We start from the raw sequence: 57,446 nt of genomic DNA on the forward strand, positions 1-57,446 counted from the left end.
GGGTGGCTGCCGTGTCATTCTTGTGGGGCCAATTGCCGGAGTGACACGGAAGTGCCAAAATCATCCTTTGGGATAAGTCACATGCAACCTCAGGATTGCTAGTGTCGTCTTCATGAACACCTCGATTGCGCCCTCAGAGACCCGGCCACCTGCCCTGTCAATTCGCGGACTGGCGAAGCGTTTCGGCGAGAAGGTGGCCGTTGACAACATCAACTTGGATGTTCCTGCCGGATCCTTCTACGGTTTGGTGGGGCCCAACGGCGCCGGAAAAACAACCACGCTATCCATGGCCACGGGGCTGCTGCGCCCGGACTTTGGTCAGGTAAGCGTCCATGGTCTGGACGTTTGGGCACAACCGTTGGAAGCCAAGAAGCTCATGGGTCTGCTGCCTGACGGTGTGCGCCTCTTCGACCGGCTCAGCGGTGAGCAGTTGGTCACTTACGCCGGTCTCCTGCGGGGCATGGACAAAGACACCGTGGCGTTGCGTGTGAAAGACCTCCTTGCCGCCTTGGACCTGACCCGGGACGCCGGGACGCTGGTGGTGGACTACTCCGCCGGCATGACCAAGAAGATCGCCCTTGCCGCGGCACTTATTCACGCCCCGAGGCTGCTGGTCCTTGACGAACCCTTTGAATCGGTGGATCCTGTCTCCGCCGCCAATATCCGTGACATCCTTCATGACTACGTAAATTCCGGCGGCACCGTGATTGTCTCCAGTCACGTCATGGACCTGGTCCAACGCATGTGTGACCACGTGGCCGTGATTGCCGGCGGCAAAGTCCTGGCTGCTGGCACGGTGGATGAGGTCAGGGGCGAAATGAGCCTGGAAGAGAAGTTCGTGGAACTTGTTGGCGGCCGTAACCAGACTGCGGGGTTGTCATGGTTGCGCACCTCTTAAGACTAAAAGTTGCGCTGTTGCGCAACTCCATGAATCGCACGCCCTGGCAACTGGTAGGGCTCATCATTGGGGCCCTGTACGGGCTGGGCATCTTGGTCATGGTGCTGGTGGGCCTGGCCGTGCTGGGTGCCACTGATTCGGCGCTGGTAGGCACCGTCCTTGTCCTTGCCGGTGCGGCACTGTTCCTTGGCTGGCTTATTGTTCCGGTGGTTGCCGCCGGATTGGATATGACACTGGACCCTGCCCGCTTCACCACCTACGCCATCCCCATGAAGAGCATGCTGACCGGCCTGGCGCTCTCAGGTTTCATCGGTATTCCAGGTGCCATCACCTTGTTGGCCGCCGTGGGCACCGCCGCGGCCTGGTGGCGCCACCCGGTGGCAGCTGTTGCCGCCCTCATCTGCGGAGCCCTAGCCGCGCTGACCTGCATTGTTGCCTCACGGGCCATCACGGCCGCGAGCACCAGTCTGGCATCCTCCCGCCGTTTTAGGGACGTCAGCGGCATTGTGGTTCTGGTCCCGCTGATGCTTATGGGCCCCATCATTGCCGGCATCTCCAGTGGAATCACTGACTTTGCCGATTTCCTGCCCCAGCTGGCAAACACTGTGTCCTGGACTCCTTTGGGCGCCATCTGGGCGGTGCCGGCCGCCATTGCCAGCGGCGCCTATGGTGCTGCCGCCGTGAAATTCCTGATTGCGCTGGCAACCATTGCGGCACTGACCTGGGTGTGGAAGGTGTGCCTGGTCCGGGCTCTTGTGACCCCCGCGTTCTCCGGAAAAGCCAGGCGCAAACCGGGCAAGTTGGGCTTCTTTGCCATGTTCGCGCAAACCCCCACTGGCGCCATAGCTGCCCGCTGCCTCACCTATTGGTTCCGGGATCCGCGCTATAGTGCGGGGCTGCTCATCTCCCCACTTATCCCCGTTGTCCTGGTATTTGGCGGTTCTCAGACGGGGGGGATGGATGCAGTGGGACCCATCCTGAGCTATTCCGGCGCCATTGCAGCTTTCATGATTGCGTGGAGCATTTCCTCCGATATTTCCTATGACAGCACCGCGTTCGCTCTGCACTTGGCCTCCGGTGTTTGTGGAAAGGCAGATAGGACCGGACGTGTTCTGGCTGCTTCCGTCCTGGCACTGCCACTGGGATTGCTCTTTGCCATTGCCGGAAGCGTTGTCTCCGGAACCTGGGCGCAGTTCCCACCGGCCGTGGGCCTGATAATGGGTGCTGCCGGCGCAGGACTGGGCCTGGCCAGTGTGCTCTCATCCCGCTTCACCATGATGGCTCCCTTGCCGGGGGAGAGCCCCATGAAATCCAAGCCGGGCAATAGCTTCGCCACCGTGCTGGTTCAGTTGGGCGGCTTTGTCGGTGCGGGGGTACTAGCTGCCCCCGTAGCAGTGCTGGTCATCATTGGTGCCGTCACCGGCCAGCCACTGTTTGGCTGGTTGGCCTTGCTGGTTGGTCTGCTGCTCGGCGCCCTGTACGTGGTTTTGGGGATCCGCATTGGCGGGGCGCAATATGAGCGCCGTGGACCGGAATTGTTGCAGTCCGTTTCTGTAGATCGCTGAGACTGGATATGGTTAGAGCTACAAAGCAGACCCAAGGCAAAAGCGCCCTGTCAGCCACCGCTTGCGGAGTGCGCTGGCGGGGCGTCTGTGCACTTGCGCCCGTCTGCGACAAGCCGTTAGTCACCGCTTTCTGAGGGTGGCAGTGAAAGGAAGCGTGTTTCATGGAGGTCATCATCGTCCCCAGCAGCAAGGAAATTGGGGCGCTTGCCGCCGACTCGATCGAGGCCTTGGTGCGTAACAAGCCCAACGCCGTGATTGGCCTGGCCACGGGTTCCTCCCCGCTGCCCATCTACGATGAGCTGGCCCGCCGCCACGCTGACGAGGGGCTGAACTTTTCCGCGGTCAGCGGCTTTGCTCTGGATGAATACGTGGGCCTGCCCTCGGGCCACTTCGAGTCCTACCGCGAGGTCATTCGCCGCGAGTTCACGAACCGCGTTGATGTGGCAGCAGAGAACGTGCACGGCCCGGATGGCTCCACCGAGGATCTGTTGGGTGCCTGCCAAGCGTACGAGGATGCGATTTCTGCCGCGGGCGGCATTGACCTGCAGATCTTGGGCGTCGGCACCAACGGCCACATCGGCTTCAACGAGCCAGGCTCCTCGCTGGCCTCACGCACACGCATCAAGACCTTGGCCGAGCAGACACGCCAGGACAACGCGCGCTTCTTTGATCATCTTGACCAAGTTCCGCACCACGTGGTGACGCAGGGTCTGGGCACCATCATGGATGCCCGCCACTTGGTTCTGGTGGCCTTCGGAGCAGGCAAGGCCGACGCCGTACGCGACTTCGTTGAGGGCCCCGTGTCCGCAGCGTGCCCGGCCTCGATCCTGCAGTTCCACCCCCGGGCCACCGTCATCATTGACGAGGCTGCAGCATCGAAGTTGGCAGGTGCTCCAAGCTACCGCCACGCCTATGACAACAAGCCCGCCTGGCAGGGTCTGTAAAAAAGTAGGGCCACTGACGCCACGTCTGCGGTTGCGGGAGCTCACCTGAACGAAAAGGTGGGCTCCCGCAGCCGTCCCCTCCCAACGCTCCCGCAGTTTCGGCGCGTTTTCCAGGGACGCTCCCTCTCCTTCAGACGGAGTGTGATGTGGGAGCCACTACGGTGAGTCGCGGACGTGAAGACGGTAGACTGAATTTATGAGTTTGCCTCCAGACCCCTTTGAAAACGATCCGAACTACGGACCCGGCCAGACCGGTGGTTCCACTGCCGTGATTGAGCGCCAGGAACTGAAGCAGGAAGTCGAGCCCGGAGACAGCGAACGGTTCTCGCATTATGTCCGCAAGGAAAAGATCATGGAATCGGCCATGACCGGAGATCCCGTTGTGGCGCTCTGCGGCAAGGTCTGGACTCCGGGGAGGGACCCCCAGAAGTTCCCCGTCTGCCCCGAGTGCAAAGAGGTCTATGACGGACTGCGCCCCGAGGGTGGCGGCAAGGGCAAAGGCCCGAAGAAGCCCAAGAATTAGTTCGGGGCTGTAATTCTTTTTTGGGAACGGTTTAAAACCGTTCAATCGCCGTGCCCGGAAGTGGGAACGGAAGCGTGGAAGAAGTGACAAGGATGGCGGATAATTCGTGACGGAGACATTGTTTGGTGGCCCGTCGCTGCCTCCGGCCTATCCTGAGCGCGCCGCATGGGGTACAGCACAAAAGCTGCGTGCATGGCAGTCAGAAGCCATGGAAAAGTACTTCAACGAGAGCCCGCGGGACTTCCTGGCCGTTGCTACCCCGGGTGCCGGAAAGACCACGTTTGCCCTGCATATTGCCACACAGCTAATAAGCCGCGGGCAGATCAACAGGGTCACGATCGTCACACCCACCGACCACTTGAAAAAACAGTGGGCAGACGCCGCGGCGAAGGTGGGCATCGCGATTGACCCAAACTTTAAAAATGCTGATGGCCGCCACGGCAAGGGCTTCATTGGTGTAGCCGTCACGTACGCCCAAGTTGCCAGCAAGCCCATGTTGCACCGGGCCAAAACTGAGGCCGCGCGCACCCTGGTCATCATGGATGAGATCCACCACGGAGGCGACGCCTTGTCCTGGGGTGATGGCATCCGGGAAGCGTTTGACCCCGCCACACGCCGTTTGGCCTTGACGGGTACCCCGTTCCGCTCGGATACAGCGGCCATCCCGTTCGTGGAATACGCCGAGGACAGGGACGGCATTCGCCGGTCAAAGGCTGATTACACCTATGGCTACGGTGAAGCGCTCAAGGACCACGTGGTGCGCCCCGTCATGTTCATGGCGTATTCGGGGCAAATGCGCTGGCGCACCAGTGCTGGTGAGGAAATGGCTGCAACGCTGGGCGAGGCTGTGACCAAGGATGTCACCTCGCAGGCATGGCGCACGGCGCTGAACCCCGAGGGGCAGTGGATCCCTGCCGTCCTGGCCGCCGCGGACAAGCGCCTCACCGAGGTGCGCAGGGCAGTGCCTGACGCCGGTGCCATGGTGATTGCCACAGATCACGAGGACGCCCGCGCCTACGCCGCAGAGTTGAAGAAGATCACGGGAGAGTCACCTACCGTCATTTTGTCCGATGACGCCAAGGCTTCCGCCAAGATTGATTCTTTCTCGGCAGGGGACAAGCGCTGGATGGTGGCCGTGCGCATGGTCTCCGAAGGTGTTGACGTGCCGCGTCTTGCTGTTGGTGTGTACGCGACCTCGACGGCGACTCCGCTGTTCTTCGCTCAGGCCGTGGGCCGTTTTGTGCGGGCCCGCAAAAGGGGAGAAACGGCGTCGATCTTCCTGCCTTCAGTGCCCAACCTGATGGCACTGGCCAACCAGCTTGAGCTGGAGCGCGATCACGCGTTGGACCGTCCGGATAAGGATCCGGATGGCTTTATTGAAGAAGATTCCGAGATGGAGGAGGCCAACCGTGAGGAAAAGGCCTCCGACACCCTGGAGAAATTCAAATTTGAGGCGCTGGAATCACAGGCGTCCTTTGACCGGGTGTTGTTCGACGGCGGCGAGTTCGGTACCGGCGGCGCGATTGGCAGTGAAGACGAGCTCGACTTCCTGGGCATCCCAGGACTTCTCGACGCCGACCAAATGGGTTTGTTACTGCGTCAACGCCAGGCCGACCAACAGAGCCGCAAACGCAAGAAATCTCCGGCCGAACCCGAGGCGCCGCCGTTGGTGGACCACCGGCTGTTGATGGATCTACGAGGCGAGCTGGCCAAGAACGTCTCCGCGTGGAGTTCCCGATCAGGGATGCCCCACGGCATGGTGCACAGCGAATTGCGCCGCATCTGTGGCGGCCCGGCCGTGGCACAGGCTGATGAAACTCAGTTGCAGACCCGGTTGAAGAAGCTCCAAGACTGGTTTATTGGGCGGAAATAGCAGCCCGACAGCCCAACACTACGTTTCCGCGCCCGCCTCCCACATCCGCTACCGGTATACCGGGCGCATTTGTGGGGGACGGGCGCGGAAGTGAAGCGGACCGACGCGGCTACTTGACCTCTACTCCTGCGTCTTTGAGTTCCTCGAGAGCTTCCTCACTGGCGTCTTCGTCTACACCTGCCACATAGTCCCGCAACACAGTGGTGTTGTACCCGGCGTTGATGGCATCTAGGGCAGTGGCGCGCACGCAGTGGTCCGTGGCGATCCCCACAATCACAACATCTTCGACGTCGTTCTCGCGCAGCCAATCATCTAGGCTAATGGGGGCCTCGCCGTCCTCTGCCACAGATTCGTGGGCCTCACGTTCACCCACGGCAACCTCATCCTCAGGTGCCAGCAGGCCGTCGAAGCCAGAGTAGGCCGCATCAAACTTTCCCTTGCGAAAGTATGCGTCAATGTCCTCAGTATCCAGGTTCCGGTGCAGGGCTGCGCCCTTGCTGCCGGCCACACAGTGCACGGGCCAGCTGTTGAGAAAGTCCGGGGTCTCGGAGAAGTGGGCACCCGGGTCAATATGCCAATCCTGTGTGGCAACAACAAAGTCCAGGTCTTGGGCGTTTTCTAGGAATTCACTGATTTCGCTTGCAAGGTTGGCGCCGCCGGCGACGGCGAGTGAGCCGCCTTCGCAGAAATCATTCTGCACGTCAACAATGATCAGGGCCTTGGCCATGGGATGCTCCTTAGTTCTCTGCCGCAGGGACAGGTGCTGCTGTTTCGTATTCGGTAGGGATCACAGGCTCCCCGCGTTGGAGCCGGCGGGCGGCTCCGGGCAATTCGGCCATGGATGCGGCGTGCCGGGCGGTGGCTCGCACCACACCATCAGAACCGATCCACCCTGGTTCCAGCACGCCCTCGGTCATGAACCGTGCCAGCAGCGGGCGGTCATTGGTGTCAGCATCCGGGCGGTGACCAATCCCCACCACTTCGGCAGTAGCCACACCCGCGTTGTTCAGGCGGCGCGTGGCGTACTTGCGCCCACCCACACTGGTTTTGTTCTTGGAAGCCTTGGCAACAGCCACAAACTCACCGTTGTCACCTTCACGGGACACCAATTTATACACCATCGACGCCGTGGGCGCACCTGAGCCGGTCACGAGGGAGGTCCCCACGCCGTAAGCGTCCACGGGGGCTGCGGCCAGCGCTGCGATGGCGAACTCGTCCAGATCGCTGGTCACCGTGATGCGCGTGTTCGTGTTCCCCAGCGAATCCAGCAACGCCCGGACATCCCGCGCCTGGGCGAGCAAGTCACCGGAATCCAGCCGCACGCCGCCCAAGGCGGGTCCCGCAATGGCGACGGCCTTACGGACGGCGGCTTCGACGTCGTACGTGTCAACCAGCAGTGTGGTGCCGTTGCCCATGGAACCGAGCTGAGCACGGAAGGCATCCTCTTCGGAATCGTGCAGGAGCGTGAAGGAGTGGGCGGCGGTGCCCAGCGTCAGTACGCCGTAGCGCAGGCCGGCTTCTAAGTTGGACGTGCCGTAGAACCCGGCAATCACGGCGGCACGGGAGGCGGCCACGGCGGACTCCTCGTGCGTGCGTCGGGATCCCATCTCAATGCAGGGGCGGGCTCCGGCAGCACCGGTCATGCGGGAGGCGGCGGAGGCAATAGCGGAGTCGTGGTTCAGGATCGAGAGCACGTACGTTTCCAGAATGCAGGCCTCGGCAAACGTCGATTCGACGGTCAAAATGGGTGAATTGGGGAAATAAAGTTCGCCCTCTGCATAACCGTAAATGTCTCCGGAGAACTTGAAATCGGAGAGCCAGGCCAAGGTTTCGTCATTGACAACGTTGTTCTGGGCCAGAAAATTCAGCTCGTCAGGGCCAAAACGGAACTGCTCCAAACCTTCGAGCAGACGGCCCGTTCCGCCAACAACCCCATAGCGGCGGCCGTCCGGCAGGCGTCTGGCAAAGGCCTCAAAGACGCTGCGGCGATGTGCGGCACCCGAGTGCAGAGCAGCCTGGAGCATGGTCAGCTCATAGTGATCTGTAAACAGTGAAGTGCGGGGCTGTCCCCAGCTTATTGGCGTAGTCACGGAATTCACTTTAGTGGGGCAACACTAGAATGGACATATGAGTGTCAGCACAGCCCCGGAAACAGACCGGGAAGCATCAACGCGCGAACTCATCTCCCCGGACATCCCCTGGGAATTGATCGTGTGGAATGACCCGGTCAATTTGATGAGTTACGTTAGCTACGTTTTCCAAAGTTATTTTGGCTATTCAGAGGCAAAGGCGGCGAAATTAATGCTCCAAGTCCACACTGAGGGCAAATCCGCGGTGGCCCATGGTGCCAAGGAAAAGATGGAAGCCCACGCCGTAGCCATGCACGGGTTCGGCCTGTGGGCAACTGTTGTGAAGGGCGGCCCCCGTGGCTAAAGCTTTTTCCGCCGGCCGCCGTGGCATCACCGGATTCCTTGAACCCGCCGAGCGTGACCTCCTGCGCAAGCTCTTCTCCGACATCATCACCATGCTTGAACCGGCCACCCCCGCCCACGAGGATCCACTGGCGGCGCTGATCGGCCTGGACATGGATGTCCGTGTCCCCACGGACCCCGCTCTCTTGAGGCTCCTGCCGGACGCGCTCACGGGCGACGCCGACTCCGCCTTGGAGTTCCGCCAGCTCACCGAACGCTCCCTGCGCGAAAGTAAGATCGGTGCCTTGCGGGCAGCATCCTTGGGTCTGGACAGCGAGAAGCTGGTCTTAGATAGTGAGGGTGCCAAATTATGGGCCATGGCGTTGAATGATGTCCGTCTGGTGCTGGCCGAAAGGCTAGCTATCCGCACTGCCGAAGACGCCGAACGGATCCATGAGGTGCAGGACTGGGGCGATGCAGATGATGTAGAAAGTTACCTCTCGCTGGTCTATAACTTTGTCTCCTGGCTACAGGAAAGCCTGGTGCAGGCCATGCTCGTGGAACTGCAACGAACAAAATAGGTGGCCACCGGCGTCAAATATTATCTGTAGCCGGGCCGCAGGAACTATTGTTGAAACGATCATGAGCGCAAATCCAGCACGCATCACCGAAACACAGCCAGCCGGCCGCCCACCCTTGACGGACCGCCCCATCGGGATCTTTGATTCCGGCGTGGGCGGCCTGACCGTGGCCCGTGCCGTCATCGATCAGCTGCCTAATGAGTCGATCCTGTACGTGGGTGACACAGCCAACGGCCCCTACGGTCCGCTGCCCATAGCCGAAGTCCGGGCCAACGCCTTGGGCGTCATGGATGAGCTGGTTGATTCTGGCGTGAAACTGCTGGTGATCGCCTGCAACTCAGCATCGGCGGCGGTTCTGCGTGACGCCCGTGAACGTTACACGGCACGGTACGGCATCCCCGTCATTGAGGTCATCCAGCCAGCCGTGAGGCGGGCCGTGGCCGCCACCCGGACTGGAAACGTGGGCGTCATTGGCACGGTGGCAACTGTGGGATCCAGGGCATACGAGGATACGTTCGCGGCCGCCCCGGACCTGAGAATTACCTCCGTGGCGTGCCCTGATTTTGTCCGGTTCGTGGAATCGGGGATCACGGCCGGGCCAGAGTTACTAACCACGGCGGAACAGTATTTGGCGCCCTTGAAAAAAGCCGCCGTGGACACGCTGGTCCTGGGCTGCACGCACTATCCCTTGCTGACGGGCGTAATTTCCTACGTCATGGGGGACACCGTGACACTGGTATCCAGTGCCGAGGAAACAGCCAAAGATGTGTACCGGGCACTTGTCAGCCACGATCTGGAACGTGTCTCAGTGGCTGCTCCTACCCACCAATTCCTCTCAACCGGTGACGCCGCCAGCTTCGGCGTGCTGGCCAGGCGCTTTCTGGGTCCGGAGGTGCGCGGAGTGGAACAGGTGAGCCATGTTGCTGCGCATTACCCCACAGGATCTTTAGCCCGCATCACCCCGGACATGCTCGCTGCCGCCGCACAGAAACCAGGCGGTGGCGCAGTCACACAGCAATCCAATTTTGTTTTGCAGGCTTCCATAGGCAGACTTGCTGTTCCGGGAAGTATTGCGGGGGAGTAGCCATGAAGTTGACCATTGTTGGATGCAGCGGGTCCTTTCCCGGCCCGGCCTCGCCCGCGTCCTGCTACCTGCTGACAGCGCACGACGGCGTTCGGCCCTGGCGTGTGCTCCTTGACTTGGGCAGCGGAGCCTTGGGATCCGTGCAACGGTACATGGACCTAGAGGACATTGATGCCATCTTCCTGAGCCACCTGCACCCAGATCACTGCATGGACTTGTGCGGGCTGCACGTGGCCGTCCGGTGGAGTCCATACGGCTGGCACCGTGGACCGATTCCCGTATGGGGCCCGGCAGCCACAGCAGACAGGCTTGCCACCGCCTACGGACTGGACCTGGATCCAGGCATGCGCGAAGAATTTGACTTCATCAACTGGCAAGAACGTGAACCCGTGAGCGTAGGCCCATTCAAGGTCACCCCCTATTCAGTGAACCATCCCACTCCGGAGGCCTACGCGCTGCGCGTGGAAGTCACTGAATACGATGGCACCGGCATGGACCGAACCTCCGTTTTGACATACTCCGGTGACACCGATAGCTGTCAAGGGTTGGAAGACGCCGCACAAGACGCCGACTTCTTCCTCTGCGAGGCGGCCTTCGAAGAGGGCCGGGATGATCACATCAAAGACGTGCACCTCACAGGAAAACGTGCCGGAGCAGCTGCTGCCCGGGCTAACGTGAAGCGGCTGCTGCTCACTCACATCCCCGTGTGGACGGACACCAACAAGGTGGTGGCCGAAGCCCGTGAAGTGTATTCCGGTGACGTGGCCGGTGCCGTGGCGGGTGTGCACTACACGATCTAGGAGACCGGAGACCGTTGTTAAGATTGGAGGCCTGTGCACCTGCCTCAAATCTTAACAACGGACTCCGAAGACCGCGGCAGCCCGTGCACGCGAGGCTATAGGCTGGTATGCATGACAACAAATGAAACACTGCGCGCCGACGGCCGCAGCAATGACCAGCTCCGCGACATCACCATCACCCGCGGCTGGTCCAAGCAGGCCGAAGGTTCGGCCCTCATTGAATTCGGCAACACCCGGGTCCTGTGCACCGCGTCTCTGACCCCCGGTGTGCCGCGCTGGCTCAAGGGCGAAGGTACCGGCTGGGTCACGGCCGAATACGCCATGCTGCCGCGCGCCACCAACACCCGCAACTCCCGTGAATCAGTCAAGGGCAAAATTGGCGGGCGCACCCACGAGATCTCCCGCTTGATTGGACGCTCCTTGCGCTCCATCATCGATACCAAGGCCCTGGGTGAAAACACCATAGTCCTGGACTGTGACGTTCTGCAGGCCGACGGCGGCACCCGCACCGCCGCGATCACCGGCGCCTACGTGGCCCTCGCCGACGCGATTGCCTACGCCAAGGAAAACAAGCTGATTGCCAAGAACGCAAACCCGCTGATTGACACCGTCTCCGCCATCTCCGTAGGCATCATCGACGGCGTTCCCATGCTGGATCTGCCCTACGTTGAGGACGTCCGCGCAGAGACGGACATGAATGTTGTTGTCACCGGCTCGGGTAAGTTCGTTGAGGTTCAAGGCACCGCGGAAGGCGCCCCGTTTGACCGCGATGAGCTCAATCAGCTCCTGGATTTGGCCCTGCTGGGCACCACGGAACTGTCCCGTATCCAGCGCGAAACCCTCGCCAACTAATGGCGCCCAAGCTCATCCTCGCCACCCACAACCAGGGTAAGTTGCGTGAGCTCCGGGAGCTGCTGCGGGGCCAGATCCCGGGCCTGGACGTTGATACTGACGTGCTCGACGCCGGAGCCATCCACGCCCCGGATGTTGCCGAAACAGGGGTCACCTTCGCAGATAACGCACGTCTTAAGGCTCATGCCGTGGCGCAATTCAGTGGCGTCTTGGCCATTGCTGATGACTCCGGACTGGCCGTGGATGTCCTGGGCGGGGCCCCGGGGATCTTCTCGGCCCGCTGGGCAGGGACGCATGGAGATGACACGGCGAACCTGAATCTGCTGCTCGCTCAGCTTTCCGACATCAGTGCCGAACACCGCAGCGCACGTTTTGTTTGCGCCGCGGCACTAGCCAGTGCAGACGGGTCCTTGGATGTTGTGGAAGAGGGAACTCTTGAGGGAACTTTGCTCAGTGTTCCCCGCGGCGAGGGCGGTTTTGGATACGATCCCATCTTGGCGCCCTCAGGGCTGGAGGTCTCCTGCGCCGAGCTAAGCAGCGCGGAAAAGAACGCCATCAGCCACCGCGGCAATGCCTTCCGCGCACTGCTGCCGCACATAGTGAAGGCACTCTCCCACTGAATCTCGCCGCCACGGCGACTGCAGGCGCTGAGAATTCAGGCGCTGCGAATGCAAGTGGTGGGAAATAGAGGTGGAAAAACGAAGGCGACCCCGGGCTGATGCCCGGGGTCGCCTTCGTGGTGGTGGAAGAACTACGCCTGTGAAGCCCTCTTCTTATTGCGCTTGATCATGGCCTTAATGAATTCAATGCCGATGGGAATGACCGAGAGGGCCACGATGCCGATGAAAATTATGTCCAGGTTTTTTTGGACCCAGGGGAAATTGTCACCCAAGACGTAGCCGAGGTAGGTGACGCCGCCGGCCCAAGCAACGGCACCAATGGCGTTGAAGATCAGGAACTTGCGCATATCCATCTTGGCCACGCCCACAATGACGGGGACAAAGGTGCGGACAATGGGGACGAAGCGGGCCAGAATCAGGGCCTTGCCGCCGTGCTTTTCAAAGAAGGCGTGAGCACTCTCAACGTGCTGCCTCTTGAACAGTTTGGATTCTGGTTTGTTAAAGATGGCGGGGCCGGCCTTGTAACCGATGTAGTAGCCCAGCTGGTTTCCAAGGAAACCTGAAACAATCAGCATTCCCATGAGCACCCAAATGTTGACGGGCATACCGCCGGTGCTCACCAGCAGGCCTGCCGTAAAGAGCAGAGAATCGCCGGGTAGGAAGAAACCCACCAGCAGGCCAGTCTCGGCAAAGATGATGGCGCAGGCAATGATGACCACCCAAAAACCAAGTGCCGGGTGGTCCAACATGTTCATGGGGTCCAGCCAGTCGGGCAGGATGCCGAGGGACGGCACGGCCCCGTGTCCCACGAGCGCGGGCAGGGCGGAGGCACTCAATGCAGTAAGTATCACGATCCAAGATTACGTTACTTCCCTGTGCGATATCTCCACCCTTGGGACGATCTTTGGGGTTGACAGTCACCACTATGGTCGTATGGTTAGTTACATGAGTAATGAACCAACGAGGTTAGCGGTGGTCCTCGGGAACTGGGCGAAGGTGGTGGCTGCGTGATTGATGACAGCAAGCCGATCTTTGTACAGATCGCGGAATTGATTGAGAACAACATTGTTGAGGGCGTGCTCGCTGAAGAAGCCCAAGTGCCCTCCACCAATGAGTTCGCTGCCTTTCACCGGATCAACCCGGCCACCGCCGCGAAAGGTGTGAACCGGCTAGTTGATGACGGAATTCTTTATAAGAAGCGAGGCATTGGCATGTTTGTTGCTACCGGCGCGCGGGAGATCCTCATGAGCCGTCGCCGGGAAGTCTTTTACGAACAATTCCTCCAGCCGTTGGCCAGAGAGGCTCGCAAGCTGGGGATCGACGGCGTACAACTAGCGGCGATGCTTGCCAGGGAACAGATGCTGGCCAGGGAACCAGAGCTGGCCCCGCATGAACCGGCTCGGGGCAGCACAGCACAGTTAAAGGAAGGCGCATTGTGAGTACAACAGTTGTCAGCATGGAAAACGTGTCCAAGGCCTACAAGGACGTCATGGCCCTTGACGGAGTCAGTCTCAGACTCGAACAGGACAAAATTTACGGCCTGCTGGGACGCAACGGCGCAGGCAAGACCACGCTCATGTCTGTGTTGACGGCACAGGGATTCGCCAGCTCGGGGGAGTTTAGCGTCTTCGGGGAACAACCCCATGAAAACGAAAAGGTGCTGAGCCGGATCTGTTTCATCAGGGAATCGCAGAAGTATCCCGATGACTTCAAGCCCTTCCACGCGTTCAAGGCCGCAGCCATCTTCTACAAGGACTGGGATAACGCTCTGGCCCTGCAATTGGCCAAGGACTTCCAATTGCCCATGAAGCGGCGGATCAAGAAGCTCTCGCGCGGTCAGCTCTCAGCCGTGGGCGTCATTATCGGCTTGGCCTCGCGGGCCGAACTGACTTTTTTTGATGAGCCTTACCTGGGGTTGGACGCCGTGGCCCGCCAGCTCTTCTACGACAGCCTGCTGGCCGACTACTCCGAGTTTCCACGCACCATTGTTTTGTCCTCCCATCTCATTGATGAGGTGGCCAATCTGCTCGAACACGTGATCGTGATCGACAAGGGCAAAATCATCGTGGACGACGATGCCGAGAACCTCCGCGGCTCGGCCTTTAGTGTCGCCGGTCCGGCAGCCCGCGTTGAATCCTTCGCAGCAGCCCGGGCGGTGCTCCACCGCGAAGGGATCGGGGCGCTGCTTTCGCTGACGGTCGAGGGTGTGCTGAGCCAGGCCGAACGCCGGGAAGCGGCAGAACTTGGTTTGGAAGTTGGGCCCGTCTCGCTGCAGCAGCTCGTCATCAAAAAAACGCTCGATGCCGGCATTGCCGGCGTCCCCGATGGGGCAAGGGAAGAAACAGCCAAGGCAGCAAGGAAGAGCAGCCGGATGGGAGCATCACAATGAACCGTGCAGTGGGAGTTGCCAAAATGCAGCTCATAAGCAAGTGGACCTTCTTGGGCATTCCAGCGCTCATTATTGGGGTCTCCTTCGCCTTCAGCCTTCTCATCTGGGCCATGATCCCGGATTCGGTGGGGACCAAATACTCAGGTGCCGGCCAGGCAGTCATGTGGTATTTCTTTGGTCTGGGCATCCAGTCATTGACCTACACATTCCCGTTTTCCCAGGGCCTGAGCATCAGCCGGCGCAACTTCTTCTTTGGCACCGTGGGATTGTTCGCCGTTATTGCCGCCAGCATTTCGGTGCTCTACGTGCTTTTGGGGTTCGTGGAGGCAGCCACCAATGGTTGGGGATTGCAGGGGCAGATGTTCAGCCTCGGCTGGGTCTCCGAGCAGCCCTGGGGTGGGCAGCTGTTCTTCTACTTCGTGGTGATGATGTTCCTTTTCCTGGCAGGGTTCTGGGGTGCGACTGTGTATAAGAGGTGGCAGACAACCGGGCTGCTGGTGATGTTCATTTCTCTGGGAATCCTGCTGGTGGGTTCCGTGGCGTTGATCACCTGGCAGGGCTGGTGGGCCGCCGTCGGCAGCTGGATTGTGGCCCTGACCCCCGTCACGTTGGGTCTTCTGGCCCTGGGGCTCGCGGCACTGCTCGGTGTTGGCGCCTACCTGACGTTGCGCCGGGCAACACCCTGAACCGTCACGGCAAGTACGACGCCGGTGGGCCAGGTTCTGAGCGAATCTGGCCCACCGGCGCTGCACTTTGTGCGAACAAAGGGTGGGCCCGCTCATCTTCTGCTGGCGGTGTCAGTGGGGAAGGGTAGCCTTGAGAGGTGGCTCTGGACTTTACTGCAATTGATTTTGAAACCGCCAACGGATTTAGGGGATCGCCCTGCTCCGTTGGTCTAACAAAGGTCCGTGGCGGGGTGATAGTTGAGGAAGGCTACTGGCTCATGCGCCCACCGGAGGGCCACGACCACTTTGATTCCCGCAACATCACTATTCACGGCATCACCCCTGACGATGTGGCCACGGCCCCGCGTTTTGCCGAGGTGTTTCCGGCGATTGGCGCTTTCATTGGTGCGGATCCGCTGGTGGCGCACAATGCGGCCTTTGACCTGGGCGTGATCCGTTCCGCAGCAGAAGTCTCGAAAATCCCCGCACCTGCGTTCGACTATGCCTGTACCGTGATCCTTTCGCGCAAAAACTATTCACTGCCGTCGTATTCGTTGCCGTTTGTGGCCGAGGCTGCCGGTGTACCACTGCAAAACCACCACGACGCCACCGAGGACGCCCGCGCCTGCGCCGGGATCATGGTGGACATTGCCGGCAAACACGGCGTGGATTCCGTGCGCGGGGTATTTGAATCGATGACGTTGGCCATGCCGCACGTTGACGCCTATAACCCCTCCACAGATGAGCTCTCCAAAGCCACCCGCTCGGCGCTGGAGAGGATGGTGCAGATGCAGGCTGGGATCGCCGCTGGAACGGCTCGTGGCGGGCGCTCCAGCTGGTCCACTGAGGGTCCAAACCCGGAACCGAACACCCACGCTGACATCGCCCACCCGCTCTTTGGACAAACCGTGGTCTTCACGGGCGATCTGAGCCTGGGCCGTCCTGAAGCAAAAATCAGGGCAGCGGCTCACGGAGCCCAGTGCGCCAGCAATGTAACCCTAAAAACCACTGTGCTGGTGGTGGGCAGCGGCTTCACGGCAGTAGATTTACGCAGCGGACGGCTGACCTCCAAAGCCAAACGTGTCCTAGATCTGCAGCGCCGCGGACAAGGCATTGAGGTGCTCTCCGAGGGCGAATTCATGCAAATGGTTGGCTGAACCGCCCGCACTCCATTTTGGTCATGCTGGGCAACAATCTTTCGAAACCTCACAGGCACGGTTCTACTCTGAATTTATGAGCCAACGTGCCGATATCCCTGCAGTTACCGCCGCCGCCGACTTTGAGCGGTGGCCATTATTGCTGCCGGGTCCGCCCAAACGCTTTGCACAGCGCATTGGCGCGGTACTGTCCCTGGGCTGAACGGGTAGTTGAACTACTCTCCGGTGGTGAGCTTGATGAAGTTGGCTCCCAGACGCCGGATCAGGGAGGGTGCCTCGCACAGTTTCAACCACGACGGCGGCAGGGCAACTTCCCCGTAGAACGCACCTAGGATGTTCCCGGTGATGGCCGCAGTGGAGTCACTGTCTCCGCTGTGGTTGGTGGCAAGGCGGATGGCATCCAAGAAATGCCCCGCGGGCGAAAGTGCACCAGGCGCCGTAACCAGCACGGCGTAGACAGCAACAGCAAGTGCCTCCTCAGCTACCCAACCCAACCCCAGCGCGTCGGTGAGGGAATCGCCGCTGAGGGGTTCGCCGTCGTACGTGGACAAGGTCAGGGCCGCCTCAAGGCGTGCCAGCAGCTGGGCATCTGCACCAGGCTCGGCAACAGCCCGCTCCCTGGCGGATTCGGCACCGGCACGCAGCGAGAGCCCGCCCATGACCAACTGGTGGATGAGCCAGCTAAACGCCCCGGAGGACTGGCGCGCCGAGGGATGCCCGTGGGTCAAAGACGCCGCATCGGAGCTGATCTTGTACACCGTTTCCGCCTCGATATTAGGCAGCAATCCGTAGGGCGCCGAACGCATCACTGTCCCGCAACCCTTGGAATCGGGGTTGACGGGGCGGAAAATGGTGCCCATTTCCCCGCCCGCCAAACCACTCACGCACGCATTGCCGGGGTGGCGTTGGTGGTGGAGCACGCTCTGAGAATCAATCCAGCGGGGGGCCTGCTCCGGGGTGTGGCTGGGCACCTGCATATTCTGGGTCTTGAGCCAGCGCAGATACGCGAGCCATTGGCAGGCGTTGATATCGGCACCCACACCGCTATTGGCCCACTCCAGCACATCCAACAAGCCATCAAGGGTGTAAAGGCTCATCTGAGTATCGTCGGAAAAATGCGGTGTGCCGGACGCCTGGGACAAGTCCACCAGCAGCGCCGGACCATACTTCGCCTCAATGGCGGCGAGGGAATCGAACTCCACAAGGTAGCCGAAGGCATCACCTAAGGCGCCTCCCATGAGCGTGCCCTGGACGCGGCTGGCGAAGTCGGCGGGGGGAGCGGGCTGAACTGGAATGGTCATGAGACCAATTTACCGTTTCCGGCAGCGGATGCGGGCCAAGACAGCGGTGCGGCTGTGAGGAGGCGTACGGGGGCCGAAGTAGACTCAAAGGCGGTGCTTCTTGTGCGCCCACCACAAACTGCCCGAACTTTTGAGGAGATCCATGCGCGAGCCCGCCTGGCGACGGACCGGAAAAACACCTGACTACCGCTTTTCACTAGCCAATGAGCGTACCTTTCTGGCGTGGGTGCGGACCGCGCTGGCCCTCTTGGCAGGTGCAATAGCAATTGATCAGCTGGCCCCGGAAATTGCGCCGCCATTGATTCGTATCATCTTGTGCATGGTCCTTGCCGTGATTGGTGCCGTGCTGGCCATTGTCAGTTACCGGCGCTGGGCTCATCAGGAACAGGCCATGCGTAATGATGAGGAACTGCCGCACTCGTGGCTCATGCTGGGGATGACTGTCATTGTCTCGCTCGCCGCCATTGTTTTTGCCATCTTGATCCTGGTCCAGCCCTAACATGGCCTCCTCTGTGGCACCTGTCCGGGACCCCGGCCTGCAGCCTGAACGCACGGCCCTGTCCTGGCGCCGGACCATCATGAGCGCCGTGGTGGCCGATCTTCTCATTTGGCGCGGCTGGTTGCAGACGTTGACTGGCTTCGGTGGGGGCCCGGACACCGGACTTGGGCTTGGCGGAGCGTTGGGCGGATATTCAGCCCATGTGGTGGGAATGGGAGTCTGCGCGGCCGTGGCCGCCCTGACAACTATTGTTTTGGTGCTGTGCGCCGCTGCCCGGATCCGGCTTCTGCACTCCGGCGTTGCACCCTTGGAGTCAGAGGGGCATATTGCCGTTCCGGCTCTTATAGTACGTACAGCTTCGGCCGCTATAGTTACTCTGGCTGCCACCACGGTGTGTGCGCTGGCACTAGGCATGTGAGCTTGGCGAGTGTCCTGTTTGCTCTTCTGCCTAGCTTTCCTGTCAACTTTCTTGCCGGGCCCGCTGCTGCATCACCGTGTGAGCGCTAGCCCCCTGTTTTTGTTTCCCATTCGAAGGATTTTGCCCTCATGACTTCATCCGGAACAGCCAATGCCCCGGTGCATGCCTACCCGCTCAGTACCCGCGTAGCCCTTGAGGGGCTGGGCAGCTTTTTCATTGTCTTTGCCGGGCTTGGCACCGCCTTGTTCAGCTCCGGCGGGTCCGGTGCCACGGTGGGCTTCGCCTATGGTCTGGCCATGGTGGCCGCCATCATCTCCTTCGGTCACGTCACCAACGGTTACTTCAACCCCGCCTTCTCGTTGGGTATGGCAGTTGCCGGCCGGTTGAAGTTTTCTGCCGCTCTTTTGTACATTGTGGCCCAGACTATTGGCGGCATTTTGGCCGCGGCAGTTTGGCTTGCCATGATGCGGGTGATGCCCGCCGGTGCCACCCCTGCTATGCCCGAGCTCTTCGGTGCGTTGGCCAATGGCTTTGACGCCCACTCGCCTTCGCAAGTGCCCATGATCGGTGTCCTTATCATCGAAATGGTGGCGGTTGCCGTCTTGACGGCCATGCTCTTGGGCGCCACCTCGCCCCGGAACAAAACCACCATGGGCCCGGTTGCCATTGGTCTGGCTTTTGCGGTTGCCGTGGCCATCACCATGCCGCTGAGCAATGGTTCACTGAACCCGGCCCGCGCCACTTCAGTGGTTTTCCTGGCTGACTCGTGGGCGCTGGGTCAGCTGTGGCTGTTCTGGGTTGCACCTCTGGTTGGTGCGGCCCTGGCAGCCGTCATTTACCGCTACTTTGCCCCGGTCCGAACGGTTGACGTGCCGGTGAGGGACGCTTCCTCCTCCGCGCTGCTGACCTCTGGTGCTGTGCTCACCCAGGCGCACGCCGAGAGTACCGTTGAGGGCGCCACTGAGAGCGTCACGCTGGCAAAGGGGCGCACGATTGCAGGGATCGATGAGACTGACGAGGCCCAAGCGTTCTTCGACACACCCCAGAAGTAACCTCACAGCAGTGCCGAGCTGACCCCGGTATGGGGGCGAGAAACCGCCCCTACTACCGGGGTCAGCTGTGTTTGCGCCGGAGCCGGGTTAAGGTTAAAGCATGCTGATCTTCTCCCTTGTGTTCCTTGCCCTGTGTTCGGTGGGCCTGGCAGCACTGACCCAAGCGTGCGCCACCGGAAAGATCAAAGTGAACCCATTCGTGGGGATTCGCACCGCTAAGACCATGGTCAATGCCCAAACGTGGCGGGCTGGACACGGCGCGGCAGTCCAGCCTATGTGGGTCTCCGGGATTGCCGCAGCCGCTATTTCACTGGCCGGGCTGTTGTTTCTAGATGCCCCTGAAACCCAAATGATCATGGTCCTGCTGGCTTGTGCACTGCTGCTCTCTGCTGCGATCTATGGGGCAAAGTTGGCCAATACAGCCGCCGTTGAAGCCCTGACCGTGGAAAAAACCCGCCGCTGAGCCTGCCCGTGTCAGTGCGTGAACTGGTGCTGACCCCGCCGTTGGGTGGGTTGTGCTGGCTTACGCGGGTCATTGAATGTCTGTGCCCTCCGATACCTTTGAAGCATGAAGCTTCTGCACACCTCAGATTGGCATTTGGGCAGGTCGTTCCACGGCGTTGGAACCCTGAACGCACAGCGGCGCTTTGCCGACCAACTCCTTGACACCGTCCTGACGGAAAAAGTGGACGTGGTCCTGGTGGCCGGTGACGTATACGACCGCGCACTGCCCAGCGTTGACGTGGTGAACCTCTTTGATGACATCTTGGCCAGACTGAACAAGGCAGGGGTGCAGGTGGTTATCACCAGCGGCAACCACGACTCCGCCACCCGTCTGGGTTTTGGTGGCAGGCTCCTGGAATCCGCCGGTGTGCACTTGCGCACGCGGATTGCGGACCTTGCGGTGCCCATCCTGTTTCCTCTGGAACCCCAGGGTGAGGGGATGGTGGCAATTTACGGTATCCCGTTTCTGGAGCCCCGTCTCGTGGCCGAGGAACTGGGTGTAGAGACCGGCACCCACTTCAGTGTGACGGAGGCGGCCGTGCATCGAATTGCCGAAGACCTAGCTACCCGGCCCGCCGGCACCGCGTCCATTGTGCTGGCCCACACCTTTGCCAGCGGCGGCATCACCTCTGCAAGTGAACGTGATCTAGCCATTGGCGGTGTTGGGGCGGTGCCGCTGGACCTCTTTGAACCGTTCAGCTACACGGCTCTGGGTCACCTGCACGGACGCCAGAAACTGAGCGCAACAGTCCGCTACTCGGGCTCCCCCTTACCGTATTCCTTCTCCGAGGCGGCCCATGTCAAGGGCGGCTGGCTGGTGGAGATCACGGCGGACGGGCTGGGTGAGGTGCGCCAGGTTGACTGGGCTCCGGAAAAGTCGTTGAGCCTGGTCAAAGGCAAGCTCGAGGATTTGCTGAACAATCCCGACTGGGAATTTGCGCAGGATAACTACTGCCAAATCACGCTGACGGACAACGACCGCCCGGAACTGGCCATGGACCGGCTGCGCATCCGTTTCCCGCACACCCTGGTGCTCATGTTCGAGCCGGAGACCGCACGGGAGGGGGACGCCCAAAGCTATGGCGCCCGCATAGCCAAGGCCGCCGACGATCTGGAGCTGTGCTGCGGATTTCTGGACCATGTGCGTCATCGCGCCGCGAACAACGACGAACAGCAGCTTTTGCGTGCAGCCTTGACTGCCGTCCGTGAACAGGAGAGCGCCCAGTGAGAATTCACCGCCTTGAAATTCAGGCTTTCGGCCCCTTCGCGGGCCGAGAAATCATTGACTTTGACCAGTTGGGAGCGCAGGGCCTGTTCCTACTCAATGGCTCCACAGGTGCCGGGAAAACAAGCATTCTGGACTCCATTGCGTACGCCCTGTATGGGACGGTACCCGGGGCCCGGTCCAATTCCGCCAATCAGCTGCGTAGTCACCACGCAGCCGAAGGAGTGGGCCCGGAAGTACTGTGCGAGTTCACGGCCGGTGGGCGCCGCTTGGAGGTTAGGCGCAGCCCTGAATGGATGCGCCCCGTTAAACGCGGAAGCGGCACCACGCGTGAACAGGCAAGCACCCAGCTGCGTGAAAAGAACGCCGACGGCTGGGAAGTGAAATCAACCCGCAACGATGAAGCCGCCGGCGAGATTCAGCAGCTTCTGGGCATGAACATGGCCCAATTCACCAAGGTAGTGCTGCTGGCCCAGGGCGAATTTGCAGCCTTCTTGCGGGCCACCGCCGCGGACCGCCAAGCCTTGCTGCAACGGTTGTTCGGCACCGATGTGTATGAGGGCGTTGAAAACCGTCTGGCCGCAGAATCCCGCACAGCCCAGGGCGCCGTCGCCACCGGTATGGCGGAGCTGCTGGCTAAGGAGGAATTGGCACGCAGCCAAAGCAGGTCGGTGCTGGCCGCCTACGCCGCGCAACTAGCCCAGGCTAAGGAGGGAGGGCAAGCACCGGAGACTGCCGAACCGGTAGAACTTCACGGGATGGAGCTTTTTGCCAGCCTCGGGGAGCAGCTTGAACGCGCGTTGACCCTGGCCCAGGCGCATGCCCAAACGTCACAAGAGGAGTCAGAGGCACTCGTAACGTCCGTTGCGGAGGAGCAGAACCGGCGTACACGCCACCAGCAACTGGTTCAAGCCGTGGCCGAACAAGAGCGGCTGGCAGGCTTAGCCGATGAGGAAGCGCAGTGGCGCCACAGCTTGGAGTTGCACCATCAGGGACAGGTTTTGGCGGCCGTGGTGACTGCTGCGGCCAAGAGTGCTCGGGAAAGCACTCAGGCACAGGAGGCGGCAGCGAGAGCCGCCACAGTATTTGACAGCAACCCGGTGGCGGCGGCGCTCTTAGGCCAGCCGGGTGCAACAGCAAGTATTGAGGATTTACAGACGCTGGATAAAGAACTCATCAGGCAGTTGGCCGCCGTGGACCGGGCCCTACCTGATGAAACTCGGCACGCGGGGAAAAGTGCGGCCCTGGCCAAAAATGAGAAAGCCCTCGCTGATGCTCTGACGCAGCGCCAGCAACAAGATGCCGCGGCCACAGCGGCCAGAGCCCGTCTCACGGAGGTACAGGACCGGGCGGAGACGCTGCGCGCCGGGGCCGTCGATGTTGAGCACGCAGAACAAGCCGCCACGGCAGCTAAAACATTGGTGGGCACCATTGAGGAATACCAGGCACACTGCGTGGAGCTCGTGCAACTAGAAGACGCGGAACGTGAGGCGCGGGATAAGAGCCTGAATTGCCGGCAGAGCTGGCTAGAAGCCATTGAAAGCCGGCTCAGCCAGGCAGCCGGGGAACTGGCGGCCACGCTCGTGGAGGGGGAACCCTGCCAGGTCTGCGGCAGCACGGTGCATCCGGCGCCCTCACCACTTGCCGCTGCCGGGGCGGACCTCCTGAAGGCCGAGAGGGCAGCCAAGAAGCTCTCTGATACTGCCGAGGCGGCAGCTAAAGACGCCGGTACCCGGCTGGCCCAGGCCAGGAGCGCGCTCGCAGTCCTGGCCGAGCGTGGAGGCGAGGGTGAATTGGCCAAAGCACAGGACGCCGTGGTGCAAAGGCGCCAAGCACATCAGGAGGCCAAAGCGGGTGCCGCAGAACGCGATGCCCTCCACCAAGAAGCCGGGGAGTTGCAGGAGCGCCTGGAACAAGCCCGGGAAGGTGTTGTTGCGGCGGCCGGGCAGGCGGCGTCTTTGAGTGCAGCGCAAGCGGCCCTGGCAGAGGAAATTGCTGATCTGGGCCAGCAGCTGGAGCTGGCCCAGGACGGGTACACCTCGCTGGCGCAACGGCGGGTTGCGGTGCTTGCGGCCCAGCAGCCGGGGGAGGAGCTCCTCGTGGCACTGCGTAAAAAGGCCGCTGCCATGACAACGGCGCAGGATGCGGGCGCCGCGTTGGAGAAGGACCTCGAAGGTTCCGTTTTTGCCGATGCCAGCGGCGTGCAGGCAGCCTTGCTGGCACCGGGGACCGCGGCCGCGCTGGATGAAAAAATCAAGGACCACGCCAAGGCCGTGGCGGTAAACACTGACCGCCTCGCGACTGCTGAGATGCTTGCCGCCCGTGCGGAGACGGTGGTGGTGCTGGGGGACAATGAGCTTGCCGCGTTGGCGCAACAGAGCCGGGTGGCTGTACAGCTGGCAAAAACGGCGGAATTGGCTGCGGGTATGGCACGCTCAGCCGCTACCGAAGTGCGCCTCACACAAGCGGACTTCATGGCGTTGGAAGAGGGTGTTGCGCCGCTGCGGGAGAAGGCGAAAATGCTCTTGGGTCTGGCTGAGGCAGTGCGTGGACAAGGCGAGAACAAGTACAAGATGACGCTCAGCAGCTATGTTCTCACGGCCAGGTTGGAACAAGTCGCCCAGGCCGCTTCGGTGCGCCTGGCCACCATGAGCGACGCCCGCTATACGCTGCGGCACAGTGATGCCAAGAAGGGAAACCAAAAGTCCGGGCTGGGCTTGGAAGTAGTGGATGAATGGACAGGGATCAGCCGAGACACCGCCACCTTATCCGGTGGCGAATCCTTCATGGCGTCACTGTCGCTGGCCCTGGGTCTCTCGGATGTGGTGCAGTACGAATCCGGCGGACTGGATATAGAGACCTTATTTGTTGATGAGGGCTTCGGCAGCCTCGATGAGCAGTCCTTGGAGCAGGTCATGGATGCGCTCGAAGGACTGCGAGACGGCGGGCGCATGGTGGGGCTGGTCAGTCACGTTGCTGAAATGAAGCAGCGCATCCCCGTGCACCTGCATGTCCACAAGGGCCGCCATGGCTCCACCGTGGAGCTGAAAATGGCGGGAGCGCAAGCCTCGTGAACGGATAGACTGGAGCAGCCTTTGTGCCAGCAAAGCCCATAGCTGAGACGGCACCGGCCACCACCACAAATGATTTTTCGAAAGTAGCTAACCATCTCTTTGTCATTGCCGACCCCCGCTGCCCCTGCCCAGAAGGGCGGGCGCTATTCGGTGCTGCCCAGACTTGCGGGCACCAGCTACATTCCGCTGGGTCTTTTTGCCCGGGTGCCGTTGGCGATGCTGACCATCGGTGTGCTGACCATGGTCACGCAGGTCAGCGGGTCTTACGCCATCGGCGGTTTTGCTGCAGGCTGTATTGGCATTGGTGCCGCGGTGGGTTCGCCCGTGGTGGGGTATTTGGCGGACCGGCTGGGCCAAAAACGTATACTGCTGGTGGCCGCCGTGGTCAACGCGCTGCTTGTGGCGGCTGTGGTGATCCTGGCCTACACGGTCCTGCCTACCGACGGCGCCCAGATTACCGATGGCGGCACCCTGGCAGTCTTTGCTGCCGCGCTTATCTCCGGCGCCACCTCACCGCAGGTGGGGCCGCTGTCCCGGGTGCGGTGGATGGCTCTGAGTAAGAAACTACCCGCCAACCAGCGTGGTCCAGCCGTGGATACGGCGCTGTCCCTGGAGGGCACGGCAGATGAGATTACTTTTGTGTTGGGCCCGGCTCTGGTAGGTCTGCTCGCCTCGCTGGTGGCACCTTGGTTGCCGCTGGCATTGGCCGCCATTATGACAGTGGTTCTGGTGACCCTTTTTGCCTTACACCACACCGTGGAATCCGTGGGGCCGCGCACTGCCGCCAGCAGCACCGTGGGCAATGCTGGCTATGTGGCGAAAGAGAAACCCAACTGGCTCCTAGTTGCTGTCCCCGTGGCAGGGATGCTCGCCATGGGAACCTTCTTCGGATCGGCTCAAACTTCTTTGACTGCTTTTACCGGCGTTCACGGCTCGGTGGACCAGGCGGGGCTGATGTACGCCATCATGGGCTCCAGTTCTGCTGTGACGGCGTTGTCGGTGGCCTACTGGTCCACGAAATTCACGTACGCGTGGCGCTGGGTACTGATGGCCACGTTGATGGCGGGCGGGGCTTTCCTTTTCCTAGTTCCCCAATCTCTGGGCCAGATGGTGTGGGTGCTGCTGCTCATGGGCCTCCCCGTGGGCCCTGTCATGGTGTCCATCTTCAGCGTGGGCAGCATGGTGGCGCCGCAGCAATGGATGGGCACCGTCATGACGGCGCTCTCTAGCGGCATTGTTGCCGGGACCGCACTGGGATCAGCACTGTCAGGTTCATTGGCCCAGAATCAGGGGTATTCGGCGGCGTTTCTAGTCCCGATCATGGCAGCCACGGCGCTGGTTGTGCTGGGCCTGCTCTCCGTGATGGTGCTGCGCAAACGCCAGCAGGCACAGCACTCAAACACCTAGCACCTAGCTCAAGAAGCTCAAGGCGGCATCCTTGAACTCGCGTGAGGTCACCGTGTTGTTATGGGTTCGTCCCTGGATCACCAACTGGTTGCTTCCGGGGCTCAGCTCCGCCAACCGGGTCATGCTGCGGGCACGTTCATCGAGACTGCCGGCCACCAAAAGGATGGGCATGGAAGGTACGGCGTCGGTGGGATCAAACGGCTCCATTTTCACCGCCTGAATCAGGGACAGGAGCGCAAAAATATCGTTGGAGGGAATCACCTGCGCCATGTTCAGCAGCCAGGCCGTTGAAGCATCGGCAATGGGCGTGCCGTCATTGAGGAAGTCTTGTGCTGCCCGTAAATCAAAATCGGCCAAGGGATCCTCCGGGTTAGGGCCGCCCAACACCATCTTGCGCACCAGTTCGGACTGAGTTGCACCAAACTCCCACGCTAAGCGGGACCCCAGTGAGTACCCAATGAGATCGACCCCGCTGGTGGGGTCTGCATCGACTCGGGGACGCACACCTTGATCAATGAGGACTTGGAGCAGATCGGCGCGGATCTTCCCTGGTGTGTAGGAGTCCAGATCATAGGGTGCGGTGCTGCCGCCATGGCCTGGCAGGTCAACGCTAATCACCCGGCGCCCGGCCTGATTGAGGGCGGTGACCCAGCCTGTCTTGACCCAGTTCAATTCAACGGATGAAGCAAAACCGTGGATCAGCAGCACGGGAGGCAGGGGAACAGGCTCCGTAGCTTCAAAGCTAACAACGTGGAGTCCGGCTTGGACGCCTTCAATGCTGTGCGGAGAAGTTATTGCAGCGTGCTTGCCGGGTGAGGGCATCTTGCCTGGTGAGGACATGGGGTGAGCCTTTCCCGCAGCGGTCCGTGCCGCCGTCGTACGTCAACAATAGCGAAAACGTAGCGTGCCTGCCCTAGGTTCGCCTTTGAGTACAGTGGCGCAGGCGCCGCGTGGACCCGATCTAAGGCTGTGCGGCTGCCCGTGCCTTTTGGCGGCGGTGCGAGAAATGGCTGAGCAAAGCGATAACAACCACCAGACTGAAGGTGCTCAGGAGTTGCTTTGCACTGGTGGGATCGCTGAATCCGACGGCAAAGATGGCCGCCAGCAGCACCAGCCCGGCAATTGAAAGGTACGGGAATCCGGGCATGCGCAGTGGCAAGGGCGTTCCGTCACGGTCTGCCCGGCGGCGCAGGATGAATTGTGAAAGCAGCGCCGAACCCCAAATGATCAGGCAGGTGGATCCCACCAAGTTCAACAATGCCTTCAGGATGGTGTCGGGGTACAGGATTTCCAGGACAACTGTCACGAAGCCGAACGCCACGGACATCGCCACTGCCGGAACGGGGACTCTACGAGTGTTGGTGCGCGCAAAAAGCCGGGGTGCCTCACCGCGCTCGGCGAGTGAGTAAATCATGCGCGATGCCCCGTACAGGTTGGCGTTAAGGGCTGAGAGCAGTGCAGCCACGGCCACCAAAGTGATGACTGTGCCAGCCCATTGAAGTCCGGCAACGTTCAGCACGCCGGCAAAGGGAGAAAGCAATGCTTTGGAGGTCCACGGCAGAACGGCAATGATGACGAACACGGAGCCTACATAAAACACCAAGATACGCCACACAACAGTGCGCACCGCCACTCCAACGCTGCGTTCCGGGTTGGGCGTCTCGGCGGCGGCAACAGCCACAATTTCGGTGCCGCCGAACGCGAAGGCCACAACAAACAGTGCTGTTGCGATGCCCGCCATGCCGTTCGGTGCGAATCCGCCGTTGTTGACGAAGTTGCCCAGGCCAGGGGATGTGGTGCCGGGGATCAGGCCCAGCAGCAAGGCGATGCCAAAGAGCAGGAAAAGCACAATCGCGGAAACCTTGAGCAGGGCAAACCAGAATTCAAACTCGCCGTAGTTTTTGACACTTGTCAGATTGACGGCTGTGAAGACCACCATGAAGATCAATGTCAAGGCCCAGACCGGCAAAACCGGCCAAATCGTGACGAGTAGCGCGGCTGCCCCGAGCGCTTCGGCGGCAATCACTACCACCAGCTGCAGCCACCACAGCCAGCCGACCGTTGCCCCAGCCATCTTGCCCATAGCCTTTTCCGCGTAGACGGAAAAGGCGCCGGAGTTGGGGTTGGCTGCGGCCATCTCACCCAAGGCCCACATGACCAAAATGATCAAGGTGCCGGCCACCAGATAGGAAATCAGCACGGCCGGTCCAGCCTTCATGATCCCCTCGCCGGAGCCTAGGAAAAGTCCGGCGCCAATTGCACTGCCAAGACCCATCATGGTCAGTTGGCGTTGTTTGAGTGAGTTGCCCAGGCCTGTTGTGACAGACGCAACCGTGGCAACTTCCGTTTGGGGGTTCATGAAAGGGATGGCCTTCGTTAGTGGAGCTGGCCACATTTGGCCGACGATGAAAGAATTTTGATCCTTGTCAAGGGTAATTCACCTTTGGCTAACGGAATAAATTATGTGGTGCCGGTCCGGGTGCCGGTCCGGGTGCCGGTCCGGTTGCTGGTCCGGGTGCTGTTTGCGGGGATAGTCCAAGTTTCACGGGTTCCGGAGCCGCTATGGACGGGTCCTCTGGCGTAAAAGATTTGTTTCTAAGACACCTGTGGCCGTAGAATCAGTTGTAGTCAATATGACTCTAACTGGTTTGTTGGGTCGGGAAATGAGGTGAGCGGCATGGAACGAGTGCCCTTAGTGGCTGCAGCTAATGTCAGCGAACGCCTGGCGCAGCCCCCTGCACTGGCCATCTCGACCGTCATTTTTGCTCTCCGCCCCAGTGTTTCTTCAGGACGGCCCACGCTGTGGCTGCCGCTGGTCAAACGCATTCGCGAACCTTTTAAAGGGCTGTGGGCGTTGCCGGGCGGACCCCTGACACAGGCCGAATCGCTGCTGGATGCGGCGGCTCGGAACCTGCAGGACACCACCGGCCTGGCACCGAGCTACCTTGAGCAGCTCTACGCTTTCGGCGGCTTGCACCGTTCGCCCAGTCAGCGCGTGGTCTCGATTGTGTACTGGGCTCTGGTGCAGTCCACCGAGGCCGAACAGGCAGAAGAATCGGAGAACGTTCAGTGGTTCCGGGCCGACGGATTGCAAGAACTGGCCTTTGACCACAATGAGATCGTCAAATACGCACTGTGGCGCTTGCGTAACAAGATGGAATACGGTCCCATTGCGTACCATCTACTCGGCGAAAAGTTCACCTTGGCTCAGGTCCGTGAGGTCTACGAAGCCGTGCTGAACCGCAGCGTTGACCCGGCCAACTTCCGCCGCCAGCTCAAGCAGACAGCAGGCATTGAACCCACCGACGAGTTTTTACAAGGCGGCAAGCACCGCCCGCCCCGGCTCTACCGCTACAGCGGCACCAACAATCACCTGGTGAAAACCCATCTCTTGGAGCAACCCCTCCTGGAAAGAGCAGGCCCGCCAGGGCACCCGCCGCCCACCCTCTAGCCTCAAGGTCAACCCTCCCGCACCACCAGCAGGCACGGCCCAGAATCAAGTACCAGAATCAACCACCAGACTCAGCCCCACGCACGCAATCCTCACTGCCTCAACCCTTTGGAGCACGCCATGTCATCCGTGAACACCACCATCCAGCTCATAACCCGAGAGCAGGCCGAAGCTGCCCAGTCCCACATCCCAGGCCAGCCGGGCCGGGCGCAGGAAAGCTGTGACGAGGATCTGGCCCAGGGCCCTTGGGAGTTCGATCTCGCCGAGGCACTCGCCGGTACACCGGGCTATGGCCCCGGCGCCTCCAATGAGGACACGGCCCCGGCCTCCACTCCCGTGCAGGGGCAGCTGCCGCAGGAGTACAAGGACGCCTCTGACGCCGAGCTTGAGGGGCGAATCCGTGCCGCGAAAGCGGTACTTGGGGAACGCGTGGTGGTGCTGGGGCATTTCTACCAGCGTGATGAAGTGGTGGCGTTTGCGGACTTCGTGGGGGACTCCTTCCAACTCGCCAACGCCGCGAAGAACCGCAGCGAAGCCGAAGCCATTGTATTTTGCGGCGTGCACTTCATGGCCGAGACGGCAGATATGCTCTCCGGCAGCCACCAGAGCGTGATTCTGCCGAACCTGGCAGCTGGCTGTTCCATGGCAGATATGGCGGATCTACCTTCCGTTGAGGCGTGCTGGGCGGAATTGGAGGCGCTCTACGGTACAGAGCCCGACGCCGAGGGCCGGGTTCCGGTTATCCCCGTCACCTACATGAACTCCTCGGCAGCGCTCAAAGCGTTCTGCGGGGAGCGCGGCGGGATTGTGTGTACCTCCTCGAACGCCTCCACCGTGCTGGACTGGGCCTTTGAGCGCGGCCAGCGCGTACTGTTCTTCCCCGATCAGCACCTGGGCCGCAACACCGCCAAGGCCATGGGCATCCCGTTGGAGGCGATGCCGTTGTGGAATCCGCGGCTGCCCTTGGGAGGCAACAGCCAGCAGGTCATGGAGGCCGCGAAAGTAGTGCTGTGGCAGGGATTTTGTTCCGTGCACAAGCGCTTCACGGTGGCCCAGATTGAGAAGGCACGCGCGGACTTCCCCGGCCTGCGCGTGATTGTGCACCCCGAATGCCCCATGGAGGTGGTGGATGCCGCCGACGAGGCAGGATCCACAGACTACATTCTCAAAGCCATCCAGGGCGCCCCGGACGGCACCACTTTTGCCATTGGCACCGAGATCAACATGGTCAACCGGCTCGCGGCACAGTACCCGCAGCACACCATCTTCTGCCTGGACCCGGTGATCTGCCCCTGCTCCACCATGTACCGCATCCACCCCGGCTACCTGGCCTGGGTGCTGGAAGGCCTGGTGGCCGGTGAGGTGCGCAATCAAATCACCGTCCCGGAAACCACGGCCGTCAACGCCCGGATTGCGCTTGAGCGGATGCTCGCCGCCAAACCACGCAGCGCAGCACGCGCATGAGCGCCCGCCACCTGGTGGTTGTTGGCAGCGGGGTGGCCGGCCTCTACGCCACCTTGCTCGCGGCCCAGGCCGGGGTTCAGGTCACGCTGCTGACCAAGGGTGCGCTCGCGCAGAGCAACACCCATCAGGCGCAGGGCGGGATCTGCGCCGTATTGCCAGACGGCGCTGCCGCCCCGGGCGACACCGTCGAGGCGCACATTGCCGACACCCTCAAGGCCGGTGCCGGAGAGTGCGACCCTGAAGCCGTACGTATTCTATGCACGGAGGCGGCGGGTGACATTGCCGCGATCGAGCATTTTGGTGTCAGTTTTGACCGTGACGCCAGCGGTCGCAGGGCGCTGGGCCTAGAAGGTGCCCACTCCGCGGCCCGTATCCTGCACGCGGGAGGTGATGCCACGGGCGCCGCCATCGCCAACGGGCTGATCAAGGCCGTCCGGGCTGCCGCAGCACGCGGCGCCGTAACGCTTGTGGAACACGCCTTCGTGCATGATCTGCTGGTTCTGGAGGGCGCCGCCCTGGAGCGCAGTGTCAAGGGTGTGCGTTACCACCGCGAGCTCCCACAGGGTGAGCCCGGCATGATTGATTTGAGGTCCGACGCCGTGCTGCTCGCCACCGGGGGAGCCGGGCAGCTTTTCGCAGCGACCACCAATCCCGCCGTGGCCACGGCCGACGGCGTTGCCCTCGCCTGGCGTGCCGGGGCCGTGGTGGCTGATCTGGAATATTTCCAGTTCCATCCCACGGCACTTGCTGTGGGGGAGAATTTCCTGATCTCCGAGGCCGTCAGAGGTGCAGGGGCCGTTCTGCGAGATGCTGCGGGTGAGGCGTTCATGCTTCGGTACCACCCCGACGGCGATCTTGCGCCCCGGGATGTGGTGTCCCGCAGCATTGCCGCCCACCTGCGCAACGGCAGGGACGGCCAATCCGTCTACCTCGATGCAACAGGCATTGAGCAGGCGCAGGGGGCGGGTTATCTAAGCCGCCGCTTCCCCACCATTGCTGCCAAGACACAGGCGCTGGGCTTCGACTGGACACGGGAGCGGCTGCCCATCACCCCGGCCGCGCACTACTGGATGGGCGGCATCGCCACCAATCAAGATGGCGAAACTTCCTTGCACGGACTCTATGCGGCCGGAGAAGCAGCCTGCACCGGAGTGCACGGAGCCAACCGGCTTGCCTCAAACTCACTTCTGGAAGGCTTGGTGTTTGGCCGCCGAGCTGTGGATGCCTTCCTGCGTGAAATGGCTGCTGGCACGGGAAATGTTGGCGCCCAAAGCAGTCATGCCCAGTACAGTCACGTCCAGTACAGTCATGCCCAGATGCAGCTTGGCGGGGCAACGCCATTATCCGTCCACGCGGATGCGCTTACTTTTAGCAAGGACGCCTTGCAGGCCCTGATGAGTGCTCATGCCGGGGTGTTTCGGGATGCGCAGGGCCTGCGCCATGCCGCAGAGGTCCTGGCAGGGTGGCGCTCGCAGCGAGAGATGCCCGCCCGGACCGCGGTCCCTAGCCGTGAAGAAGCCGAGGCGTTGAACTTGCTCACCGTGGCGCAGCTCTTGGTTCATGCGGCACTGAGCCGGGAGAACTCCGTGGGTGCCCACTTCCGTGCTGATTTCACGGACCCTCCGATCAGGACCCGCACCGCCTCCTCCCGCACCGCCTCCTCGTCCCGTGCTGCGGCGAGGGATTTCCAGCACCGGGCTGCCACCGTCTCCCACATGAACCCCGTCAAATTCCAGCGTGAAAGCGAAACAGTATGAACGCCGTCGTACCTGCCGTAGAGGCCACAGACTTGCACACCACCCCGTGGCTTCCCCCGCTGCCAGGTAACGCCGTGGCGGAGATTCTCCTGAGGGCGTTCGCCGAAGACGCCCCGTATGGGGACATTACCTCGGCCACGCTGCTTCCGGCCGAGGCGAGGGCCACGGCCTGGCTGGTGGCGCGCGAACCCGGCATCTTCTCCGGAGGTGAGGTGTTCACGGCCGCCATGCTTCTGCAAGACCCGGGTGCGCACGTGGAACAGCTCACTGCCGACGGCGCACGATTCGCCGCAGGGGAGCGGCTCATGTCCGTGACAGGGCTGGCGCGCGCGGTGCTGACGGCGGAGCGGATTGCGCTGAATTTGACCCAGCGCATGAGCGCCATTGCCACCCAGACCGCGGAGTACGCTGCCCTCATTGAAGGCACCAAGGCGCGTGTCACCGATACTCGAAAGACCACCCCTGGACTGCGCATCCTGGAACGCTACGCGGTGCGCTGCGGCGGCGGGCACAACCACCGGTTCTCGCTCTCAGACGCCGTGCTGGCCAAGGACAACCACCTGGCCGTGCTGACCGGCGGGGACACCACCAAATTGACGGCGGCGCTCGCAGCCGTCCGTGCCCAGCTACCGCACACCGTGCATTTTGAGGTTGAGGTGGATGCGTTGGAGCAAGTTGAGCCCGTGCTGGCTGCTGGCGTGGACACCATCATGCTGGATAACTTCAGCAATGCAGAACTCGTGGAGGGTGTGGCGTTGGTGGCCGGCCGCGCCTTGGTGGAGGCCAGCGGCAACGTGAATCTTTCAACCATCGCCGGCATTGCCCGCACGGGTGTGGACATCATTTCCGTCGGCGCCCTGACCCACAGCGTGCGCGCCCTGGATCTGGGCCTGGATATTGCGGTGGAACTACAGTGATCTTCCTCGACGCGGCTGCCACTACCCCCGTCCGGCGGGAGGTCATCGAAGCCATGTTCCCGTTCCTGACCAACCAGTTCGGCAACCCCTCCAGCCACCACGAGCTGGGGGAGTTGGCAGCCTCCGCGTTGGCTAACGCTAGAGAGCAATGTGCGACGGCGTTGGGTTGCCACCCCGAGGAGCTCACCTTTACCTCCGGGGGAACCGAGGCAGACAATCTTGCCTTGAAGGGCATCGCGTTGGCCCGCCGTGCAGCCAACCCCCAATTGAACCGGGTGCTCATCAGCGCCGTGGAACACCCGGCCATTGTGGAATCGGCCGAGTTCTTGCGCCGCGTGCACGGTTTTGTAGTGGAAGTGGTGCCGGTGGATTCCAGTGCTCTGGTGGATCCTGGCGTGTTTGCCGCACTGCTGGATTCCGGCAGTGCGGGCGGGGTGGCTGTTGCCTCCATCATGTACGCCAACAATGAGGTGGGGACGGTTCAAGACCTTCCGGCGTTGGCCGCTGTGGCCGCCGCCGCAGGGGTGCCACTGCATAGCGACGCCGTCCAGGCGGCGGGCTGGCTGCCGTTACAGGTGGGCGCCTTGGGTGTCACAGCCATGAGCTTATCGGGGCACAAGATCGGTGCGCCCAAGGGGGTAGGTCTGCTCTATATCAAGGGCGGCACCCGCTATGAGCCGCTCATCCATGGCGGCGGTCAGGAACGCGGGGGACGTTCCGGGACAGAGAACGTGGCTTTTGCCGTTGCCCTGGCCACGGCGTTGACACTGGCGGAACAGGGGCGGGAGGCCGCGGCCATACGTGTCACTGCTCTGCGGGCGGAGTTCATCGAGCAAGTTCTGGGCGAGCTGCCCAGTGGGGAACTGACGGGGCATCCAACCAGGCGGCTGCCCCATGTGGCTTCCTTCTGTTTTGCTGGCACCAGTGGGGAATCGGTGCTGCTGGAGTTGGAGAGGCGCGGGATTGTGTGCTCATCGGGCTCGGCCTGTGCGGCAGGCTCCGATGAGCCGTCGGCAGTACTGAGCGCCATGGGTTTCGAGCGGGGTGTGGCCCAGACGGCCCTACGCTTTAGTTTTCCTGCTGACGTGCAGTCTGGTGAATTGGCGACGGCGGCCACCGAACTGGTGGCCGCCGTGGCGCGGGTATTACGGCTGAGCTAACTTCGGTTCGCTAGTTGGCGAAGGCCGGGGCCCTGTCCCAGTCGAAGCGATTGCGCAATATCCGATTCCAGCGGTTAGCCGGAAGATTGGGGTGGAGCAAGGCGATGCCCACACAGTACTTGCTCATGCTCAGGTCCCGGATGCCCATCTCGGCCAGGACCCGATCAGCAACCCCGCGCCCGTCGGCTGACTTTGTTTCAACCACCACCAGGTCAGGCCCGGCCACTTCCTGGTCCTGGTCTTTGCACACCAACTGCACATCGCAGGTGAGCCTTTCGCGGCTGTGCGGGTTGACGAGCGTGCCTCGGCGGTAGTCCACGGTCATGACCGGGTTCAGAGCGGGCATGGGGATCCCGTATTCAGTCTCGAGCAGCTCGGCCAAGAATGCCTCGTCGTCGTGGTTCATGGTGGTGCGCTCATCCAACGGGTGGGGGATCCGGTACTTGTCCGTTTCCCCGCGCAGACCCTTCAACTTGGCCTCAAACATGCACAATCCGGAATCCAGGTAGGTGCGGGTGCGGACCTTGAAACGGCGCCGCCGGCCCTGGCGGTGGGCCCGGAACTGGTCCAGATCTGGGGTGTCGAAGTAGGTGGAGCTGTAGCCGAAGATGCGGCGCTGGCCGATTTCCATGATGGCGAAATCGTCGTCCAAGGCCGCCATGAGGGTGGCCAGTTCGTTGCTGGTCAGCAGGAACTTTTTATCTACGCGGCGCTGCAGCGCAGCTTCCTCATTCACCTCCGCGAGGCTGATGGGACGGCGCTGGCCGGCACCGGCCTCGAGGACTTCTGCGCAGGTCATGAATGTGACTGCGCATGGAGCGGCGCTGCTGCTGAGGTGGCATCGCTCGCATCAAAGAGCACAGCCTCAAGGTCCGCCGTGCTCAAGGCCGGCTCTGTGCCCGCCATCGGATTGGATTCGGTGCTCCCGATGGATGCTGAAGACTTGGCGGCCAGGGCAGCGGGGGTGGGGGTCTTGTAGCGGACGTCGGCCACGGTCATGTCACGCACAACGTCCAACGAGATCACTTCGATGCGGGTGACGGGCCCGCCCAGCAATGACTCGAGTGCGTCACGCAGTTCCACCTCATTGGCGTAGGCGCGGTCCAAGGTGATGCTCTGGCGGCGGGTGCGCGGTGCGATCCGGGGATGATCGGCGAGGTAGAGCACAGCCACCAGTGCCGCGGAGAGAACGGGGGAGAGCCAGGCCGGGTCCGGGTGCAGGCCGTTCATCAAACCGAGGACCAGTGCGGCGAAGTAGTAGCCGATCTCGCCTTGGGTCAGGGTATCCGAGCGGAGCCGGATGATGGAGAGTACGCCAAACAATCCTAGGCCCAGGCCCATGCCGGCCCCACTGCCGGACAAGAGCATGGTGACTAGCATGATGCCCACGTTCAGGCATACGTAGGCGATGGCCAGGTCGCGGCGCTGGTAGCGGGGGAAGTAGACGGCGTAGACCAGAACGGTGATACAGACAAGGTTTGCTGCCAGTGCAATCCACAGATTGAACATGAGGGCTCCTAAACGAGTGATTGATTTCCTAATCACTACTGTTCAGTACGCGTATGAGAGAAAAAGGAGACGGAAATGAGAGACCTCTCATGAACTCCGCATCAGTCCAGTTTGAGCCTGTACCCCATGCCGCGGACCGTCTCAATGCGCTCGGCGCCGAACTTTTTACGCAGGTACCTGATGTAGACATCCACAATGTTGGAGCCGGGGTCAAAGTCAAAGCCCCACACCTGGGAGAGCAGCTGTTCGCGGGAAAGCACCTGGTCCCGGTGCCGGAACAAGGTCTCGGCCAGGGCGAATTCGCGGGCGCTGAGATCCTTGGCAACACCGTCAACTAGGGCGCGGCGGGTACGCAGGTCCAGGATCATGGTCCCTGCCGTCAAGACGGTTGCCTCTTCCATGACATGCCCGCGCAGGCGCAACCGGACCCGGGCCAGCAATTCCTCAAAAGCAAACGGCTTGGGCAGGTAGTCATCCGCCCCGCCGCCCAGACCGGCCACCTTGTCCTCCACGCTACTGCGGGCTGAGAGAATCAGCACGGGGATGTCCACCAGGTCTTGACGCAGCCTGTGCAGCACCGATAGCCCGTCCATGACCGGCAGGCCAATATCTAAGATCAGCAGGTCATAGGCGTAGGAGCGGGCCTCTTCATAGGCTGACTGTCCGTCAGTAACAACATGTGTGACATAGCCCTCGGCGTTCAACCCCTTTTGTACAAAGGTTGCGATGCGGGCTTCATCTTCTGCGATCAGGATGCGTTTCATTTAGTGCTCTCCGGTTTCATTAAAAATGTGTGCAAGTTCTCCAACGCGTGCTGTGCCCGGTTTCAGTGGCTCATCGCTTTCTTCCTGCGGAAGCTGGATGGGCAGTGTGAGGGTGAAGGTGGCTCCCGCGCCCGGTGCGCTAAGGACGGAAACCGTACCGCCATGGGCATCGGCAATGGATTTGACGATGGCCAGGCCCAGCCCCGCACCAGCGCTTTGACGGCGGCCAGAACCACGGTGGAAACGGTCAAAGATGCCCTCTTGTTCCTCCACGGCTATCCCCGATCCGGTATCCCGCACCCACAACAACAGGGTGCCGTTGCGGTGGACGGAATCAAGTTCTAGCTGGTGGGCAGGGTCCAGTCTGGAGCCAAAAGCAATGGTGCCGGTGTGCGGGGTGTGGGCCACGGCGTTGGCTGCCAACTGCATGAGGGCCTGGGTTAGACGCTGGCCGTCGGCGACCACTTGGCCCTCAGCGAGTTCATCGATGGCCCAGTGCTGTGGGCCGAGTATGCGGGCCTTGCTCAGCGCATCCACCACCAAGTCCATGAGCTCAACGTTTTGCGGCATGAGGAAATCGGGCTGTTGGGACTTCGCTAACAACAACAGGTCATTGACAATCCGGCTCATACGGTCAAGCTCATCGGTGACCAGGGCTACGGTGTCGGCGCGCTCAGCCGGGTCCTCACTCATCATCTCAAGGTGACCCCTGATCACGGTGATGGGCGTGCGCAACTCGTGTCCGGCGTCGTCCACGAATTGACGCTGTGTGGCAAAGGCCATCTCGAGACGGTCCAGCATGCGGTTGAACGTGCTGGCGAGGGCGGCAACATCATCACGGCCGTTCACCTCAATCCGGCCCTGCAGGTCAGTCTCACTGATGGTCTCGGCGGTCTCACGAACTTGCCGCAGGGGTGCCAACACGCGCCCGGCAATGAGCCAGCTGGTAATGCCGGCGCCAATGACAGCCAGAACGCCGGAGAGGGCGAAAATTCTCAGTGAACTAAAAAGCGGCGCGGCAAGTTCATTGCGGAATTGCACACTGATCACGGCCCCAAGCTGCGGATCGCCCTCCACCTGCACCGGTAGCACAGCGTAGGCTACTTCTCCGGCAGCTGACTTGTACCGCCCGTAAACAGGTTCATCATGGCCTCCCACGAGAGCTAAGAACACCGGGTCCCTGTCCAGACGCACGGGAGGGTCCCCGGCCATGCGCCGGTGCGGTGCATTCCCCAGCAGGCTAAAGGCAGTCTCGGCGTTATTGGGCACGGTGTCTTGTAAGTACCGGGTCAGCAGATCATCGGAGGTGAACTCGGAGTCGGCTGCCGAAGACGCTGCAAAGGTGCGCAAACTCGTGGCCGCATGAGTGAGCCGGCCATCCAGCAGCGCATCTATACGGGCATTGAGGATCTGTGCCGAGAGCACAATGGACGCCGCGAACGCGAGGGTCAGCAGCAGCACCATGGCGCCAATAATCCGCGCCCTGGCGCTCGGAGTACGAGGTTCACGAGCCGTTGGGTGCTGGCGGGGAGCTCGCCCGCCTCGATTAGTCATCATAATAGTCATCCCAATAGTCGTCCCAGTAGTCTTCCCAATCGTCATCGCAATCCTCGTCCCCTGCCAGCGGTGCGCAGACGGGAACTTCGATGGCCCCATTCGATGGTGGGAGGGGCCTTGCGGGCACCGGGTTCGGCGGTGGAACGATTATGGGTAAGGGTGCGGCCGGGAGCTCCGGTGGAAGATTGCCCTCTGTCGGGGTGCTGGAAGGGGACGTGCTCGCGGGCGGATTGCTGGCAGAGGGCTCACTCGTGATCTTCCCTGTGGGCGGGGTCCACGCGGGGGTGACCACGATGCTTTCGCCCAGTTCGGGTTCGGAACTTGAAACTAGCAGTGTGGTGGCCAGCGTGGTTCCACCCACCAGCACGGCCAGGAAGGTGATGAGGATGAACCGTGGAATCTGCATGCCCCAATCCTTTCGCATGACGGTGCCAGCCACATGAGGAGGGGATGAGAGTTCTCTCATCCAAACATGTTCCCTGCCCGTGGGGCGAATTAGAGCAAACTGTTGGCGGGCGTTAGAGGGGTTTTTGGGTTCACCGTGGAGTGGACCAGGCTGCAAAGTCACCAACCCGGTTCCCGCGGCGGCCTTTCCAAGGTTCTAATGGACCTTACGCAGGGTTGCCGTGGCGGACCCTGCGGAAAATCCAGTAGCGCAGCAGCAGAAACCGGCTGACGGCTGAGGCCACATTGCCCAGAACAATTACGGCAAGTACCACCACGAGGGAGGCCTGTGGGGCTATCTCATGGAGCGCCCACAGGCTGCCACTGGTCATGGTCAAGGCCAGCAGCATGACCCAGATTCCTCGGCGCTGGTCCCGCCACCACAAGTGGCGCCCGCTCACGCCAAAGCTCATGCGCCGGTTAAGTTCCGTGTTCAGGAATGAGCACAACACCAAGGAAATGACGTTGGCCCACTGGTTTCCCATGGTGGGGCGCAGGATGGCAAAAATCGTCATGGAGATGACGGTGCAAATGAGGGCAACAACAGCAAAGCCACGCAGTTGCTGGGATAGGGCAGGATGGTGCTGCCACCAGCTTTTGAGCACACCAGAAACCCCGCGGCCTGTGATGACAGGCTCGGCGGGGAGTGGCTCCGGAGTTGTTGTAGTTGCCATAACTAACTAAATTCTGCCAGCTGACTGTGTGAACTCCCAATCAGCACCAAGAACGTTGCCTGTGAGTTTCAGCCGTGAGTTTCACTGGTGGGCCAGAGGCCGGTCAGGGCCCAGCCACCACGGGGTTGCGCAGCTCGCCAATCCCACCCACACAGCAAACAACCTCGTCACCTGGGCTGATCTGCCGGCACTCGGCCGGGAATCCGGTGAGGATCACATCACCGGGCTGCAAGGTCATGAAGCTACTTAGATACACCAGGATCTCATCCACACCCCAGCCCAGATCGTCACTCGAGGCGGGGGCCAGCTGGGTTCCGTTGTGCACAATGCTGATGGGCACGCCGTCGTCCGCCAGGCCCACCACAATCCAGGGGCCAAGCGGGGTGAAGGTGTCCGGGCTCTTGGCGCTGATCCACAGTTCATCGGATTTTTGTGCGTCACGAGCGGAGACATCATTGCCAATGGTGAAGCCGAGGATGGCGCTGCGGGCACTCTCCAGCGACAGGTTCTTGGCGGGCCGGCCAATGACAATTGTCAGCTCGGCCTCAGGATCAACGTAACCTACCGTAGGGCTCAGCTTGATTGCCTCGCCTGGGCCAATCACGGAGCTGGCCGCCTTGTGGAACGCCTGCGGATCAAGGGCACGGCCGGGGGCGCCGGTGTTGTGCGCCATGCCAAAAACATTCACCGGGGCGCAAGGAGCCAGGAACGTGAATTCGTCCTCAGTGAGCGTTGCGCCCAGGGTCCAGCCCTCACGGGCGGCACTGTTCTGGTTGGCGGCGGAGGTGGGGAACGGGGTCTCCACGACGTGCCAGATCTGCCCTTCCGGGCTGGTGAAATCAGCCGCATCATTGCGGATAAAAAATTGCTCGGGCAGTGGGGGCGGTGCGGCACTGCGCCGCCCTGGGTTCTGCGCTGCGGCCTCAAGGGGGCGGACACGGGCAAGGCGGTAGGGCACTAAAGTCATGAGGACATCCTACCTCCGGCGGGCGGGTGTGCTCACAGTCACGTGGCATAGACTCCCTGACATGGCTAAGGGAAACACAAAAATGCTGAACCGTGCTTTGACTGCCGCATTCTCGGTTGGGGCTGCCGGTGCAGCAGCCGTCATCGGTGCCCGCGCACTCCGGGCAGGGCCGGGAACGCCGCCGGGTGACTTTGGCGCAGCAGAGCCAACCGGAGATATTGGTGCGCACTACGCCCAAGGTGCCGCAGATCAGCTCAGCGAATTGATCCGCTTCCGCACCGTCTTCTCCACTGCCCGCGATCAGATTGAGTTGGACCAGTTCACTGGCTTCATCGCGGCGTTGGAACGGTTATTTCCCAGAGTGCACTCATCCTTGACCCGGGAGTTTGTGAACGGCCAAGGACTCCTGTTCCGCTGGGTAGGACGCGGGGGGGATGCGCCGGCGCGTCCCACAGTTTTGATGGCCCACTATGACGTGGTTCCCGTGGATTCCCGTGATGCCTGGACGCACCCTGGATTCTCAGGACTTCAGACGGACGGCTATGTGTGGGGTCGCGGGGCCCTGGATGACAAGGGGGCGCTGGTGGTGATCATGAACACCGTCGAATCCTTGTTGGAGGAGGGGTTTGTGCCCACTGACGATCTCTACCTCTCCTTTGGCAACAACGAGGAAACCGCTGGCGACAGTGCCCAGGCGGCAGTGGCGCTGCTTTCCGCCCGGGGTGTTGCGCCGTGGCTGGTCCTTGATGAAGGCGGCGCGGTAGCTCTCGATGCGTTCCCTGGCTTGAAGGTCCCTGCGGCTGTCATTGGTGTGGCTGAGAAGGGCATTTTGGATCTGGAACTGCTCACCAGGGGCGCTGGCGGGCATGCCTCGACACCGCCGAAAATGGGCGCCACAGTTCGTTTAGCCCAAGCCATTGTGGCCTTGGAAGAGTCCCCCTTTCCTGGCTCCATGCCGGCGCCCATCGTTGAAATGATGCGGCGCATAGGACTTGAGAGCAGCTTTGCAATGCGGCTTGTGACAGAGAATATGTGGATGTTCAAGTCCCTGCTGACCCAGGTATTTGGGGTAGTGGGTGATGAGACCCGGGCGTTGACCCGCACCACTGTGGCCGTGACCATGCTGGAGGGCAGCAAGGCTGCCAACGTGTTGGCCTCAACTGCGCGCGCCAACGCCAACATTCGCATTGCCGTGGGGGAGAGTGTTGAGTCAGTTGTGGCACATATCCGCGCCATCATCGACGATCCACAGGTGGAGCTCAGAGTGATTTCCGGGCATGACCCCTCACCCATCTCTTCCTTCACCAACGAACAATTCGCCCTGCTCAGTGCTGCGGTAACACGTTCCTATCCGGAGGCTGTGGTGACACCGTACATTCAGACCGGTGCCACCGATTCACGCCACTTCACCACCATTTCGCCAGCCGTCTACAGGTTTTCACCGCTCCTGATGGACGCTGGCGACCGTGCCTCCCTCCACGCCGTCAATGAACGGGTCCGCATCAGTTCGTTGGGCGCGGGAGTTATCTTCTACCGGGAGCTGTTGCAGGGCCGCGAGCTAGCTCTGCGAGAACGCGAACGCAGCTAGCGGCTGGCCACCGACTCCCTGATTTTGTTCGTCAGCTCAAGCAGCGTGCGCATTTCATCGTCGGAGAGCGCCACTTCCATCAGCTCCATGATGTTCTTGACATGCGCTCGCCCTACCTCTTTTTGAAGCGCGGCGCCTTCCTCGGTGAGCCCAATCAGCACCCCGCGCCTATCGCCCTCCGCCGTCTTGCGGTGGATCAGCCCGCGCGCCTCGAGTCGGTCCACCATGCGGGAAATGCTCGGCTGGGTCAGCAAGACATGCTCGTTGAGCTCGTTGAGCCGCAGCCAGCCGCTGGGGCAGCGCGTTAAGTTATACAAAATGTCGTATTCCCGGCTGCCCAGTTCTTTGAAACTGGGCTCCTTGTGTAATTCGCGCATAACGGCCACTTGCGTGCGCAGCAGTGACTCCCAGGATTCCGTAGCGAGGCGGCGGTGTGCGGCGGCTGACATCTTTAGTTCACTCCTGCAGGATTGATCGATGTTGTTGAAGGCGCGACGCCGGAACTTACCGCCGCGCCCTGGCTCCGGGCTTCGAAGGTGGGTGCGTCGGGGACGGACGCGGGCCGGTTGGTTGCAAATTCTTCACGGAGGGTGGGGAGTACCTCAGCACCGAAGAGATCTAGCTGCTCCAAGACGGTCTTCAATGGCAGCCCGGCGTGATCCACCAAGAACAGCTGGCGCTGGTAGTGCCCAAAGTAGTCACGGAACGTCAACGTCTTGTCAATCAACTCCTGTGGGCTGCCCACCGTCAACGGGGTCTGGGAGGTGAAGTCTTCCAGGGACGGACCATGGCCATAGACCGGGGCGTTATCAAAGTACGGGCGGAATTCATTCACGGCGTCTTGCGAATTTTTGCGGATAAAGAACTGCCCACCCAAGCCAACAATTGCTTGTTCAGGTGTGCCGTGGCCGTAGTGAGCGTAGCGTTCGCGGTACAGGCCAATCAGCTGCTGGTAGTGCTCCTTGGGCCAGAAGATGTTGTTGGCGAAAAAGCCATCACCGTAGTACGCAGCAATTTCGGCAACCTGGGGTGTGCGGATGGCGCCGTGCCACACAAAGGGGGCAACGCCGTCGAGCGGGCGGGGGGTGGAGGTGAAGCCGCGCAGGGGTGTGCGGAACTTGCCCTCCCAGTTCACCACTTCCTCATCCCAGAGGCGGCGCAGCAGCGAATAGTTTTCCACCGTCAGTTCCACTGAATCCTGATTGTTCTTGCCAAACCACGGGTACACAGCGCCCATGTTGCCCCGTCCCAACACCAGATCCACGCGGCCGTCGGCCAGATGCTGCAAGGTGGCGAAATCCTCGGCAATCTTCACGGGATCGTTGGTAGTGATCAACGTGGTGCTGGTGGAGAGGATGATCTTCTTCGTCTGGGCGGCAATATAGCCCAAGATGGTGGTGGGGGAGCTGGGGTAGAACGGCGGATTGTGGTGCTCGCCGGTGGCAAAGACGTCCATGCCGATGTCCTCAGCGTGTTTGGCGATGGTGGTAATGGCTTTGAGGCGCTCGTGCTCGGTGGGGGTTCGCCCGGTGGTGGGATCCATGGTGATGTCGCCAACACTGAAAATTCCGAACTGCATGGTGTGCTCCTTGACTCCCGGGCGCAGGGGGCTCCGGGAGATATATGCGTTTGTATCTAATATAGGGCTAACCCGCTAGCAGTCCAAAATGTTCCCTGTGCCTTCGCAAGCCACCGCACACCACGCGCGGCTGACATAAAGGATGTTTCTGCGCGCTGGGTTACTCGCGGGTACTAGTATGCCCACAAGACGTACAGTGCCGTGCACCGGAAAAATTCGAGGCAAGCCATGGCTGTATTCCAGCGCGGCACGCACGGGCGGGGCCTGCGCCTGGCACCCACCGCCACAGCAGTTGTGGGATTCTTGGTGCTGGTTGAACTCACCAGTGGCATCCTTCAGGGGTACTACACGCCGCTGCTGACAGACATTGCCCGCCACCTTGGCATCCACGACGCCGACGTCAACTGGTTCGAAGCCGCACAGCTCATGGTCGCCGCCCTGGTGGTTCCGGTCTTGGCCAAGCTGGGGGACATGATGGGCCACCGCAAAGTGCTGTTGATTTCCACGGCATTGACGGCGGCCGCGTCCTGGGGTGTGGCCTTCGCCCCCAGCTTTTGGTTCTTTCTGGCGGCATGGGCATTGCAGGGATTCTACGTTGTCTGGCTGCCGCTGGAAATTGCGCTCATCTACAGCCGCTCCCACCACCAGCTAGACGGTGCCGCGCTGACACGAAAAGCGGCGGGGATCCTCGTGGCGGGTCTGGAATTGGGCGTGATTGTTGGCGCCTTGGCCGGTGGATTTATTGGTGGCGCCCTGCCGGATATGCTCTGGCTGACCCTTATGATTCCTGCCATCGCGGTCACCTTGTGCTTCTTTGTGATCCTGTTCGGTGTTCCCGAATCCGAGAGCCGCACGGGTGGCAGGCTGGACCTCATGGGCTTGACCCTGCTCTCCACCGGCCTGCTGCTGATCACCGCCGGCCTGACCTTCATGCGCATCAACGGCCCCGGCACCTGGTGGGCGTGGGCCGCCGTGGTGCTTGGAATTGCCGCCATGATTCCGTTCACACGCTACGAACTTGGCCACAAGGACCCGCTGATCGACATCCGCCTCCTGAGGAAGCCCAGTATGTGGCCGGTCCAATTGACCGCGTTCCTGTTCGGTGTCTCGGTATTGGGTGCGCAAGCGCCTCTGTCCACCTTCGCCCGCACCGCCCCAGCCGAGGTTGGCTACGGTCTCGGTGCCAGCGCTTCCGTGGTGTCGGTTCTGATCGGCGTGTACGTGCTGGGCATGCTGGCCGGTGCCCTCCTTTACCCCGTTGTCACCAGATGGACCACTCCACGAATCACCTTGATGGGCGCAGCATTCATGGTTGCCCTGGGATACCTGATGTTCCTGCCTTTTCACGATTCCACGGTGCAGGTGCTCACCAACATGGCGATCGCCGGCATTGGCAGCGGGGCTCTGGTGGCTGCCCTGCCTTCCGCCGCCGCGGCTGCTGCTCCGCTGACACAAACCGGAATGGCGACAGGGCTGACCAACGCCACAAAGACCTTGGGCGGAGCTTTCGCATCCTGCGTCTTTGGCATTGCACTTGCCGGACAGGCACTGGGTTCGCTGACTGCCGGTGCTGGCTCCACAGCTGCCCCGTTGGAGGGCTACTTGTTGGTGTGGACCATTTGCGGGGTAACGGCACTTGTTGCCGCGATCGCCTTGTACTTTGTGCCGAAGCTGGCTTTTGGCCCCACCCTCCCGGTGGACTAAGCTCCACAGCTTTCGCGAGGTTCTGCGTGAGTTCTGTTACCGAGTTTGAGTCCCGACACGCGGGCGGGTGCGGGCGGGCAGCGGCCGTCCGGTACCCTTTCTAAGGCGCACAAGAAATCTGGAAAGGCACATACATGAGCAACTACAACGGGGCGCCTCCGCCTCCTGCAAACGCACCGATTCCGGGTGGGCCAATGCCCCAGCAAGGGCCAGGGAACCGCAAGACTCTCTTTATAGTTGTGGGCGCAGCGGTTGTGGCGGTGGTGCTTGTGGTTGTGGTGGTGTTGGTCTGGGTCCTCCCTTCTTTCACTCAGTCCGGTAATGAGGGGAAATCAGCACCCACCGTGGCCGCGAGCCAGAGCGCTTCGAATAACGCCGGAAGGGGGAGCGGGGATGCTCCCTCCGAAGCCGCGACGCCCACCGGTCCCGGGGCAGGGAATGAGCCCAGTGATGGCGCCGTCACCATGCCAGAGGGTGCCGTTGCGTTGCCACAAGGCTGGGATGCGCTGGAGGGACCCACCGAGATTCCGGCGGAGGGAGATCCGCTGTTCTCCAAGTTCGTGACCGGAGAATCTTCCTTCCAGTACCTCAAGGCCTGGGATTATGACACCACGTTTGGCAAGACCACCGATCCCGAAACAGGCACAGAGATGCAGCAGGTGGCCCAGGGCACCAAGGACTTGGACGCTGACGGCATTTCCACGGCCTTTGCCTTCTTCGCGGAAAGTGATGAGGGCAAGCACGGAAGCGATCCGGCCACGGTGAAGGCTGCTATCAAGGCCACACAGAGCAAATTGGCTGGTGCTTCAACAACCGAGCTGACCCAGCAATTGGTGGGACACAAGTGCGCCTCTGACTTCACCTCCAGCACTCCGGCGATCCAAGATTTTCGCCGCGGCCAGGCCGTTGTCATCTCGTTCAGCTGCAAGAGCGCCAACGGTGAGGACATTCAAGCGATCAACCTTTTTTCTGTTACGCCGTGGGGAACGCCGCAGCGAGTGGGCGTCAGCGGCCACAAGAGTTACTGGGACGCCAACCCGGGCGTGTTTGAAAAGCTGGGCAATTCCTACCGCATCAACAGGTGGAAGCTCTAACAAACGAAAAAAATAACATCTCACGCCAAGGCGTAGGGAATAGTTGAGGGACGTTGAATTTTCAACGTCCCTCAACCATTCGGCGTTAACCCAGGTGCTGATGCCCTTGGAGCTGGACGGTTAGTCTGCGGCGCGGCGGCCGCGGACCTTCGGGATGGCCCCGGTAGTCCAGTCCTGGAAGCCAGCTCCCGCGTGAGCACCAGTATCGGTACTGCCCTGAGCGCCCGCGTGAGCACCCGCATGGCTGGCCGGTACGTGCACCACCTTGAGCGCCTTGATGAGATCGTGGCGTTCTTTGCGTCCTTCAACGAGTCGGTACAGCACCGGCACCAGGATCAGGGTCAGGACCGTGGAGGAGATCAACCCACCCACCACCACAACGGCCAGAGGCTGTGAGATGAAGCCCCCGCTTCCGGTCAGGCCCAACGCCATGGGGGTCAGCGCAAAGATGGTGGCCAGCGCGGTCATCAAAATGGGCCGCAAACGCTGCCGTGCACCATGTTCAATGGCGTCGGCCACGTTCATGGCGGGTCTGTCTCCGGCAGGTTGGCGGTACTGGTTGATGAGGTCAATCAGCACAATGGCGTTTGTCACCACAATCCCCACCAGCATCAACATGCCGATCAGTGACGGCAGGCCCAGCGGGATGCCCGTGATGAGCAGCAGACCAATGGCTCCGGTTGCCGCAAAGGGAATGGACACCAACAGGATCAGCGGCTGAATCAACGATTTGAACGTGGCCACCATGATCACATAGACAATGGCGATGGCGGCCAGCATGGCCAGCCCCAATTGCTGGAAGGATTCGGTCTGCTGCGTGGCCGCGCCGCCAATGGTAGCGATGGTGCCAGCGGGCAGCTGCATCGAGTCGAGCTTCTTTTGTACCTCGGCGCTGAGCGAACCCAAAGCGTTGCCCTCAGGCGTCACTGAAACTGTGGCGGTGCGCTGGCCGTTGGAGGATGTCACCGTGAGCGGGGCCTGGACCTCTTCAACAGTGGCCACCTGCGAGAGGGGTACGGGCCCTGTTTTGGTGGGGATTTGCGCGGCTGCTAGGGCCTTCACGGAATCAAATTGGGTGCCCAGACCAATCTGGACCTTGTAATCGGTGGTGTCAATGCGCACCGTGCCGCCGGGGATGGGGCTGACGGTGGCGGCCAACAAGCCCGTGATTTGTTGCTCATCCAGGCCGGCCGCAACGGCCTTCGCCCGGTTCACGCTGACCTGGACAACCGGCTGGGTGCCGCTGAGGTTGCTTTCCACCGACTGCGCGCCCGCCAACCCGGTCATGGCCTTGACCAGAGTTTCACTGGCCTGTTGAAGTTCCTCGCCCGTGGTGGCCTTGACAGTGATATCAACGGAGGAAGACATGCCAAAGCCGCCGCCCTGGGACCCCAAGCTGATGACGCCTGCATCCTTGATATCCTCGACGGCGGTACGTACGGTGTCCTGGAGCTTCACCTGGTCCGCATCGGGATCCGTGATGACCTGGAATGAGGCGCTGGAAGCACCGGAGGAGAGAAGCGCCGAGAAGCCGCCGGAGGCGTTGCCCACCGTGACCTGAACATCGGTGACGCCGTCAATGCCGCTCACCACGCTTTCAACTTTCTTGGCAGCTTCGTTGCTGGCTTGCAGGCTTGTACCCGGGGGCAGATCCTGCTGGATGGTGATGCTGTTCTGTCCGGTATCACCTAACAAGTTGGTAGGGAGCAGCGGTGTCATAGCCAGGGTTGCGGCCAGCACAATGCCACCGGCAATGAGCGTCACAACAGGATGTTTTTGGGTCTTGGCCAGGATGGGCAGGTAGCCGCGCTGCAACCAGGACGAACGTTCCTTCTCTTCCACAGCGGTCAGCAGCGCTTTCCCACGCAAGGGGGTGCCGGCGTCGTGCTCCGAGGCCGTGCCTGAACTGGTGTGCTCCACCGCGGGCGTGGACTTCAAGAACCAGTACGCCAGAACGGGAACAATGGTCAGCGAGACCAGCAGGGAGGCCAGCAGCGCAAAGGTGACAGTCAGTGCGAAGGGGCGGAAGAGCTCCCCGGCCAGCGAGCCCACAAACGCGATGGGCAAGAACACGGCCACGGTGGTCAGGGTGGAGGCCGTAATGGCTGCCGCAACCTCCTTGATGGCGGCCAGGATGGCGGTCTTCTTGTCCTCGCCGTAGCTTAGATGCCGCTTGATGTTCTCGATGACCACAATGGAGTCATCCACCACCCGGCCAATCGCGATGGTGAGCGCGCCCAGGGTCAGGATGTTCAGCGAGTAGCCGGTGGCCCAGAGGCCAATGAACGTCACCAGCAGGGACAGCGGAATGGAGATCGCGGTGACCAGGGTGGAGCGCACTGACATGAGGAAGATCAGGATCACGATGACGGCGAAGCCAAGACCCAACAGGCCTTCCGTGGCGAGATCGTCAATGGACTTCACAATGAACGGGGCCTGGTCCAGGACGGTGGTGAACTTGGTGTTGTTGCCCATTGATGCCGCCAGTTGTGGCAACATGGTGGCCACCTCTTCGGACACCGAAACCGTGTCTGCCTCAGGCTTTTTCGTAATGGATAGGGCCAGTGTGGCTTTGCCGTTGGTGCGGGTGATGGAGGTGGTGGGGTCATCCGCCAGCGTCACAGTAGCCACGGAGGCGATGGTGGGGATTCCCTCCGCTGCACCAGCCAGGGGCAAGGCCCTGACCGCGTCGAGTGAATCCACGGGGCTGCCGGCCTGGATGGACAAGGTGGTGCCACCAGTGTCCAGGGAGCCGACAGGGACCAAAGTGCCGTTGTTGCTCAGAGCTTGGGAGATGTCACCGGGGTTTACGCCCGCGGCAGCCATTTTGGCGGGATCGGGCAGGATTTGGATGTGCTGGGAATTGGCGCCGCTGACATCGGCGCTGCGGACGCCGTCGATCTTCATGAGCTGCGGCACGGCAATGCGTGCCAGATCCGTGTTCAGTGCAGCGAGGTCTTGATCCGAAGATACTGCCAGGAAGACGATCGGAAAATCGGAGATGCTCCCGGCGATCGGCTGCGGTTGCACACCGTCAGGCAGGCGCTGGCTGACATTGGAGATGGCACGGTCAATTTGGTTCCGGGCCCGGTCCAGGTTGGTGCCATAAGCGAAGGAGAGGCTAATGGTAGAGACGCCGCTGCGGGAGGTGGAGGTGCTGGATTCCAGCCCCTCCACCGCATTCAGCGCAGCTTCAAGAGGAGCGCTGACCTGTTTGTCCACCACGGCTGGAGAGGCGCCGGGCATGGCCGAGACCACAGTGATTTGCGGGAACTCGATACTTGGGATGAGCTCTTGTTTCAGCGATCCCAAGGTGATGACCCCGAACACCATGGCAAAAATTGTGATCAGCGCGATCAGGGCCCGGTTGCCCAACGACATTGTGGCCAATTTGAACATTAACAATCTCCCACTGCTTCTTGCCGGCTGATCCGGGCCCCAATCAAAAGAGCTGAAGGCCCCCTCGTTACTTCAACTGCAAAGAAGCTGCCGTGGCAGCCAGGCTCTTTTCAAAGAGTTCGGCATTTTCATTGAGCTTTATGCCATAGGTGGGCATCATGGTGCGCAATGAATCCTGCCAGTGAAATTTGTACTGGCGTGGGAAGCAGCGCTGCAACAGCTCCAGCATAATCGGCACGGCCGTGGATGCTCCGGGCGATGCACCGAGCAGGGCTGACAAGGTGCCGTCAGCTGCCGTGATGACTTCAGTGCCGAACTGGAGCACTCCGCCCTTCTTGGCATCCTTCTTGATGATCTGAACCCGCTGGCCTGCCGTGATCAGCTCCCAGTCCTTCCCGTCCGCTTCGGGGAAGTACTCGTGGAGTGCATCCACCTTGCCGGCATGGGTTTTTGTGACCTCGGTGACCAAGTACTTGACCAAGTCCAGATTGTCCTTGCCCACGGCGAGCATGGGGATGATGTTATTGGGGCGGATGGAGCCGGGCAGGTCCATGTAGCTGCCGGTCTTGAGGTACTTGGTGGAGAATCCGCCGTAGGGGCCGAACAGCAAGGAACGCTGGCCGTCAACGTAGCGGGTGTCCAGGTGCGGCACGGACATGGGCGGGGCGCCCACGGATGCTTGGCCGTAGACCTTGGCGCTGTGCTTGGCAGCGAGTTTTTGATCAGTGCAGCGGAAGAACTGGCCGGAGACGGGGAACCCGCCGAAGCCCTTACCCTCGGGAATGCCTGATTTCTGCAGCAGGTGCAGGGCGCCGCCACCGGAGCCGATGAAGACGAACTTGGCCTTCACCTTGCCGTGTTCGCCTGAGGTGGGGTGCTTGAGCCCAACATCCCAGCCGCCGTCAGTGGTGCGGGCCAGATCGGTCACGGTGGTGCCGTAGTTAATCTCCACACCGTTCTTGTCCATGTAGCCCATGAGCTCGCGGGTCAGAGCGCCAAAGTCCACATCCGTGCCTTCAGCGGCGCGGGTGGCGCTGACAACCTGTTGGGGATCACGGCCCTTCATGACCAGAGGCGCCCACTGGGCGATCTTCGCGGGGTCCTCGGAGTACTCCATGGAGGCAAACACGGGGTTTGCCGACAGCGACTCATGGCGGGCCTTGAGGAACTTGCGGTGCGCCTCACCAATCACAAAGCTCATATGCGGCACGGTGTTGATGAAGCCCTTGGGAGAGCCGATCAATGATTCGTCCACCAGGTGCGCCCAAAACTGGCGTGAGAGTTGAAATTGTTCGTTAATGCTGATGGCCTTGGCCGGGTTTACTGAACCGTCTGCGGCCGCCGGTGAGTAGTTAAGCTCACACAGTGCCGAGTGTCCGGTGCCCGCGTTGTTCCAGGGGCTGGAGGACTCCAAACCGGGAGTATCGAGCTGTTCAAAGAGCACAATCTTCCAGTTAGGTTCCAGCTGCTTGAGCATAGTGCCCAGCGTTGCGCTCATGATGCCGCCTCCAATGAGGACAACGTCAGCGTCTTTGGTGTTCGAAATGAAGGTCACAGTCAACTCCAGTAGAGGCTCTTCCTAGCGCTAGAAGCGTATCGCGGCAAGGACTCTAAGCATAAATCAGCACCGTGTTCCCCGCAGGGCGTGCCTTCGTTCCCGCCTGAAGTGCCGCGGCAGGCTGGTTCAGAATGCCTGCGTGCCGCACCGGGCTGGTTCAGCCTGGCGCAGGGGGAGCCAGCTGCACGGCATTGAAGACCTCATTGAGCACCGGGCTCAACGGATAGGACAGCACCCGGTCAGAGAGGGCAATGGCGGAGATGGGAAAGACGATGGGCACAGCCGGAACGGTGGCTGCAATTTGTTTGCTGATGGACTCATAAGCGGCCACACGGTCCGCTCCGTTGGGCATGCTGCGTGCCCGGGTGATTTTGGACACCAGCTGCGGATCCACCAGTCCCAGTTCGGTGCCCGGGGAGCCGAAGATGGGGCCCACAAAGTTGTCCGGGTCCGCATAGCTGCCGTTCCATCCCATGAGGCTGAGGGCATGATTGCCGTCTCCCGTGACGGCGGCCAGATAGCCTTCGTTCCACGGGATCGGGACGGGTTTGATGTTGAAGCCAACTTTTGTCAGTTCAACAGCAATTTGGGCGTAGACCTTTTCAGGGGTGGGCAAATAAGTGCGTGCGGCGTTGGTGGGATAGTAAAACCTGAGCTCTTCACCCTTGTAACTGGAGCCTGCCAGGAGCGTTTTTGCCTTCTGTGGATCGTAGCCAATGCCTTCCACGGCATTATTGAAGCCGCTGAGCTTGGGGGGGATGAACTGCGCGGTAGTGGCCGTTCCGCCAATGAAGAAGTTATTGGCAAGCGTTGCCTTGTCAATGGCTGATGCGATGGCCTCGCGCACCTTCAGATCCGCCAGTACAGGGACTCTCTGGTTGATACCCAGATACATGACAGAGAAGGGATCCCGTTGCAGGACCTGCTTTCCGCTCTTGATGAGCTTGTCAAAATTACTGGGCGTGACCGGGTCAAACCCATCGATGGAGCCCTCGTACAAGGCCGCCAGCCTGGTTTCGGGCTGTTCGAAGGTTTTGAAGTTCAAGACGGTGATCTGACCCTTTTCACCCCAATAGTTTTTGTTGGCGTTCATGGTCACAGACCCTGCGGAGGCCTGCCCAAAGGTGAACGGTCCGGTGCCCACAGGATGCAGTCCATAGCGGGATACCTTGTTCCCGGCGAAGGAGCGGTCCAGCACATTGGCGGTAAAGGACTTCAACGCCGTGGGGGAGGAGATGGCAAAGGCTGGCACGGTCAGTGCCTGCAGGAATCCGGTGAGCCGCGTCTTCAACCCCAGGGTGAGCGTCAGCGGGTCATCAACCGTACAGCCTTCATAGAGGGAGTTTTCCGGATCGTCGCTGAAGGCACGGAACACTTGTTTGAAGGTGGACGTGGAGCCGTCTGCGCGGATTGCCGGAGGCAGGGAGTACCAGCGCTCAAAGTTGGCGCACACGGCCGCTGCGTTAAACGGGGTCCCGTCATGGAAGGAAACACCCTTGCGCAGGGTGAAGGTGTAGTGCAGCCCATCCGCATCCTCCACCCATTTTGTGGCGAGGCTTGGTGCCGGTGCCCCTGTGACCGGATTGATGGTCACCAGCCCCTCCATGATCTGGCGTGTTACCCGGTACGACTCCGTGTCCGCAACCAGCGCCGGATCAAAACCCAGCGGGTCAGACCCCGTACCGAAATTGAACACGGTAGGCGTCACGGCGTGGGTGGGTGCCGCCGTGGTACTGGGGGATTGGGGCGCAGGAGCAGTGCAGGAAGTTGCGCCCAGAAGAACAATGGCGGCCAGGGCTGTTGCTCGCAGGATACTCAGGGGCACTGGGTCACCTTGCGCACTGGATTGGCAGGGCATGGCACGTTCGGGTTCTCCTTGCAGCACGGACTCTCCATCAGCCACTTATCATAGTGGCTGATTCTGGTGGCTTCCTCAGGGTTAGGACCGCTGTGGTTAAAACTACCCGGAGGAGACGGTAGTATTGTTCATGCTTCAATGCACATGCGCGAGTGGTGGAATTGGTAGACACGCAGGTTTTAGGTACCTGTGCCTTCGGGCGTAGGGGTTCAAGTCCCCTCTTGCGCACTAGAAAAAGGCCCCTTATTCGAGGATTCCTCGGTAAGGGGCCTTTCTCATGCTTGGGTCAGGCGGCTAGCCGGCAGCTGTTAGGCGGCGTCGATTTTCAAGTCACGGCGCAACTTGGCCACGTGGCCGGTGGCGCGCACGTTGTACTGGGCCACCTCAACGCTGCCGCTCTCATCGAGAACAATGGTGGAACGGATCAAACCTTCGTAGGTCTTCCCGTAATTCTTCTTCTCACCCCAGGCCGCGTAGGCGAGAGCAACGCTATGGTCCGAGTCGCTAAGGAGCGGGTAATTCAATTCATCCCGAGCCTTGAATTTTTCCAGCTTGGAGACGGGGTCGGGGGAGATGCCCAACACCTTATAGCCACCGCCCTGCAAGGAAGCAAGGCTGTCACGGAAATCGCAAGCCTGTTTGGTGCAACCTGGAGTCATGGCTGCCGGGTAGAAGAACAAAACCACTTTCTGGCCGGCGAAGTCTGCCAGCGAGGTAGTGCCGCCGTCCGCGTTGGGCAAGTTGAATGCGGGGGCCGGATCGCCGGGGACAAGACGTTCAGTCATGGGTGCTCCTGAAAGGTGGAAGGTGAAAATCTTGTTTTCAGCCTAGGTGAGGTGTGCTGAGGGCACGAATCCGGCCCTGTCAGCACTTTGGCCGCCGGTGCACCAGATGGGTTAGCGGGCCTCATGGGTCAGCCGGCCTGATGTGGTAGCGGGTTAGGGGCCAAATTGGCGCCGTGCGCTGCTGACAACTTCAAAAAGGGCAACAAAAAACCGCTCCAACCCCGGCGCTTGCCAGTGTTGGAGCGGTTTTACCCTGTGCACCCCTCCGGACTTGAACCGGAAACCCATTGATTAAGAGTCAATTGCTCTGCCAATTGAGCTAGGGGTGCGTATTTTTTTACTGCAGTAAAAAACCGTTCCAGCACTAGTTGTTACCAATGCCGGAACGGCCTTACTCTGTGCACCCCTCCGGACTTGAACCGGAAACCCATTGATTAAGAGTCAATTGCTCTGCCAATTGAGCTAGGGGTGCATCTTCGCTGCAGTGGCACTCAGCAGATTGTGTCTGCAGTGTTCTTTGCAACGACATGAAACTATACGGCTTTTTTGTGCGGGTGTGAAATCGATTAGTCGGATTTTGCCTCTTTTGCGGCAGGGATCACATTCTGAGGTCCTGAGATCCTTGTTATTCCGGGGAATTTGCTCAAATAAATTCTCTGCAAAATGCCGCTGGGTACATGCAAGCCCGGCTAGCCCCCACCAGCGCGAGCCGCCAAGCCGCCTCCAGTAACGCCACCGCCAGCAAACCTCCGCCAGCAAACCACCTAAAGTGGCGCACTTCACGCTTGCGCCATAGACTGGCGCCCATGAGCGTAGAGACGAATTCTGTTGAGCCGGAAGACACAGTTGTACGCACCGCCGATGGGCGCCCGGACATTAAACCCCGAAGCCGGGTAGTCACCGATGGCATCCATGCGGCCCCCGCCCGTGGCATGTTCCGGGCAGTGGGTATGGGAGACGATGACTTCCGCAAGCCCCAGATCGGTGTAGCTAGTTCGTGGAATGAAATCACCCCGTGCAACCTTTCTTTAAACCGTCTGGCCCAAGGCGCCAAGGAAGGCGTCTTCGCTGCAGACGGTTTTCCCATGCAATTCGGCACTATTTCCGTCTCCGACGGCATTTCCATGGGGCACGAGGGTATGCACTTCTCCCTCGTCTCACGCGAAGTCATTGCGGACTCCGTGGAAACAGTCATGATGGCCGAGAGGTTGGACGGCTCCGTTCTCCTTGCCGGCTGTGACAAGTCCTTGCCCGGCATGCTCATGGCTGCCGCACGGCTCAACCTTGCCAGCGTGTTCCTTTACGCCGGCTCCATCATGCCCGGCTTCGCCAAATTAGAGGATGGCACGGAGAAGGAAGTCACCTTGATTGACGCCTTCGAGGCGGTGGGGGCCTGCGCCGCCGGCAAGATGAGCATGAAAGATCTGGATTCCATTGAGCGCGCCATTTGTCCCGGTGAAGGTGCCTGCGGCGGCATGTACACGGCCAATACCATGGCCTGTATTGGCGAGGCCCTGGGTATGTCTCTTCCCGGTTCGGCTGCACCGCCCAGCGCTGACCGGCGCCGTGACATGTACGCGCGCAAGTCCGGCGAAGCCGTGGTGCATCTGCTGGAAAAGGGCATCCGTGCCCGCGACATTATGACGAAGAAGGCTTTTGAGAATGCCATTGCCGTCACCATGGCCTTTGGAGGTTCCACTAATGCCGTTCTGCACCTGCTGGCCATTGCCCGTGAAGCTAACGTGGATCTGAGCCTTGCCGACTTCAATCGCATTGGCGATAAGGTCCCTCACCTAGGCGATCTGAAACCCTTTGGCCGCTATGTGATGTTCGACGTCGACAAGATCGGCGGAGTGCCTGTCATCATGAAGGCATTGCTCGACGCCGGGCTCCTCCATGGCGATTGCCTCACCGTCACAGGCAAAACAGTGGCCGAGAACTTGGCCGAGATTAACCCGCCGGACCCCGATGGCAAGGTTCTGCGTGCCATCTCGAATCCCATCCATAAAACGGGTGGCATCACTGTGCTCCACGGATCGATGGCTCCGGACGGGGCAGTGGTCAAGAGTGCAGGCTTTGATCTGGACGTCTTTGAAGGTAGCGCCCGTGTCTTTGAGCGTGAGCAGGGCGCCCTGGAGGCGCTTGGCCGTGGTGAGATTCAAGCCGGTGATGTTGTGGTGATCCGTTATGAGGGTCCCAAGGGTGGTCCCGGCATGCGCGAGATGCTCGCCATCACCGGTGCCATTAAGGGCGCTGGGCTCGGCAAGGATGTGCTGCTATTGACCGATGGCCGCTTTTCCGGTGGCACCACCGGGCTGTGTATTGGTCATGTGGCTCCCGAAGCCGTGGACGGCGGGCCCATCGCCTTTGTCAGGGATGGGGACGCCATTCGCGTTGACATAGCGGCGCGCACCTTTGACCTCTTGGTGGAGCCAGCGGAGTTGGAGGCACGCAAGGTGGGGTGGGAGCCGCTTCCGGGCAAGTTCACAACAGGTGTTTTGGCCAAGTATGCCAAGTTAGTCAACAGTGCCTCCACAGGGGCCTATTGCAACTAGCCGCCCTCTGGCGGTTTGTGGGAAGCGGGGTAGATGGCACCACCATGCCCACAGGGTGGACACTGGGTCCACATAGTGAGATGCTAGAGTTGGCCGTTTGACACTCAAGAGCGTAAAACGGGAGACTAAACACATGCAACGAAAGCTCCTAGCCGTCATTAGCTAGCACGTGATGTGAAGCGACCACACCCTTGGTCGCTGACTTGTGGCTTTTACGAATGAGAAAACGTCACAACACGTGCAAACCCCTCGATGAGAGCCTTATGGGCAAGAGGGGTTTTTTTGTTTCCACCACCAGCGGCAACTTGTAACACTGCGTACACCATCCAGAAGTGGACGCAACTGCAGATGAAATACCCGAGAGCCAAGAGTTTCCCCGAAGGAAAGAACCGATGAGCAAAGGAACGCCCGCCAGCCCAGCGCTGATGGCAGCAAAGTCCCCCGGGCACGGTGCGCAAACGAGCAGCCACTCAGGCGTGGTCAGCACCGCAAACCAAGCCTCCGCCGTCCTGGGTCCCAACAATGTTGTGGCGCCTGTCCAGATGAGCGGCTCCGAGGCACTTGTCCGTTCACTTGAAGAATTGGGTGTCAAGGACATTTTTGGTCTGCCTGGCGGCGCCATTCTTCCCACCTATGATCCGCTGATGGCATCAGATCTGAATCACATTCTGGTCCGTCACGAACAGGGTGCCGGGCACGCTGCCCAGGGCTACGCTATGGTGACCGGTGAGGTGGGCGTTTGCATCGCTACCTCCGGTCCGGGCGCTACCAACCTCGTCACCGCCATTATGGATTCCCACATGGACTCGGTTCCTCTGGT

The 57,446-nt window shown here is 61.0% G+C and carries 52 protein-coding genes and 3 tRNA genes (1 of these 55 cut by a window edge); 34 read left to right on the plus strand and 21 right to left on the minus strand.

Translation table 11 applies throughout. The features are described 5' to 3' along the window. The first annotated feature begins 112 nt into the window (after positions 1-112). From CVS29_RS12460 to CVS29_RS12480, 5 genes are all read left to right on the plus strand, one after another. Positions 113-898, plus strand: coding sequence for an ABC transporter ATP-binding protein (locus CVS29_RS12460; protein WP_110106650.1), 786 nt, complete (start codon positions 113-115; stop codon positions 896-898). Continuing rightward, positions 880-2,463: a transporter gene (locus CVS29_RS12465; RefSeq protein WP_110106651.1), complete on the plus strand. Its 1,584-nt coding sequence runs from the start codon at positions 880-882 to the stop codon at positions 2,461-2,463. The genes CVS29_RS12460 and CVS29_RS12465 overlap by 19 nt, the downstream gene beginning before the upstream one ends. 161 nt (positions 2,464-2,624) lie before the next feature. After that, positions 2,625-3,407, plus strand: coding sequence for a glucosamine-6-phosphate deaminase (nagB, locus tag CVS29_RS12470; protein WP_110106652.1), 783 nt, complete (start codon positions 2,625-2,627; stop codon positions 3,405-3,407). A gap of 196 nt (positions 3,408-3,603) precedes the next feature. Continuing rightward, on the plus strand, positions 3,604-3,930 hold the full coding sequence (locus CVS29_RS12475) for a DUF3039 domain-containing protein (protein ID WP_110106653.1): 327 nt from the start codon (positions 3,604-3,606) through the stop codon (positions 3,928-3,930). A gap of 106 nt (positions 3,931-4,036) precedes the next feature. Further along, a complete protein-coding gene (locus CVS29_RS12480) occupies positions 4,037-5,803 on the plus strand; it encodes a DEAD/DEAH box helicase (protein WP_110106654.1) in 1,767 nt (588 codons plus the stop codon). Between the two features lie 109 nt (positions 5,804-5,912). On the opposite strand, the gene CVS29_RS12485 is transcribed toward CVS29_RS12480, so the two are convergent. Beyond that, entirely contained in the window at positions 5,913-6,530 is a 618-nt protein-coding gene (locus CVS29_RS12485; RefSeq protein WP_110106655.1) for an isochorismatase family protein, read from the minus strand. A 10-nt stretch (positions 6,531-6,540) separates the two neighbouring features. Next, positions 6,541-7,854, minus strand: coding sequence for a nicotinate phosphoribosyltransferase (locus CVS29_RS12490; RefSeq protein WP_110106733.1), 1,314 nt, complete (start codon positions 7,852-7,854; stop codon positions 6,541-6,543). 76 nt (positions 7,855-7,930) lie between these two features. Between CVS29_RS12490 and clpS the strand changes: the two genes are divergently transcribed. From clpS to rdgB, 6 genes are all read left to right on the plus strand, one after another. Further along, complete coding sequence (gene clpS, locus CVS29_RS12495) at positions 7,931-8,236, plus strand: ATP-dependent Clp protease adapter ClpS (protein ID WP_110106656.1); 306 nt, start codon at positions 7,931-7,933, stop codon at positions 8,234-8,236. Continuing rightward, positions 8,229-8,795 (plus strand): DUF2017 domain-containing protein, encoded by a 567-nt coding sequence (locus CVS29_RS12500; RefSeq protein ID WP_110106657.1) that lies wholly within the window; start codon positions 8,229-8,231, stop codon positions 8,793-8,795. Before clpS ends, CVS29_RS12500 begins: the two co-directional genes overlap by 8 nt. 61 nt (positions 8,796-8,856) lie before the next feature. Continuing rightward, on the plus strand, positions 8,857-9,879 hold the full coding sequence (gene murI, locus CVS29_RS12505; protein ID WP_179442452.1) for a glutamate racemase: 1,023 nt from the start codon (positions 8,857-8,859) through the stop codon (positions 9,877-9,879). 2 nt (positions 9,880-9,881) lie between these two features. Then, positions 9,882-10,679 (plus strand): MBL fold metallo-hydrolase, encoded by a 798-nt coding sequence (locus CVS29_RS12510; protein WP_110106658.1) that lies wholly within the window; start codon positions 9,882-9,884, stop codon positions 10,677-10,679. 111 nt (positions 10,680-10,790) lie between these two features. Further along, complete coding sequence (rph, locus tag CVS29_RS12515) at positions 10,791-11,531, plus strand: ribonuclease PH (protein ID WP_110106659.1); 741 nt, start codon at positions 10,791-10,793, stop codon at positions 11,529-11,531. Further along, positions 11,531-12,151, plus strand: a complete 621-nt coding sequence (gene rdgB / locus CVS29_RS12520; protein WP_110106660.1) for an RdgB/HAM1 family non-canonical purine NTP pyrophosphatase — start codon at positions 11,531-11,533, stop codon at positions 12,149-12,151. Before rph ends, rdgB begins: the two co-directional genes overlap by 1 nt. Positions 12,152-12,282: 131 nt before the next feature. Here rdgB and CVS29_RS12525 read toward each other — a convergent pair whose 3' ends face one another. Continuing rightward, on the minus strand, positions 12,283-12,987 hold the full coding sequence (locus CVS29_RS12525) for a DedA family protein (RefSeq protein WP_245932231.1): 705 nt from the start codon (positions 12,985-12,987) through the stop codon (positions 12,283-12,285). A gap of 171 nt (positions 12,988-13,158) precedes the next feature. Here CVS29_RS12525 and CVS29_RS12530 point away from each other — a divergent pair, with 171 nt between their 5' ends. From CVS29_RS12530 to CVS29_RS19110, 5 genes are all read left to right on the plus strand, one after another. Further along, the gene (locus CVS29_RS12530; RefSeq protein ID WP_179442450.1) at positions 13,159-13,590 is read left to right on the plus strand and encodes a GntR family transcriptional regulator; all 432 of its coding nucleotides are present in this window, start codon (positions 13,159-13,161) and stop codon (positions 13,588-13,590) included. Beyond that, positions 13,587-14,540: an ABC transporter ATP-binding protein gene (locus tag CVS29_RS12535; protein WP_110106661.1), complete on the plus strand. Its 954-nt coding sequence runs from the start codon at positions 13,587-13,589 to the stop codon at positions 14,538-14,540. The genes CVS29_RS12530 and CVS29_RS12535 overlap by 4 nt, the downstream gene beginning before the upstream one ends. Beyond that, positions 14,537-15,226 (plus strand): hypothetical protein, encoded by a 690-nt coding sequence (locus tag CVS29_RS12540; RefSeq protein WP_179442448.1) that lies wholly within the window; start codon positions 14,537-14,539, stop codon positions 15,224-15,226. The genes CVS29_RS12535 and CVS29_RS12540 overlap by 4 nt, the downstream gene beginning before the upstream one ends. Positions 15,227-15,363: 137 nt before the next feature. Beyond that, on the plus strand, positions 15,364-16,362 hold the full coding sequence (locus CVS29_RS12545; RefSeq protein ID WP_110106662.1) for a 3'-5' exonuclease: 999 nt from the start codon (positions 15,364-15,366) through the stop codon (positions 16,360-16,362). 76 nt (positions 16,363-16,438) lie between these two features. Beyond that, positions 16,439-16,564: a hypothetical protein gene (locus CVS29_RS19110; RefSeq protein ID WP_257032524.1), complete on the plus strand. Its 126-nt coding sequence runs from the start codon at positions 16,439-16,441 to the stop codon at positions 16,562-16,564. Between the two features lie 13 nt (positions 16,565-16,577). On the opposite strand, the gene CVS29_RS12555 is transcribed toward CVS29_RS19110, so the two are convergent. After that, positions 16,578-17,663 (minus strand): ADP-ribosylglycohydrolase family protein, encoded by a 1,086-nt coding sequence (locus CVS29_RS12555; protein WP_110106664.1) that lies wholly within the window; start codon positions 17,661-17,663, stop codon positions 16,578-16,580. A 142-nt stretch (positions 17,664-17,805) separates the two neighbouring features. Between CVS29_RS12555 and CVS29_RS12560 the strand changes: the two genes are divergently transcribed. From CVS29_RS12560 to CVS29_RS12590, 7 genes are all read left to right on the plus strand, one after another. Continuing rightward, positions 17,806-18,162, plus strand: a complete 357-nt coding sequence (locus CVS29_RS12560; protein WP_110106665.1) for a YidH family protein — start codon at positions 17,806-17,808, stop codon at positions 18,160-18,162. Position 18,163: 1 nt separating this feature from the next. After that, positions 18,164-18,580, plus strand: coding sequence for a DUF202 domain-containing protein (locus tag CVS29_RS12565; RefSeq protein WP_110106666.1), 417 nt, complete (start codon positions 18,164-18,166; stop codon positions 18,578-18,580). Positions 18,581-18,708: 128 nt separating this feature from the next. Next, entirely contained in the window at positions 18,709-19,632 is a 924-nt protein-coding gene (locus CVS29_RS12570; RefSeq protein WP_110106667.1) for an aquaporin, read from the plus strand. 100 nt (positions 19,633-19,732) lie between these two features. Continuing rightward, positions 19,733-20,095 (plus strand): SdpI family protein, encoded by a 363-nt coding sequence (locus CVS29_RS12575; protein ID WP_110106668.1) that lies wholly within the window; start codon positions 19,733-19,735, stop codon positions 20,093-20,095. 105 nt (positions 20,096-20,200) lie between these two features. Further along, the gene (locus CVS29_RS12580) at positions 20,201-21,364 is read left to right on the plus strand and encodes a metallophosphoesterase family protein (protein WP_110106669.1); all 1,164 of its coding nucleotides are present in this window, start codon (positions 20,201-20,203) and stop codon (positions 21,362-21,364) included. Next, positions 21,361-24,435, plus strand: a complete 3,075-nt coding sequence (locus CVS29_RS12585) for an AAA family ATPase (protein WP_110106670.1) — start codon at positions 21,361-21,363, stop codon at positions 24,433-24,435. The genes CVS29_RS12580 and CVS29_RS12585 overlap by 4 nt, the downstream gene beginning before the upstream one ends. A 99-nt stretch (positions 24,436-24,534) precedes the next feature. Further along, complete coding sequence (locus CVS29_RS12590) at positions 24,535-25,842, plus strand: MFS transporter (protein ID WP_306457013.1); 1,308 nt, start codon at positions 24,535-24,537, stop codon at positions 25,840-25,842. A gap of 3 nt (positions 25,843-25,845) precedes the next feature. Here the strand turns inward: CVS29_RS12590 and CVS29_RS12595 are convergent, their stop codons facing one another. Both CVS29_RS12595 and CVS29_RS12600 read right to left on the minus strand, forming a co-directional pair. Further along, a complete protein-coding gene (locus CVS29_RS12595; protein WP_245932222.1) occupies positions 25,846-26,682 on the minus strand; it encodes an alpha/beta fold hydrolase in 837 nt (278 codons plus the stop codon). A 121-nt stretch (positions 26,683-26,803) separates the two neighbouring features. Beyond that, entirely contained in the window at positions 26,804-28,201 is a 1,398-nt protein-coding gene (locus CVS29_RS12600; protein WP_110106739.1) for an amino acid permease, read from the minus strand. Positions 28,202-28,519: 318 nt separating this feature from the next. Here CVS29_RS12600 and CVS29_RS12605 point away from each other — a divergent pair, with 318 nt between their 5' ends. From CVS29_RS12605 to CVS29_RS12625, 5 genes are all read left to right on the plus strand, one after another. Then, on the plus strand, positions 28,520-29,293 hold the full coding sequence (locus CVS29_RS12605) for an NUDIX hydrolase (RefSeq protein ID WP_110106672.1): 774 nt from the start codon (positions 28,520-28,522) through the stop codon (positions 29,291-29,293). A gap of 120 nt (positions 29,294-29,413) precedes the next feature. Then, positions 29,414-30,757 carry a quinolinate synthase NadA gene (gene nadA, locus CVS29_RS12610; protein WP_110106673.1) on the plus strand — a complete coding sequence of 448 codons (1,344 nt, stop codon included), beginning with the start codon at positions 29,414-29,416 and terminating at the stop codon, positions 30,755-30,757. Beyond that, the gene (nadB, locus tag CVS29_RS12615; protein ID WP_110106674.1) at positions 30,754-32,514 is read left to right on the plus strand and encodes an L-aspartate oxidase; all 1,761 of its coding nucleotides are present in this window, start codon (positions 30,754-30,756) and stop codon (positions 32,512-32,514) included. The genes nadA and nadB overlap by 4 nt, the downstream gene beginning before the upstream one ends. After that, complete coding sequence (gene nadC / locus CVS29_RS12620; RefSeq protein ID WP_110106675.1) at positions 32,511-33,431, plus strand: carboxylating nicotinate-nucleotide diphosphorylase; 921 nt, start codon at positions 32,511-32,513, stop codon at positions 33,429-33,431. The genes nadB and nadC overlap by 4 nt, the downstream gene beginning before the upstream one ends. After that, positions 33,428-34,591 (plus strand): cysteine desulfurase family protein, encoded by a 1,164-nt coding sequence (locus CVS29_RS12625; protein WP_110106676.1) that lies wholly within the window; start codon positions 33,428-33,430, stop codon positions 34,589-34,591. The genes nadC and CVS29_RS12625 overlap by 4 nt, the downstream gene beginning before the upstream one ends. Positions 34,592-34,601: 10 nt before the next feature. Here the strand turns inward: CVS29_RS12625 and CVS29_RS12630 are convergent, their stop codons facing one another. The 7 genes from CVS29_RS12630 to CVS29_RS12660 form a co-directional block, all read right to left on the minus strand. Continuing rightward, positions 34,602-35,390 (minus strand): polyphosphate polymerase domain-containing protein, encoded by a 789-nt coding sequence (locus tag CVS29_RS12630; RefSeq protein WP_110106677.1) that lies wholly within the window; start codon positions 35,388-35,390, stop codon positions 34,602-34,604. Then, the gene (locus CVS29_RS12635) at positions 35,387-36,100 is read right to left on the minus strand and encodes a DUF4956 domain-containing protein (RefSeq protein ID WP_110106678.1); all 714 of its coding nucleotides are present in this window, start codon (positions 36,098-36,100) and stop codon (positions 35,387-35,389) included. Before CVS29_RS12635 ends, CVS29_RS12630 begins: the two co-directional genes overlap by 4 nt. Before the next feature lie 101 nt (positions 36,101-36,201). Then, the gene (locus tag CVS29_RS12640; protein ID WP_110106679.1) at positions 36,202-36,864 is read right to left on the minus strand and encodes a response regulator transcription factor; all 663 of its coding nucleotides are present in this window, start codon (positions 36,862-36,864) and stop codon (positions 36,202-36,204) included. Continuing rightward, positions 36,865-38,430 carry a sensor histidine kinase gene (locus CVS29_RS12645; protein WP_211315132.1) on the minus strand — a complete coding sequence of 522 codons (1,566 nt, stop codon included), beginning with the start codon at positions 38,428-38,430 and terminating at the stop codon, positions 36,865-36,867. Further along, complete coding sequence (locus CVS29_RS18475; protein ID WP_170120971.1) at positions 38,411-38,827, minus strand: hypothetical protein; 417 nt, start codon at positions 38,825-38,827, stop codon at positions 38,411-38,413. The genes CVS29_RS12645 and CVS29_RS18475 overlap by 20 nt, the downstream gene beginning before the upstream one ends. A 205-nt stretch (positions 38,828-39,032) precedes the next feature. Continuing rightward, on the minus strand, positions 39,033-39,539 hold the full coding sequence (locus CVS29_RS12655; protein WP_110106682.1) for a GtrA family protein: 507 nt from the start codon (positions 39,537-39,539) through the stop codon (positions 39,033-39,035). Positions 39,540-39,642: 103 nt separating this feature from the next. After that, on the minus strand, positions 39,643-40,506 hold the full coding sequence (locus CVS29_RS12660; RefSeq protein WP_110106683.1) for a fumarylacetoacetate hydrolase family protein: 864 nt from the start codon (positions 40,504-40,506) through the stop codon (positions 39,643-39,645). Between the two features lie 61 nt (positions 40,507-40,567). On the opposite strand from CVS29_RS12660, the gene CVS29_RS12665 reads away from it, so the two are divergent. Then, positions 40,568-42,094 carry a M20/M25/M40 family metallo-hydrolase gene (locus CVS29_RS12665; protein ID WP_170120972.1) on the plus strand — a complete coding sequence of 509 codons (1,527 nt, stop codon included), beginning with the start codon at positions 40,568-40,570 and terminating at the stop codon, positions 42,092-42,094. On the opposite strand, the gene CVS29_RS12670 is transcribed toward CVS29_RS12665, so the two are convergent. After that, positions 42,091-42,543 carry a MarR family winged helix-turn-helix transcriptional regulator gene (locus tag CVS29_RS12670; RefSeq protein WP_110106685.1) on the minus strand — a complete coding sequence of 151 codons (453 nt, stop codon included), beginning with the start codon at positions 42,541-42,543 and terminating at the stop codon, positions 42,091-42,093. The genes CVS29_RS12665 and CVS29_RS12670 overlap by 4 nt on opposite strands. A 2-nt stretch (positions 42,544-42,545) precedes the next feature. Then, positions 42,546-43,673, minus strand: a complete 1,128-nt coding sequence (locus CVS29_RS12675) for an LLM class flavin-dependent oxidoreductase (protein ID WP_110106686.1) — start codon at positions 43,671-43,673, stop codon at positions 42,546-42,548. A 228-nt stretch (positions 43,674-43,901) separates the two neighbouring features. Between CVS29_RS12675 and CVS29_RS12680 the strand changes: the two genes are divergently transcribed. After that, on the plus strand, positions 43,902-45,377 hold the full coding sequence (locus CVS29_RS12680; protein ID WP_110106687.1) for an MFS transporter: 1,476 nt from the start codon (positions 43,902-43,904) through the stop codon (positions 45,375-45,377). Between the two features lie 134 nt (positions 45,378-45,511). Then, positions 45,512-46,471 carry a hypothetical protein gene (locus tag CVS29_RS12685; protein WP_179442446.1) on the plus strand — a complete coding sequence of 320 codons (960 nt, stop codon included), beginning with the start codon at positions 45,512-45,514 and terminating at the stop codon, positions 46,469-46,471. 120 nt (positions 46,472-46,591) lie between these two features. Here the strand turns inward: CVS29_RS12685 and CVS29_RS12690 are convergent, their stop codons facing one another. The 3 genes from CVS29_RS12690 to CVS29_RS12700 all read right to left on the minus strand — a co-directional run bounded on the left by CVS29_RS12690 (position 46,592) and on the right by CVS29_RS12700 (position 53,253). Then, complete coding sequence (locus CVS29_RS12690) at positions 46,592-49,870, minus strand: efflux RND transporter permease subunit (RefSeq protein ID WP_110106688.1); 3,279 nt, start codon at positions 49,868-49,870, stop codon at positions 46,592-46,594. Positions 49,871-49,937: 67 nt separating this feature from the next. After that, positions 49,938-51,425 carry a malate:quinone oxidoreductase gene (locus CVS29_RS12695; RefSeq protein WP_110106689.1) on the minus strand — a complete coding sequence of 496 codons (1,488 nt, stop codon included), beginning with the start codon at positions 51,423-51,425 and terminating at the stop codon, positions 49,938-49,940. Positions 51,426-51,585: 160 nt separating this feature from the next. Beyond that, the gene (locus tag CVS29_RS12700) at positions 51,586-53,253 is read right to left on the minus strand and encodes an ABC transporter substrate-binding protein (RefSeq protein ID WP_245932223.1); all 1,668 of its coding nucleotides are present in this window, start codon (positions 53,251-53,253) and stop codon (positions 51,586-51,588) included. A gap of 179 nt (positions 53,254-53,432) precedes the next feature. Between CVS29_RS12700 and CVS29_RS12705 the strand changes: the two genes are divergently transcribed. Next, positions 53,433-53,514: transfer RNA gene (locus CVS29_RS12705), tRNA-Leu, on the plus strand. Between the two features lie 80 nt (positions 53,515-53,594). Here the strand turns inward: CVS29_RS12705 and bcp are convergent. The 3 genes from bcp to CVS29_RS12720 form a co-directional block, all read right to left on the minus strand. After that, entirely contained in the window at positions 53,595-54,071 is a 477-nt protein-coding gene (gene bcp / locus CVS29_RS12710) for a thioredoxin-dependent thiol peroxidase (protein ID WP_110106690.1), read from the minus strand. 256 nt (positions 54,072-54,327) lie between these two features. Next, positions 54,328-54,400, minus strand: a tRNA-Lys gene (locus CVS29_RS12715). A gap of 70 nt (positions 54,401-54,470) precedes the next feature. Beyond that, positions 54,471-54,543 (minus strand) — tRNA-Lys (locus CVS29_RS12720). 334 nt (positions 54,544-54,877) lie between these two features. Here CVS29_RS12720 and ilvD point away from each other — a divergent pair. After that, the gene (gene ilvD / locus CVS29_RS12725) at positions 54,878-56,626 is read left to right on the plus strand and encodes a dihydroxy-acid dehydratase (RefSeq protein WP_110106691.1); all 1,749 of its coding nucleotides are present in this window, start codon (positions 54,878-54,880) and stop codon (positions 56,624-56,626) included. A 392-nt stretch (positions 56,627-57,018) separates the two neighbouring features. Beyond that, positions 57,019-57,446, plus strand: the start of a protein-coding gene (locus CVS29_RS12730) for an acetolactate synthase large subunit (protein ID WP_110106692.1). 1,462 nt of this gene lie beyond the right edge of the window; 428 of the gene's 1,890 nt are visible here — the first part of the coding sequence; it begins with the start codon at positions 57,019-57,021; its stop codon lies off the right edge, out of view.

The organism is Arthrobacter psychrochitiniphilus (genome assembly GCF_003185915.1).
Classification (GTDB): domain Bacteria; phylum Actinomycetota; class Actinomycetes; order Actinomycetales; family Micrococcaceae; genus Specibacter; species Specibacter psychrochitiniphilus.

Excerpts from the sequence above, each read along its gene's own strand:
- CVS29_RS12460 (WP_110106650.1), top strand. The coding sequence starts at position 113 with ATGAACACCTCGATTGCGCCCTCAGAGACCCGGCCACCTGCCCTGTCA.
- CVS29_RS12465 (WP_110106651.1), top strand. The coding sequence starts at position 880 with ATGGTTGCGCACCTCTTAAGACTAAAAGTTGCGCTGTTGCGCAACTCC.
- nagB (WP_110106652.1), top strand. The coding sequence starts at position 2,625 with ATGGAGGTCATCATCGTCCCCAGCAGCAAGGAAATTGGGGCGCTTGCC.
- CVS29_RS12475 (WP_110106653.1), top strand. The coding sequence starts at position 3,604 with ATGAGTTTGCCTCCAGACCCCTTTGAAAACGATCCGAACTACGGACCC.
- CVS29_RS12485 (WP_110106655.1), bottom strand. The coding sequence starts at position 6,530 with ATGGCCAAGGCCCTGATCATTGTTGACGTGCAGAATGATTTCTGCGAA.
- clpS (WP_110106656.1), top strand. The coding sequence starts at position 7,931 with ATGAGTGTCAGCACAGCCCCGGAAACAGACCGGGAAGCATCAACGCGC.
- murI (WP_179442452.1), top strand. The coding sequence starts at position 8,857 with ATGAGCGCAAATCCAGCACGCATCACCGAAACACAGCCAGCCGGCCGC.
- CVS29_RS12510 (WP_110106658.1), top strand. The coding sequence starts at position 9,882 with ATGAAGTTGACCATTGTTGGATGCAGCGGGTCCTTTCCCGGCCCGGCC.
- rph (WP_110106659.1), top strand. The coding sequence starts at position 10,791 with ATGACAACAAATGAAACACTGCGCGCCGACGGCCGCAGCAATGACCAG.
- rdgB (WP_110106660.1), top strand. The coding sequence starts at position 11,531 with ATGGCGCCCAAGCTCATCCTCGCCACCCACAACCAGGGTAAGTTGCGT.
- CVS29_RS12540 (WP_179442448.1), top strand. The coding sequence starts at position 14,537 with ATGAACCGTGCAGTGGGAGTTGCCAAAATGCAGCTCATAAGCAAGTGG.
- CVS29_RS19110 (WP_257032524.1), top strand. The coding sequence starts at position 16,439 with ATGAGCCAACGTGCCGATATCCCTGCAGTTACCGCCGCCGCCGACTTT.
- CVS29_RS12555 (WP_110106664.1), bottom strand. The coding sequence starts at position 17,663 with ATGACCATTCCAGTTCAGCCCGCTCCCCCCGCCGACTTCGCCAGCCGC.
- CVS29_RS12560 (WP_110106665.1), top strand. The coding sequence starts at position 17,806 with ATGCGCGAGCCCGCCTGGCGACGGACCGGAAAAACACCTGACTACCGC.
- CVS29_RS12565 (WP_110106666.1), top strand. The coding sequence starts at position 18,164 with ATGGCCTCCTCTGTGGCACCTGTCCGGGACCCCGGCCTGCAGCCTGAA.
- CVS29_RS12570 (WP_110106667.1), top strand. The coding sequence starts at position 18,709 with ATGACTTCATCCGGAACAGCCAATGCCCCGGTGCATGCCTACCCGCTC.
- CVS29_RS12575 (WP_110106668.1), top strand. The coding sequence starts at position 19,733 with ATGCTGATCTTCTCCCTTGTGTTCCTTGCCCTGTGTTCGGTGGGCCTG.
- CVS29_RS12580 (WP_110106669.1), top strand. The coding sequence starts at position 20,201 with ATGAAGCTTCTGCACACCTCAGATTGGCATTTGGGCAGGTCGTTCCAC.
- CVS29_RS12595 (WP_245932222.1), bottom strand. The coding sequence starts at position 26,682 with ATGTCCTCACCAGGCAAGATGCCCTCACCCGGCAAGCACGCTGCAATA.
- CVS29_RS12600 (WP_110106739.1), bottom strand. The coding sequence starts at position 28,201 with ATGAACCCCCAAACGGAAGTTGCCACGGTTGCGTCTGTCACAACAGGC.
- CVS29_RS12605 (WP_110106672.1), top strand. The coding sequence starts at position 28,520 with ATGGAACGAGTGCCCTTAGTGGCTGCAGCTAATGTCAGCGAACGCCTG.
- nadA (WP_110106673.1), top strand. The coding sequence starts at position 29,414 with ATGTCATCCGTGAACACCACCATCCAGCTCATAACCCGAGAGCAGGCC.
- nadB (WP_110106674.1), top strand. The coding sequence starts at position 30,754 with ATGAGCGCCCGCCACCTGGTGGTTGTTGGCAGCGGGGTGGCCGGCCTC.
- nadC (WP_110106675.1), top strand. The coding sequence starts at position 32,511 with ATGAACGCCGTCGTACCTGCCGTAGAGGCCACAGACTTGCACACCACC.
- CVS29_RS12630 (WP_110106677.1), bottom strand. The coding sequence starts at position 35,390 with ATGACCTGCGCAGAAGTCCTCGAGGCCGGTGCCGGCCAGCGCCGTCCC.
- CVS29_RS12635 (WP_110106678.1), bottom strand. The coding sequence starts at position 36,100 with ATGTTCAATCTGTGGATTGCACTGGCAGCAAACCTTGTCTGTATCACC.
- CVS29_RS12640 (WP_110106679.1), bottom strand. The coding sequence starts at position 36,864 with ATGAAACGCATCCTGATCGCAGAAGATGAAGCCCGCATCGCAACCTTT.
- CVS29_RS12645 (WP_211315132.1), bottom strand. The coding sequence starts at position 38,430 with ATGACTATTATGATGACTAATCGAGGCGGGCGAGCTCCCCGCCAGCAC.
- CVS29_RS18475 (WP_170120971.1), bottom strand. The coding sequence starts at position 38,827 with ATGCAGATTCCACGGTTCATCCTCATCACCTTCCTGGCCGTGCTGGTG.
- CVS29_RS12655 (WP_110106682.1), bottom strand. The coding sequence starts at position 39,539 with ATGGCAACTACAACAACTCCGGAGCCACTCCCCGCCGAGCCTGTCATC.
- CVS29_RS12660 (WP_110106683.1), bottom strand. The coding sequence starts at position 40,506 with ATGACTTTAGTGCCCTACCGCCTTGCCCGTGTCCGCCCCCTTGAGGCC.
- CVS29_RS12665 (WP_170120972.1), top strand. The coding sequence starts at position 40,568 with ATGGCTAAGGGAAACACAAAAATGCTGAACCGTGCTTTGACTGCCGCA.
- CVS29_RS12670 (WP_110106685.1), bottom strand. The coding sequence starts at position 42,543 with ATGTCAGCCGCCGCACACCGCCGCCTCGCTACGGAATCCTGGGAGTCA.
- CVS29_RS12675 (WP_110106686.1), bottom strand. The coding sequence starts at position 43,673 with ATGCAGTTCGGAATTTTCAGTGTTGGCGACATCACCATGGATCCCACC.
- CVS29_RS12680 (WP_110106687.1), top strand. The coding sequence starts at position 43,902 with ATGGCTGTATTCCAGCGCGGCACGCACGGGCGGGGCCTGCGCCTGGCA.
- CVS29_RS12685 (WP_179442446.1), top strand. The coding sequence starts at position 45,512 with ATGAGCAACTACAACGGGGCGCCTCCGCCTCCTGCAAACGCACCGATT.
- CVS29_RS12690 (WP_110106688.1), bottom strand. The coding sequence starts at position 49,870 with ATGTTCAAATTGGCCACAATGTCGTTGGGCAACCGGGCCCTGATCGCG.
- bcp (WP_110106690.1), bottom strand. The coding sequence starts at position 54,071 with ATGACTGAACGTCTTGTCCCCGGCGATCCGGCCCCCGCATTCAACTTG.
- ilvD (WP_110106691.1), top strand. The coding sequence starts at position 54,878 with ATGAGCGTAGAGACGAATTCTGTTGAGCCGGAAGACACAGTTGTACGC.